This is a genomic window from Micromonospora sp. NPDC049114 (genome assembly GCF_040648635.1).
Taxonomy (GTDB): domain Bacteria; phylum Actinomycetota; class Actinomycetes; order Mycobacteriales; family Micromonosporaceae; genus Micromonospora.
This window is the reverse complement of the sequence record NZ_JBEZEA010000014.1, coordinates 1-55,505: the sequence shown is the minus strand read 5'-3', so window position 1 is coordinate 55,505 and position 55,505 is coordinate 1. Positions and strand designations below refer to the sequence as shown.

General features: G+C 74.0%; 55 protein-coding genes and 1 pseudogene (1 of these 56 running past the window's edge). 14 read left to right on the top strand and 42 right to left on the bottom strand.

Going from position 1 to position 55,505, the window contains the following annotated elements; all coding sequences use genetic code 11:
* Positions 1-77, top strand: the end of a protein-coding gene (locus AB0B39_RS28295; protein WP_357575837.1) for a WYL domain-containing protein. Its footprint begins 1,153 nt before the window's first position; 77 of the gene's 1,230 nt are visible here — the last part of the coding sequence; the start codon falls outside the window, past its left edge; its stop codon occupies positions 75-77.
* Here AB0B39_RS28295 and AB0B39_RS28290 read toward each other — a convergent pair.
* The 4 genes from AB0B39_RS28290 to AB0B39_RS28275 form a co-directional block, all read right to left on the bottom strand.
* Positions 67-492 (bottom strand): Hsp20/alpha crystallin family protein, encoded by a 426-nt coding sequence (locus AB0B39_RS28290; protein ID WP_234585291.1) that lies wholly within the window; start codon positions 490-492, stop codon positions 67-69. The genes AB0B39_RS28295 and AB0B39_RS28290 overlap by 11 nt on opposite strands.
* 95 nt (positions 493-587) lie before the next feature.
* Complete coding sequence (locus tag AB0B39_RS28285) at positions 588-1,091, bottom strand: GNAT family N-acetyltransferase (protein WP_357490483.1); 504 nt, start codon at positions 1,089-1,091, stop codon at positions 588-590.
* A gap of 10 nt (positions 1,092-1,101) precedes the next feature.
* Positions 1,102-1,644: a DUF2087 domain-containing protein gene (locus AB0B39_RS28280; RefSeq protein WP_357575836.1), complete on the bottom strand. Its 543-nt coding sequence runs from the start codon at positions 1,642-1,644 to the stop codon at positions 1,102-1,104.
* Positions 1,645-2,199: 555 nt separating this feature from the next.
* Complete coding sequence (locus AB0B39_RS28275; protein ID WP_357490479.1) at positions 2,200-2,706, bottom strand: MarR family transcriptional regulator; 507 nt, start codon at positions 2,704-2,706, stop codon at positions 2,200-2,202.
* Positions 2,707-2,774: 68 nt separating this feature from the next.
* Here AB0B39_RS28275 and AB0B39_RS28270 point away from each other — a divergent pair, with 68 nt between their 5' ends.
* Positions 2,775-4,007, top strand: a complete 1,233-nt coding sequence (locus AB0B39_RS28270) for an MFS transporter (protein ID WP_357575835.1) — start codon at positions 2,775-2,777, stop codon at positions 4,005-4,007.
* Positions 4,008-4,029: 22 nt separating this feature from the next.
* Here the strand turns inward: AB0B39_RS28270 and AB0B39_RS28265 are convergent, their stop codons facing one another.
* Complete coding sequence (locus tag AB0B39_RS28265) at positions 4,030-4,221, bottom strand: DUF397 domain-containing protein (protein ID WP_357575834.1); 192 nt, start codon at positions 4,219-4,221, stop codon at positions 4,030-4,032.
* Positions 4,212-4,982, bottom strand: coding sequence for a Scr1 family TA system antitoxin-like transcriptional regulator (locus tag AB0B39_RS28260; protein ID WP_357490474.1), 771 nt, complete (start codon positions 4,980-4,982; stop codon positions 4,212-4,214). Before AB0B39_RS28260 ends, AB0B39_RS28265 begins: the two co-directional genes overlap by 10 nt.
* A gap of 196 nt (positions 4,983-5,178) precedes the next feature.
* Between AB0B39_RS28260 and AB0B39_RS28255 the strand changes: the two genes are divergently transcribed.
* Entirely contained in the window at positions 5,179-5,442 is a 264-nt protein-coding gene (locus AB0B39_RS28255) for a flavin reductase (RefSeq protein WP_357575833.1), read from the top strand.
* Between the two features lie 47 nt (positions 5,443-5,489).
* On the opposite strand, the gene AB0B39_RS28250 is transcribed toward AB0B39_RS28255, so the two are convergent.
* Genes AB0B39_RS28250 through AB0B39_RS28240 form a run of 3 tightly spaced genes read right to left on the bottom strand, consistent with a single transcriptional unit; the run spans position 5,490 to position 7,648 of the window.
* On the bottom strand, positions 5,490-6,089 hold the full coding sequence (locus AB0B39_RS28250) for a GNAT family N-acetyltransferase (protein WP_357575832.1): 600 nt from the start codon (positions 6,087-6,089) through the stop codon (positions 5,490-5,492).
* Positions 6,090-6,113: 24 nt separating this feature from the next.
* Positions 6,114-6,620, bottom strand: a complete 507-nt coding sequence (locus AB0B39_RS28245; RefSeq protein WP_357575831.1) for a DUF664 domain-containing protein — start codon at positions 6,618-6,620, stop codon at positions 6,114-6,116.
* A complete protein-coding gene (locus AB0B39_RS28240; RefSeq protein WP_357490468.1) occupies positions 6,617-7,648 on the bottom strand; it encodes an aldo/keto reductase in 1,032 nt (343 codons plus the stop codon). Before AB0B39_RS28240 ends, AB0B39_RS28245 begins: the two co-directional genes overlap by 4 nt.
* Positions 7,649-7,758: 110 nt before the next feature.
* Between AB0B39_RS28240 and AB0B39_RS28235 the strand changes: the two genes are divergently transcribed.
* Complete coding sequence (locus tag AB0B39_RS28235; protein ID WP_357575830.1) at positions 7,759-9,312, top strand: glycosyltransferase family 39 protein; 1,554 nt, start codon at positions 7,759-7,761, stop codon at positions 9,310-9,312.
* A 6-nt stretch (positions 9,313-9,318) separates the two neighbouring features.
* Here the strand turns inward: AB0B39_RS28235 and AB0B39_RS28230 are convergent, their stop codons facing one another.
* The gene (locus AB0B39_RS28230) at positions 9,319-9,804 is read right to left on the bottom strand and encodes an Rrf2 family transcriptional regulator (RefSeq protein ID WP_357575829.1); all 486 of its coding nucleotides are present in this window, start codon (positions 9,802-9,804) and stop codon (positions 9,319-9,321) included.
* 127 nt (positions 9,805-9,931) lie between these two features.
* Between AB0B39_RS28230 and AB0B39_RS28225 the strand changes: the two genes are divergently transcribed.
* The gene (locus tag AB0B39_RS28225) at positions 9,932-10,666 is read left to right on the top strand and encodes an NAD(P)H-binding protein (protein WP_357575828.1); all 735 of its coding nucleotides are present in this window, start codon (positions 9,932-9,934) and stop codon (positions 10,664-10,666) included.
* 107 nt (positions 10,667-10,773) lie between these two features.
* Here AB0B39_RS28225 and AB0B39_RS28220 read toward each other — a convergent pair whose 3' ends face one another.
* Entirely contained in the window at positions 10,774-11,457 is a 684-nt protein-coding gene (locus AB0B39_RS28220; RefSeq protein ID WP_357490462.1) for a hypothetical protein, read from the bottom strand.
* 569 nt (positions 11,458-12,026) lie between these two features.
* Between AB0B39_RS28220 and AB0B39_RS28215 the strand changes: the two genes are divergently transcribed.
* Positions 12,027-14,825, top strand: coding sequence for a LuxR C-terminal-related transcriptional regulator (locus tag AB0B39_RS28215; protein ID WP_357490461.1), 2,799 nt, complete (start codon positions 12,027-12,029; stop codon positions 14,823-14,825).
* Between the two features lie 177 nt (positions 14,826-15,002).
* Positions 15,003-15,539 carry a hypothetical protein gene (locus tag AB0B39_RS28210; protein ID WP_234585159.1) on the top strand — a complete coding sequence of 179 codons (537 nt, stop codon included), beginning with the start codon at positions 15,003-15,005 and terminating at the stop codon, positions 15,537-15,539.
* Here the strand turns inward: AB0B39_RS28210 and AB0B39_RS28205 are convergent.
* The 18 genes from AB0B39_RS28205 to AB0B39_RS28120 are packed head-to-tail and all read right to left on the bottom strand — an operon-like array spanning position 15,526 to position 33,303.
* The gene (locus AB0B39_RS28205; protein WP_357490459.1) at positions 15,526-16,110 is read right to left on the bottom strand and encodes an NAD(P)H-dependent oxidoreductase; all 585 of its coding nucleotides are present in this window, start codon (positions 16,108-16,110) and stop codon (positions 15,526-15,528) included. The two genes, AB0B39_RS28210 and AB0B39_RS28205, sit on opposite strands and share 14 nt — an antisense overlap.
* Positions 16,107-17,270, bottom strand: a complete 1,164-nt coding sequence (locus tag AB0B39_RS28200; RefSeq protein ID WP_234585154.1) for an LLM class flavin-dependent oxidoreductase — start codon at positions 17,268-17,270, stop codon at positions 16,107-16,109. Before AB0B39_RS28200 ends, AB0B39_RS28205 begins: the two co-directional genes overlap by 4 nt.
* Before the next feature lie 4 nt (positions 17,271-17,274).
* Positions 17,275-20,055, bottom strand: a complete 2,781-nt coding sequence (locus AB0B39_RS28195) for a cytochrome P450 (RefSeq protein ID WP_357575827.1) — start codon at positions 20,053-20,055, stop codon at positions 17,275-17,277.
* Positions 20,056-20,058: 3 nt separating this feature from the next.
* A complete protein-coding gene (locus AB0B39_RS28190) occupies positions 20,059-20,817 on the bottom strand; it encodes a class II aldolase/adducin family protein (protein ID WP_357575826.1) in 759 nt (252 codons plus the stop codon).
* A complete protein-coding gene (locus AB0B39_RS28185; protein WP_357575825.1) occupies positions 20,810-21,502 on the bottom strand; it encodes a DsbA family protein in 693 nt (230 codons plus the stop codon). The genes AB0B39_RS28190 and AB0B39_RS28185 overlap by 8 nt, the downstream gene beginning before the upstream one ends.
* Positions 21,502-22,410, bottom strand: a complete 909-nt coding sequence (locus AB0B39_RS28180; RefSeq protein ID WP_357490453.1) for a thioesterase family protein — start codon at positions 22,408-22,410, stop codon at positions 21,502-21,504. The genes AB0B39_RS28185 and AB0B39_RS28180 overlap by 1 nt, the downstream gene beginning before the upstream one ends.
* Positions 22,407-23,216 carry an alpha/beta hydrolase gene (locus AB0B39_RS28175; RefSeq protein ID WP_357490451.1) on the bottom strand — a complete coding sequence of 270 codons (810 nt, stop codon included), beginning with the start codon at positions 23,214-23,216 and terminating at the stop codon, positions 22,407-22,409. Before AB0B39_RS28175 ends, AB0B39_RS28180 begins: the two co-directional genes overlap by 4 nt.
* Entirely contained in the window at positions 23,213-24,256 is a 1,044-nt protein-coding gene (locus tag AB0B39_RS28170) for a beta-ketoacyl synthase N-terminal-like domain-containing protein (protein WP_357575824.1), read from the bottom strand. Before AB0B39_RS28170 ends, AB0B39_RS28175 begins: the two co-directional genes overlap by 4 nt.
* Positions 24,253-25,368 carry a beta-ketoacyl synthase N-terminal-like domain-containing protein gene (locus AB0B39_RS28165; protein WP_357575823.1) on the bottom strand — a complete coding sequence of 372 codons (1,116 nt, stop codon included), beginning with the start codon at positions 25,366-25,368 and terminating at the stop codon, positions 24,253-24,255. Before AB0B39_RS28165 ends, AB0B39_RS28170 begins: the two co-directional genes overlap by 4 nt.
* Positions 25,369-25,371: 3 nt before the next feature.
* On the bottom strand, positions 25,372-26,406 hold the full coding sequence (locus AB0B39_RS28160; protein ID WP_357575822.1) for a beta-ketoacyl synthase N-terminal-like domain-containing protein: 1,035 nt from the start codon (positions 26,404-26,406) through the stop codon (positions 25,372-25,374).
* Positions 26,403-27,608: a beta-ketoacyl-[acyl-carrier-protein] synthase family protein gene (locus tag AB0B39_RS28155; RefSeq protein WP_357575821.1), complete on the bottom strand. Its 1,206-nt coding sequence runs from the start codon at positions 27,606-27,608 to the stop codon at positions 26,403-26,405. The genes AB0B39_RS28160 and AB0B39_RS28155 overlap by 4 nt, the downstream gene beginning before the upstream one ends.
* A gap of 2 nt (positions 27,609-27,610) precedes the next feature.
* A complete protein-coding gene (locus AB0B39_RS28150) occupies positions 27,611-27,865 on the bottom strand; it encodes an acyl carrier protein (protein WP_234585050.1) in 255 nt (84 codons plus the stop codon).
* Positions 27,866-27,883: 18 nt separating this feature from the next.
* Entirely contained in the window at positions 27,884-28,357 is a 474-nt protein-coding gene (locus tag AB0B39_RS28145; RefSeq protein ID WP_357575820.1) for a beta-hydroxyacyl-ACP dehydratase, read from the bottom strand.
* The gene (locus AB0B39_RS28140) at positions 28,357-28,827 is read right to left on the bottom strand and encodes a hypothetical protein (RefSeq protein WP_357575819.1); all 471 of its coding nucleotides are present in this window, start codon (positions 28,825-28,827) and stop codon (positions 28,357-28,359) included. The genes AB0B39_RS28145 and AB0B39_RS28140 overlap by 1 nt, the downstream gene beginning before the upstream one ends.
* Complete coding sequence (fabG, locus tag AB0B39_RS28135) at positions 28,824-29,576, bottom strand: 3-oxoacyl-[acyl-carrier-protein] reductase (RefSeq protein WP_234585034.1); 753 nt, start codon at positions 29,574-29,576, stop codon at positions 28,824-28,826. Before fabG ends, AB0B39_RS28140 begins: the two co-directional genes overlap by 4 nt.
* Positions 29,577-29,588: 12 nt before the next feature.
* A complete protein-coding gene (locus AB0B39_RS28130; protein WP_357490433.1) occupies positions 29,589-30,842 on the bottom strand; it encodes a CoA transferase in 1,254 nt (417 codons plus the stop codon).
* Between the two features lie 5 nt (positions 30,843-30,847).
* Positions 30,848-31,987: a steroid 3-ketoacyl-CoA thiolase gene (locus tag AB0B39_RS28125; protein WP_357490431.1), complete on the bottom strand. Its 1,140-nt coding sequence runs from the start codon at positions 31,985-31,987 to the stop codon at positions 30,848-30,850.
* Positions 31,988-32,028: 41 nt separating this feature from the next.
* Positions 32,029-33,303: a cytochrome P450 gene (locus AB0B39_RS28120; RefSeq protein WP_234585006.1), complete on the bottom strand. Its 1,275-nt coding sequence runs from the start codon at positions 33,301-33,303 to the stop codon at positions 32,029-32,031.
* A 78-nt stretch (positions 33,304-33,381) separates the two neighbouring features.
* Here AB0B39_RS28120 and AB0B39_RS28115 point away from each other — a divergent pair, with 78 nt between their 5' ends.
* The 3 genes from AB0B39_RS28115 to AB0B39_RS28105 are packed head-to-tail and all read left to right on the top strand — an operon-like array spanning position 33,382 to position 38,071.
* Positions 33,382-34,593: a cytochrome P450 gene (locus AB0B39_RS28115; protein ID WP_357490429.1), complete on the top strand. Its 1,212-nt coding sequence runs from the start codon at positions 33,382-33,384 to the stop codon at positions 34,591-34,593.
* On the top strand, positions 34,590-35,798 hold the full coding sequence (locus AB0B39_RS28110; RefSeq protein ID WP_357490428.1) for a cytochrome P450: 1,209 nt from the start codon (positions 34,590-34,592) through the stop codon (positions 35,796-35,798). The genes AB0B39_RS28115 and AB0B39_RS28110 overlap by 4 nt, the downstream gene beginning before the upstream one ends.
* A 23-nt stretch (positions 35,799-35,821) precedes the next feature.
* A complete protein-coding gene (locus AB0B39_RS28105) occupies positions 35,822-38,071 on the top strand; it encodes a xanthine dehydrogenase family protein molybdopterin-binding subunit (protein WP_357575818.1) in 2,250 nt (749 codons plus the stop codon).
* 256 nt (positions 38,072-38,327) lie between these two features.
* On the opposite strand, the gene AB0B39_RS28100 is transcribed toward AB0B39_RS28105, so the two are convergent.
* Genes AB0B39_RS28100 through AB0B39_RS28090 form a run of 3 tightly spaced genes read right to left on the bottom strand, consistent with a single transcriptional unit; the run spans position 38,328 to position 40,598 of the window.
* Positions 38,328-38,522 (bottom strand): ferredoxin, encoded by a 195-nt coding sequence (locus AB0B39_RS28100; RefSeq protein WP_234584997.1) that lies wholly within the window; start codon positions 38,520-38,522, stop codon positions 38,328-38,330.
* Positions 38,523-38,525: 3 nt separating this feature from the next.
* Complete coding sequence (locus AB0B39_RS28095) at positions 38,526-39,551, bottom strand: methyltransferase (protein WP_357575817.1); 1,026 nt, start codon at positions 39,549-39,551, stop codon at positions 38,526-38,528.
* A gap of 9 nt (positions 39,552-39,560) precedes the next feature.
* The gene (locus AB0B39_RS28090; RefSeq protein ID WP_357575816.1) at positions 39,561-40,598 is read right to left on the bottom strand and encodes a methyltransferase; all 1,038 of its coding nucleotides are present in this window, start codon (positions 40,596-40,598) and stop codon (positions 39,561-39,563) included.
* Between the two features lie 94 nt (positions 40,599-40,692).
* Here AB0B39_RS28090 and AB0B39_RS28085 point away from each other — a divergent pair, with 94 nt between their 5' ends.
* Entirely contained in the window at positions 40,693-42,285 is a 1,593-nt protein-coding gene (locus tag AB0B39_RS28085; protein WP_357575815.1) for an AMP-binding protein, read from the top strand.
* A gap of 42 nt (positions 42,286-42,327) precedes the next feature.
* Here AB0B39_RS28085 and AB0B39_RS28080 read toward each other — a convergent pair whose 3' ends face one another.
* From AB0B39_RS28080 to AB0B39_RS28070, 3 genes are read right to left on the bottom strand one after another with little or no spacing between them, the layout of a single operon-like run.
* Positions 42,328-43,464, bottom strand: coding sequence for a class I SAM-dependent methyltransferase (locus tag AB0B39_RS28080; protein ID WP_357575814.1), 1,137 nt, complete (start codon positions 43,462-43,464; stop codon positions 42,328-42,330).
* Positions 43,461-43,766 carry a phosphopantetheine-binding protein gene (locus tag AB0B39_RS28075; protein WP_007460186.1) on the bottom strand — a complete coding sequence of 102 codons (306 nt, stop codon included), beginning with the start codon at positions 43,764-43,766 and terminating at the stop codon, positions 43,461-43,463. Before AB0B39_RS28075 ends, AB0B39_RS28080 begins: the two co-directional genes overlap by 4 nt.
* 25 nt (positions 43,767-43,791) lie before the next feature.
* Complete coding sequence (locus AB0B39_RS28070; RefSeq protein WP_357575813.1) at positions 43,792-45,519, bottom strand: AMP-binding protein; 1,728 nt, start codon at positions 45,517-45,519, stop codon at positions 43,792-43,794.
* Positions 45,520-45,610: 91 nt separating this feature from the next.
* Here AB0B39_RS28070 and AB0B39_RS28065 point away from each other — a divergent pair, with 91 nt between their 5' ends.
* A complete protein-coding gene (locus AB0B39_RS28065) occupies positions 45,611-46,762 on the top strand; it encodes an acyl-CoA dehydrogenase family protein (protein WP_357575812.1) in 1,152 nt (383 codons plus the stop codon).
* A gap of 60 nt (positions 46,763-46,822) precedes the next feature.
* On the opposite strand, the gene AB0B39_RS28060 is transcribed toward AB0B39_RS28065, so the two are convergent.
* The gene (locus AB0B39_RS28060; protein ID WP_357575811.1) at positions 46,823-48,220 is read right to left on the bottom strand and encodes an LLM class flavin-dependent oxidoreductase; all 1,398 of its coding nucleotides are present in this window, start codon (positions 48,218-48,220) and stop codon (positions 46,823-46,825) included.
* A gap of 59 nt (positions 48,221-48,279) precedes the next feature.
* Here AB0B39_RS28060 and AB0B39_RS28055 point away from each other — a divergent pair, with 59 nt between their 5' ends.
* Together AB0B39_RS28055 and AB0B39_RS28050 are read left to right on the top strand one after the other, a co-directional pair.
* Positions 48,280-49,362 (top strand): methyltransferase, encoded by a 1,083-nt coding sequence (locus AB0B39_RS28055; RefSeq protein ID WP_357575810.1) that lies wholly within the window; start codon positions 48,280-48,282, stop codon positions 49,360-49,362.
* A gap of 11 nt (positions 49,363-49,373) precedes the next feature.
* Positions 49,374-49,856, top strand: coding sequence for a VOC family protein (locus AB0B39_RS28050; RefSeq protein ID WP_357490411.1), 483 nt, complete (start codon positions 49,374-49,376; stop codon positions 49,854-49,856).
* Between the two features lie 134 nt (positions 49,857-49,990).
* On the opposite strand, the gene AB0B39_RS28045 is transcribed toward AB0B39_RS28050, so the two are convergent.
* From AB0B39_RS28045 to AB0B39_RS28020, 6 genes and pseudogenes are all read right to left on the bottom strand, one after another.
* Complete coding sequence (locus tag AB0B39_RS28045; RefSeq protein ID WP_357575809.1) at positions 49,991-51,682, bottom strand: carbamoyltransferase C-terminal domain-containing protein; 1,692 nt, start codon at positions 51,680-51,682, stop codon at positions 49,991-49,993.
* Between the two features lie 28 nt (positions 51,683-51,710).
* Positions 51,711-52,214 (bottom strand): (2Fe-2S)-binding protein, encoded by a 504-nt coding sequence (locus tag AB0B39_RS28040; RefSeq protein WP_357490408.1) that lies wholly within the window; start codon positions 52,212-52,214, stop codon positions 51,711-51,713.
* Positions 52,211-53,041 carry an FAD binding domain-containing protein gene (locus AB0B39_RS28035; RefSeq protein WP_357575808.1) on the bottom strand — a complete coding sequence of 277 codons (831 nt, stop codon included), beginning with the start codon at positions 53,039-53,041 and terminating at the stop codon, positions 52,211-52,213. Before AB0B39_RS28035 ends, AB0B39_RS28040 begins: the two co-directional genes overlap by 4 nt.
* The gene (locus tag AB0B39_RS28030; RefSeq protein ID WP_357575807.1) at positions 53,038-53,814 is read right to left on the bottom strand and encodes an alpha/beta fold hydrolase; all 777 of its coding nucleotides are present in this window, start codon (positions 53,812-53,814) and stop codon (positions 53,038-53,040) included. The genes AB0B39_RS28035 and AB0B39_RS28030 overlap by 4 nt, the downstream gene beginning before the upstream one ends.
* A complete protein-coding gene (locus AB0B39_RS28025; RefSeq protein WP_357575806.1) occupies positions 53,811-54,998 on the bottom strand; it encodes a Gfo/Idh/MocA family oxidoreductase in 1,188 nt (395 codons plus the stop codon). Before AB0B39_RS28025 ends, AB0B39_RS28030 begins: the two co-directional genes overlap by 4 nt.
* Positions 54,995-55,505, bottom strand: a pseudogene (locus AB0B39_RS28020) (hypothetical protein); the annotation flags it as partial. The gene AB0B39_RS28025 and the pseudogene AB0B39_RS28020, both read right to left, overlap by 4 nt.

Sequence of the window (55,505 nt, the reverse complement as noted above, 5' to 3'; positions counted from 1 at the left end):
CGGAGTCTGGCGACGCGCCGACGGCCGGCACCTCGGCACGGGTGCCGGCCGTCGAGGCCGTCGCGGTCAGGCGTTGATCTGTCGGCGTGCGTCGCCGTTGGCGGTGATGGTCACCCGGCGGGGCTTGGCGCGCTCGGCGACGGGGATGCGCAGCGTCAGCACCCCGTTCTCGTAGCCGGCCTCCAGCTTGTCGGTGTCCAGGGTGTCGCCCAGGAACAGCCGCCGGGTGAAGGTACCCATCGGGCGTTCGGCGGCGACCAGCTCGACACCGTCGCCGGTGGGCCGGCGCCGCTCGGCGCGGACGGTGAGCACGTTGCGCTCCACCGTGCAGTCGATGGTGTCCGGGTCGACGCCCGGCAGGTCGAACGCCGCGTAGAAGTGGTCCCCGTCGCGGTAGGCGTCCAGGTGCATCATCGCGGGACGGGCTGCCGTACCGAAGAACTGCTCGGCGAGCCGGTCGATCTCGCGGAACGGGTCGGTACGCATCAACATCGCTGTGCCTCCTCGGTTCTCCTGGCCGAAGGTGATGAGTTGAGTCGTAGTGACTCAACTTCCTGCTTCTTATTTACCGCGCCCGGCGGCGGCCGTCAACTCCTGCGGCCCAGCCGTTTCTCGAACCAGTGCTCGGCGTACCTGCCGTGCGAGTAGGCGGGGATCTCGGCGTAGCCGTGTCGGGCGTACAGGGCGCGGGCCTCGACCAGGTCGGAGCGGGTGTCGAGCCGGATCCGGTCCGCCCCGACCGCCCGCGCCCGCTGCTCGACGGCGGCCAGCAGCGCGGCGCCTCCACCGGCGCCCCGGTGCGCGGGCCGCAGGAACACGCGGGTCAGCTCGGCCCACCCCGGACGCCATCGCAGCCCGGCACAACCGGCCAGGTCCGCGTCGCGGTGCGCGAGCAACAGCAGACCACCGGGGTACGCCAGGTCGTCGCTGGGCATCTCGGCCAGCGCCGCGTCGACCTCGCCGGGTCGGGCCGGGCGGCGGTGGTAGCGCACCACCATCTCGGTCATGTACTCGCGCAGCAGGACTGTCGCGTCCGGATGGTCGGGACGGACGGTGGAGGTCACCCAGGCGGGCCGCAGGGTCGTGGTCACCCGTCGATCGTCACTGCCCGGTCAACGGATTTTCGGCCTCCGTCAGCTGGTAGACACCCTGCTCACGGGTGAGCAACCGCTCGTCCACCAGGTAGCGGCGCAGGGTGGCGTGGTCCGAGGCGCCGGCGGCGCACCACGGTGTGAGCGCGTCGTCGACGGCCCGCTCCGGATAGCGCGTGCCCGGCTCGAACGACTGCCGCGCGACGTGTGCCAGCAGCACCCGCCGCCGCGCGAGCTGCGCCGGCATGCCCGTCAGGACGCCACCGCGCAGGAACGTGCGCAGCACCGGATCGTCGGACGGCGCGTCGTCGTCGGCCGGGCGGCTGTCGCGCGCCGCCGCCCGCAGCGACGCCTCGTCGACCGCGAGCGCGCCGTCAGCGCCGGTGACGAGACCCGCGTCGGCGAGCCGCCGGAGCCCGGTGAGCACGACCCGCGCCGCCAAGCCGGAGCGCTGCACGACCTCGGCCACGCTTGCCGATCCCAACGCGACCGCCGCGAAGACCCGTCGCCGTCCGTCGTCGGCCAGGGCCCCGGCCAGAGCGTGCGCGATCATGCCGGTCACCCTCCCATCGGCGTACGAGGGCCGCCAGGCGATTTTCGGAGTACGCGCCCAGGCCCGCCGTCGCCGGCCTCCTGGTCCGCACCTCGAGGTTGGTCAAGATCGGGTCAGCGATCAGCTGGGGAATTGATCCTGGCGAGAGGTCCACCGCGACGACGTGAACGCCGCAGGCGCCGCACGGCCTGCATGGCAGCGGTGGAGGCGAGAAGACGACTGAAGCGTCGAATTCGACGGCAGGAGTGTCCGTGCGGGCGAAGGCCCGCACACGGATATGGCGGGAGTTATTCATGGTTCCGGCGATTCCAAGCTCTCGGCAGGAGGCACTGGGGGCCTCCCGGATCCAGTGACGGATAGCCGGCGTCTCGGCGCGGAGGGCAGACGGGGAGGTGACTCGAACCCGTCCTCATCGCGCACGTGCGCCACTGGTCACTGATCCATGCGCGTCAGCATGGTCGACCCCTGACTCGCGGGCAACGGATTTCCGGGCGGCCCCGCCGTCGGGGGCGCGACGTACCGCCACCGGTTGCTCGGCGACGTACCGCCAGCCGGCTACGGTGCGTCGGCCGGCTGTTCGGCGACGAGCAGCACCCGGCGCAGCAGGTCCGACAGCAGCCGCCGCTCCTTCGGCGTCAACGCGCCGAGCAGTCGCTGCTCCTCGGCGCCCTGGCTCTCCATCGCCGCGCGCCACGCGTCCATGCCCTCGTCGGTGAGTTCCACGTCCACGCGACGACGGTCGACCGTGGACGGGATGCGGCGCACGAAGCCCCGCCGCAGCAGGGTGTCGACGCGCGCGGTGATCGAGGCCGGGGCCACCGTCAGGTCCGCGGCCAGGTCGGAGGGCGCCGCGCGGCCGCGCCGGCCGGCGAGGGCGTGCAGGGTCTCGTACTCGTGCCGGGGCAGGTCGAAGTCGGCGAGGACCCGTTCCTTGACCGCGCGCAGGTGCCGGGTCAGGCGGATCATCCGGACCACCGCGCCCTCGATGTCCCTGTCGAGGTCGGGCACCACAGGGAGCCAGCGCTCGATGTGCTGGTCGACGACATCTTCGGTGGCGGTCACGACGCCAGCCTAGCTCAGCACCGAAATATTCATTGCCGAAAGGTTCGGTGTCTAAGTACATTGCGGGTATGGCTCATCCCCTGCGCACCCGCCCCTTCCGGCTGCTGTTCCTCGGCCGCACCGTCTCGGCCGTCGGGGACGCGGTGGTGCCCGCCGCCCTGGCCCTGGCCGTGCTGCGGGCCACCGGCTCGACCGCAGCGTTGGCAGTCGTCCTCGCCGCGGCGATGGTGCCCCGGTTGCTCCTGCTGCCCCTCGGCGGTGTCGTCGCCGACCGGTTCGCCGCCCGCCGCGTCGCCCTGCTGGCCGACCTCGTCCGCTGCGCGACCCAACTCGCCGTCGGCGTCGAGTTGCTCGGCGGCGACCCGGCGCTGACCACCGTCGTGGTGGCCTCCGCGCTCGGCGGCACCGCGTCGGCGTTCGCCATCCCCACCGCGTCTCCCCTGGTCGCCGGCACCGTCGCGCCGGCCGAACGGCAACGCGCCAACGCCCTGATGGGAGTCACCGCCAACGCCAGTCGACTGCTCGGCCCGGCGTTGGCCGGCGCGCTGATCTGGGCCGCCGGCCCCGGCTGGGCGTTCGTGATCGACAGCGCGTCGTTCGCGCTCAGCGCCGCCCTGCTCGCGCTGGTCCGGGTCCGACACGTGCCGGTGCCCCGCCGCAGCGTCCTCGCCGACCTGCGGCACGGCTTCGGCGAGGTGCGCGCCCGCGACTGGTTCTGGACGAGCCTGCTCGGGCACGGCGTGTGGAACGGCGCCGCCGCCGTGCTGATGACCCTCGGCCCGGCCGTCGCCATTCACCGCCTGGGCGGGGAGGCGACGTGGGTGCTGCTGTTGCAGGCTGGCGCAATCGGCATGCTCACCGGCTCACTGCTGGCCGGGCGGGTCCGGCTCCGCCGGCCGGTGCTGCTGGCCAACCTCGGGCTCGCCGCCTACGCCGTGCCGCTGTTCCTGCTCGCCGTCGCCGCGCCCGCCCCGGCCGTGATCGTCACGTACGCCGTGGCGCTGACCGCCCTGGGCTACCTCAACCCGGTCTGGGAGACAGTCGTGCAGCACCACTTCGCACCGGAGGTCCTGGCCCGGGTCACCTCGTACGACTGGCTGGTGTCGCTGGCCGCGATGCCGCTGGGCTACGCGCTGGCGCCGCTGGCCGCCGACGCGTTCGGCGCTCCCGTACCCCTGGCGGTCGCCGGCCTGCTGGTCCTGGCCTCCTGCGCCGGCACCGCGCTCGTGCCCGGCGTACGACGGCTCACCTGGCCGACCGCCCCGCAACCGCAACCGGCCGAACCGGCCGGCGTGCGCTGACCAGGTCGGGCGATGTGGACGGTCAGCGGGCGTCGCGTGCCAGGGCGACGAAGCGGCGCCACGACTGCGGGTTGAACGTGAGCGTCGCGCCGTCGCGATCCTTCGAGTCCCGCACGAGGACCACGCCCGGGAGATTGTCGGCGACCTCGACGCAGTCGCCGCCGTTGCCGCCGCTCTTCGTGCTCGTGCGCCACTGCGCCCCGGTCAGGTCCATGATGCCGCCGCTTCTCTGAGAAGGTCCAGGGAACGCCCCCGGGGCAGCGCCTCGCCGCGAATGCGCTCCCACCGCCGCTCCAGGCTAACAAGCTCCGATGTCTGGTCGAGGATCTGCGCCTGCGCGGCGCTGTCGACGTGCGCGACCCGCGAACCGTCCGGCAGGTCGGCGATGGTGAACGGCCCGTCGAGCCCGGGATAGCTGGGCGCGTCCGCCGGGACGATCTGGAGCTGGACGGTGTCGGTCTCGACGTACCCGAGCAGGTGCGTGAGCTGCGCCGCCATCAACGCGCGGTCGTCGCCGACGCGACGGCGCAGCACCCCCTCGTCCAGCACGGCGATGAGCAGCGGCCCGTCGCCGTCGCGGTCGAGAATCGACTGCCGGCTGATCCGCGCCCCGGTGAACTCGTCGACCGCGTCCGGCGTCAGGACCCCGCCGGCCAGGGTCGCCCGGGCGTACGCCTCGGTCTGGAGTAGACCCGGCACCCACGCCAACTGGAACGACCGCAGCGTCAGCGCCTCGCGTTCGAGGTCGACCCAGGGTCGGAACCACACCGGTTCGCGGCGCCGCAGGGCATCCGGCCACAGCGCGTCGGCGTCGCGGGCCAGCAGCTCCGCGACTGTCGTGCGGTGCCGGCTCTGGGGAACGTGGCCCGGGTTCGCCCACCGGGCGACGGTCTTCGGGTGCACGCCGATCCGATCGGCGAGGCTCTCGGCCGTGTGGCCCGCTTCGGCGAGCGCTGCGACAAACGCGTGATTCATGCCGTCCCTTCCCCGGGGCAAATGGGCTGCGCCAAGGAGATTACGTAACGCTGTGTGCTTGTCCAGCGACTCCCGGGAAAGTGGGGTATCGACGGCGCGGCTGGCAGGGACCCGAACCCGGCGGACGCGTTCGTGGCGGGGCCGCTTGCGCGACCGCAAGCGGCCCCGCGTCCAGCAGCCGACCAGGAGGAAGACCGTGGCACACACCGAAGGAACGGCCCGGAGGCCGACGCACTCCCCGCTGCGGCCGTCGTGGCGCTGCCCGGTCTGCGGCATCCTGTGGCCGTGCTCGACCGCGAAGCTGCGCCTGCTCGGCGAATACCGCGAGGATCGCCCGGGTCTGTTGACCCACCTGGCGACGGTGCAGCAGGAGGCCGAGGCCGACCTGACCGCGCTCAACCCCGGCGTGGCGCTACCCGACCTGACGCCGCGTTTCGTCGGCTGGGCGCAGGCCCGCTGAGCGGAGACTGGGCGGCGCCAACCATGGACCTGGCCATGTCGGCGACCTCACGGAGTGATCGCAGGAGGCCCGTCGGTGCGCAGGCGCGCGTGCTGATGCATGTCGTGCCAGCCGTCGGCGTGCCGCACCGACCCGCGCGCCACTCCCTCCACGGGGAAGCCGGCGCGCGTGGCGACCCGGCACGACGCCCCGTTGGCCGTCGAGTGGTGCAGGGCCAGCCGGTGCAACCCGGCCCGGGTGAAGCTCCACCGGGTCAGCGCCCCGAGCGCCTCGGTCGCGATCCCACGACCACGGGCGGCGGGCAGCAGCCAGTACGACACCTGCGCCGACCCCTCGGTCAGCAGCACGTCCCGCAACCCCGTCTGACCGACCGGCCGGTCGTCGTCCCCCACGATCGCCCAGCTCACGGCGGTCTCGGCGCTCCAGCGGGCCGCCCACTGCGCCGTCCAGGCCCGCGCCTCGTCGTCGCTGTCGAGACGACGGGCGTGCCACCGCTGGATCACCGGACAGTCGAAGGCGGCGCGTACGGCAGGGGCGTCGTCGTCGCGCCACGGCCGCAGCGCCAGCCCGGGGCGTACCGGAAGGTGGGGTTGCTCCTGGGCGGCGAGGCGCCCGGCGGGCACGGCGGGCGTGACGAGCAGCGGCATCGGTCCATTATCGAGCGGACGGCCTCATTCTCCGGTCGGCCCACCCGCCAGCTCGGCCACCACGTCGAGGTGCCCCAGGTGGCGGGCGTACTCCTGCACCAGGTGCAACAGCACCCGTTCCAGGGACGCCGGGTCGGCGCCGTTCCAGCGCGGGCCCGGTGCGCCGATCTCCGCGAGGTCGTGCGCCGAGACCACCGCGCTGGTGTGCGCGCCCTGGGCACGCAGCGCCGCCACCAGGTCGGCGAGGGTCTCGTCGGGGGCGACGTACCACCTGTCGTCCCGACGGTCACCCCACGGCTCGGCGACGTCCCGGCCCTCGAAGCCCCACTCGATCCAGCGCAGCTCGACGTGGCGCAGGTGCGTGAGCAGCTCCAACGGGGTCCACCCGGACGGCAGACGGCTGTGCCGCAGCTCCGGCGCCGCCAGCGCCGACACCTTGGCCACCACTGACTCCCGGAAATAGTCCAGGTAACGCAGGAAGACCTCGGTGCGGCTGCCGGCGACGCCGGTGGGCTCGGGGAAGGGGATCACGGCCCGGTCGGCAGGTCGCGGCCACGCTGACGCACACCCGCGCCGCCGTACGGGTAGTCGCCCACCAGCGGTGCGCTCGCCTCGTCCAGCAGCCGCATCTGCTCCGCGTCCAGGACCAGGTCGGCGGCGGTCAGGTTGTCGTCGAGCTGCTCGGTGGTCCGCGCGCCGAGGATCACCGAGGTGACCGCCGGTCGGGCCGCCAGCCAGGCCAGCGACACCGCCGACATGGAGGCGCCGTGTTCCCCGGCGACCTGGCGGACCGCGTCGAGCACCCGCCAGGTGCGCTCCTGCGCGTTGCGACCCGCGTACGCCTCGACGCCGCGCTGCGGGTTCTCGCCGAGCCGGGTGGCGCCGGTGGGCGTGCTGTCGCGCTGGTACTTGCCGGTCAGCCAGCCGCCGCCCAGCGGCGACCACGGCAGGATGCCGATGCCCTCGTTCTCGCAGACCGGCACCAGCTCGAACTCGATCTCCCGGGCCAGCAGGTTGTACTGCGGCTGGAGGGTCACGATCGGGGTGAGGTTGAGGTGCTGGGTGAGCAGGGCGGCCTTCTGCAACTGCCAACCGGTGAAGTTGCTGACCCCCGCGTAGCGGATCTTGCCGGCGCGGACCGCGTCGTCGAAGAAGCGCAGCGTCTCCGGCAGCGGGGTCAGCGGATCCCACGCGTGCGCCTGGTAGAGGTCGACGGCCTCCACCCCGAGCCGCCGGAGGCTGGCGTCCAGGGCGCGGGTGAGGTGCACGCGGGACAGGCCGGCGTCGTTCGCCCCGGGGCCCATCGGGAACCGGCCCTTCGTGGCGATGACGAGGCGGTCGCGCAGGTCGGGGCGGGAACGCAGCCACCGACCGACGATCTCCTCGGAGACGCCCGTGGAGTAGACGTCGGCGGTGTCGAGGAAGGTGCCGCCGGCCTCGACGAACCGGTCGAGCTGGGCGAAGCTGCCCTCCTCGTCGGTCTCCGCGCCGAACGTCATCGTGCCCAGACACAGGGTCGACACCACCGTGCCGGTGGCGCCCAGAGTGCGATATCGCATGTCGTCCTCTCGGTCCGAGTTACGAAGCTGATCTTCGCACCTGGTCAGAACACCTGCACCCGCAGGCGCGGGGGCACCCACGCGGCGGCTTCGCGGGCGATGATGAGTCGGTGAGCGAGCCCGCCATCGACACCGATCGACCACACCGGCCGGCACGGTCGTCCGCGCCGGCCGAGCTGCCGCAGCCCGGTCCCCGTGCGCTCGGCCCGTGGCTGGTCGCCGCCGCCACCAGCGTGACGCTGCTGCTGCTCGCCGGCCGCTACGGCTACCACCGCGACGAGTTGTACTTCCTGCTCTGCGGCCGCCACCTGGCCTGGGGCTACGTCGACCAGGGCCCACTCGTCCCGGCGCTGGCCCGGCTGCTGGACACGATCGCGCCTGGCAACCTGGTGGTGCTGCGTACGCCGTCGGCGCTGCTGGCCGGCGTCGCCGTCCTGCTGGTCGCCGCCATCGCCCGCGAGCTGGGCGGTGGCCGGGGCGGGCAGAGCTTCGCCGCGGTGCTGGCCGCGCTGTCCGGCATCGTGCTCGCCGGCGCCCACCTGCTCAGCACCACCACCGTCGACCTGCTGGTCTGGCTCGCCGTGGTGTGGTGCGCGGTGCGGCTGCTGCGCACCGGGGACAGCAGGTGGGCGCTCCCGCTCGGGCTGGTGCTCGGCGTGGGCATGCTCAACAAGCTGCTGCCCGCGTTGCTGGCCGTGGGCCTTGTCGCCGGGGTGGTGATCGCGGGGCCACGTCGGCTGCTGCGCGACAGGTGGGTGCTCGCCGCCGCCGGGATCGCCGCGCTGCTGGCCGCGCCGAACCTGATCTGGCAGGCCGCGCACGGCTTCCCGCAGCTCGGTGTGGCGGCCTCCATCTCCGGCGGCGACAGCTCCTACAGCAGTCGCCTCGACGCGCTCACCCTCCAGTTCGCCATCATCAGCCCGTACGCCGTGCCGATCTGGATCGCCGGCCTCGTCGCGCTGCTGCGCCGGCCGGCGTGGCGGGGGTACCGCGCGGTGGGTTGGGCCTGGGTGGTAGTTGTCGGCATCGTCCTGGTCGCCGGCGGCAAGGGTTACTACGACGCGCCTCTGCTGCTGGTGCTCACCGCCGCGGGCGCGGTGGTGACCGCCGCCTGGGCGTCGCGTGGCGCGGCGTGGCTGCGTCGCGGGGTGCTCGCGGTGGGCGCGGTGCCGTTCCTGCTGCCCACGGTCGTGCTGTTGCTGCCGGTGCTGCCGGCCGACCGGCTGCCCAGCTTCGTGGTCGACGTCAACTACGACGCCGGCGAGACCATCGGCTGGCCGGAGTTCGCCGACTCGGTGGCCGCCGTCCACCGTGGCCTGCAGCCGCAGGAACGCTCGCGGGCGGTGATCCTCACCGGCAACTACGGAGAGGCCGGGGCGATCGCCCGGTACGGGCCGGCCCGTGGGCTCCCCCGCGCCTACTCCGGGCACAACAGCATGGTGGATTTCGGCCGGCCACCCGCCGACGCGGACGTGGCGATCGTCGTCGGCTGGGAGCGCCCCGACGCGCTGAACGCCTGGTTCACCGAGTGCACGCCCGCCGGGCGGGTGGATCAGCGGGTCGAGGTGGACAACGACGAGAACGGCGGCCCGATCCTCGTGTGTCGGGGGTTGCGGCGGCCGTGGGCGCAGATCTGGGACACCGAGGTACGCCACACCGGCTGAGCGCGGTCAGCCGGCGCTGTCGCCGGTGAGCCAGGCGCTGACGCCGGCCAGGGCCTCGGGGCCGGAGTCGACGTCCACGTCGCGGGCGAGGTCGGCGATGGTGATCCCGGCCAGGGCCTCGCGCCACGCCTTCTCGGCCGTCGCCATGGCGCGGGCGATGGGACACGCGCGGGTGCAGGCGTCGGGTGGGGTGGCCAGCGGGCCGCGCTGGCGGATCTCGGTGCAGACGAAGGCGGGGCCGGGCCCGTCGACGGCGTGGACCACGTCGAGCAGGCTGATGCTCTCCGGAGCGCGGGTCAACGCGTAGCCGCCCGCCTTGCCCTGCACCGAGTGGATGAGCCCGGCGCGGGCCAGCGACTGGAGCTGTTTGGCCAGGTAGCTGCCGGAGACGTCGTGCAGCTCCGCGAGCCGGGCCGCCGGGACGGGCCTGCTGCTGGCCGTGAGCACGACGCAGCAGTGCAGCGCCCACTCCACCCCGCCGGACATCTTCATCGCCTCACCCTAGCCACCCCGTTACTCGGACCTGTCGTGTCCGAGTATAGTTCTCGGACATAGGAAGTCCGAGTTACGTGCCGCCAGTGGCACGGCGGACAAAACAGACAGGGATGGTGGAACGGACATGAAGATCGCCGTGATGGGCGGGACGGGCCTCATCGGGTCCCAGGTCGTCCGGATCCTGCAGGCGGCCGGGCACGACGCGGTGCCGCACTCGCAGTCGACCGGAGTCGACCTCCTCACCGGGCAGGGCCTGCCCGAGGCGCTCAAGGACGCCGACGTCGTCGTCAACCTGACCAACTCGCCGACCTTCGACGACGCGTCGCCCGCCTTCTTCCAGACGACAATGGACAACCTGCTGACCGCCGCCGAGCGCGCCGGCGTCGGCCACGCCGTGATCCTGTCCATCGTCGGCGTCGACCAGGTGCCCGACCTGGCCTACTACCGCGCGAAGGTGCTCCAGGAGGACATCCTCAAGGCCAGCAAGGTGCCGTACTCGATCGTGCGCGCCACCCAGTTCTTCGAGTTCGTCGACGCAGTCATCTCCTGGACCGCCGACGAGAACGGCGTCCGCCTGCCCAGCACCCCCGTGCAGCCGATGGCCGCGGCCGACGTGGCCCAGGCCGTCGCCGACGTCAGCGTGGGCACCCCCCTGCGCGGTGTGCGCAACGTCGCCGGCCCCGACGTGTTCACGCTCGACGAACTGGGCCGGATCACCCTCGCCGCGCACGGCGACAAGCGCACCGTCACCACCGACGACAGCGCCGGCATGTTCGCGGCCGCCCCCGGCGACGTGCTGATCGCCAAGGAGGGCGCGGTACTCGCGCCGACGTCCTACCGGGAGTGGCTGGCGCGCTGACTTTCCCCAGGCGGTGTTCCGGCGTACGCCCCCCGCGCCGGAACACCGCACCCCCGTGCGGCGGTGTCCACTGCGCCCCGCTCGTGCCGTAGGCCGCCTCCCGCGGTTCACCTCTTCGGGCGGACCGGCCCGGGATGCTGGACGCTCAGGTGCGAACGGGGCGACCGGCGCGCTCCGGCCCGGCGTCGGGACAGTGAGCGGATCAGGCCCGCGTGCACCCGCTGCTCGTCACGGGTGCTGAGCCCGAGCTGATTGTGCAGCAGGTGGACCAGGTCGAACGTCATCCTGCCGTCGTATCCCGGTGCGCGGCGGCACGCCTCCAGCAGGTGTGACCAGCAGGTCAGCGGGTGGCGTTCGGTCTTGAGCGCGGTGGCGATCCGCTGCCAGCGGACGCTCGGCAGGGCGGCCGCGGCGTCGGACGGAACGTGCTCGTTGTCGCCCCGCAGGGCGGGGCAGGTGTGCACGGCCGCCACCATCGCCAGGTCCACGGCGGCGCCGAGGCGGGCCTGCCGCCCCGGGGTCATCCCGATCAGGTCGACAGCCACGTCGACCAGCCGTGGATCGCGCGCTGGCGGAGCGGCGAGGTGCGGCACGTGCACGGGGCCCTCCGCCCCGACCGCCGCACAGAGCCCGGCCAGTCGGGCCGCCAGCAGGCGCGGCGTGCTGCCGAGCAGGTGCAGACAGACCACCCGTGGCGACTGGCGGGTGAACGACCAGGCGGACAGCTCGCCGACAGCCTGAAGGCCGTGCAGCAGTGGACTGATGCCCTGGGTGAGGAACGCGTCGGCCACCGCGGCCCGCGGCGGCAATAGACACTGAAATGCGTGCCATCGTTCCGACTCGCTCAGCATCACCTCCGCATCTGACGAATTGTCCAGATAGGATCGATAATGAACGGTCATCCGAAGTCCCCCCAGAAGGCGTCGCACCGCCGGGGTCGACATTAAGCGACGGGGAACGATGCGACAGTAGGGGAAACCCCACATTGTCGTGAACTCACCGCAACCTCCAGTGTGCGCTGTGTCAAGAACCAAGTACGCTATTTCGGTTTTTGGACAGCAACATTTGCTCTCTTCGACAATAGGACCAACCGGTCCCGCGATCGCAGTTCTTGTCGTGCGGACCTAGAGTTGCATCTGCCGCTCGCCCGAGCGCCGGCAATTGGCACCGCCGGCATCGGGCACGCCGAGAGGCCCGAACGGGACAGATCCTGGGGGTGGCAGTTGAAGCTGGGCCAACACTCGCCGTGTGCTCGCGTCCGACCAGGCCGTCGGGCCGCCGCCGGGCCGCGTCCGACCGCGACCGGCCGATGGCGTACGCCGACGGGCCGGGACGCCCCGGTGCCCGTCGTGGGGCGCCGATGAACATCAGCGAGGAGGAGTTCGCCCCGCCGCCGTCCGGCGACCCTCTCGACCCCCTGGTCGGGCGCAACTGCGCGCTCGACCTGTTCGACCGCGCCCTGGCCGGGGTCCGCGACGGCCAGCCCGCCATGATCGAGTTCGTGGGTGACCCCGGCACCGGCAAGACGCGGTTGCTGCGCGAGGTCGCCACACGAGCCCGACGAGCCGGGGTGCGCGTGCTCGCCGCCGCCGGCCGCGACGGCCACCAGGTCGGGCAGGCCATCGCCGCGCTGACGGATGAGCCGGGCGAGGCGGTCCGCGCCGGTGGGCCGCTGCTGCTGCTCCTGGACGACCTGCACACCGCGTCATCCGCGACGGCCACGCTGCTGCGTCGGCTCGCGCAGGCACCACCCCCGGGTCTGCTGTGGATCACCGCGTACCGGCCACGGCAGATGCCGTCGTGCGTGACCACCGCGCTCGCCGCCGGCATCCACCTGAGCCGCCGGGCGGTCACCCTGACACCGTTGGATCCGGCCAGCGTCGCCGCGCTGCTCGGGCTGGTGGAGGGACGCGCCGCCCAGCGGGTGCACGTGCTCTCCGGCGGTGTTCCCCGCTACGTCCTCGCGTACCGACCGGGCGCCCTGGACGGCCCGGTCGCGGCACTGCGGGGCCTGCCCGCCGAGTTGCCCGTCGACGTCACCGGCGCGGTTCAACTCGACCTCGACGCGCTCACCGACGAGCAGCGGCAGATGCTGGAGGCCGTCTCGGTGTGCCCGGACGGGTTCGAGCCGGCGCTGGCCGCGGCGCTCGCCGACCGCGGCCCCGAGGTCACCAGCGACCTGCTCGACGCGCTGGTCGCCGTCGACCTGCTGCGCACCGACCCCACCGAGGCGTCGACCCTGCGGTTCCGCCACGAGGTGGACCGCACAGTCGTGTACCGCGCGTTGTCCCCCGGCCGGCGGCGACGCCTGCACGCGACGGCGGCCCGCGTCCTGCGCGAGCTCGGGCATCCCGTCGGCCGGTACGCCGAACACCTGTCGGCCAGCGGGCAGTGCGCCGAACCGGCGACCGCCGATGCACTGATCGAGGCGGCGGAGAGCGGTCTCGTGCCCCGGCTCGACGCGATCCGGTGGTTGACCAACGTCCAGCGGCTGCTGCCCGCCGCCGAGGTCACCGAGCCACGGCGTACGCGGCTGGAGTTCGCGATGGCCGACGCGCTGGTCGGCGCAGGTCAACTGCGCCAGGCCCGCACCCTGTTGCAGGAACTCACCCGCCGTCCTCTCGCCGACTGCGACCAGCGGCTGCGGGCGGTGGCCGCACGGGCGCGGGTGGAACGCCTGCTGGGCCGGCCGTTCGACGCGTACGCGCTGCTGCTGCCGTACCGGGACGGGCGGGTGGAGCCGCGCAGTCGCTTCCTGCTGACCGTCGAGGCGGCGATCGCCGGCGCCCTCTGTGGAGCGCCCGACGCGGCCGAGCACGCCCGGAGTCTGAGCCCGCTGGCGGAGCGGACCGGCTCGGCGGTCTGCGCGACAACTGCCGCGGTGGTGCAGTCGTTCGTGGCGGCGTACACCGACTGTGGGATCCGGGTGCCCGAGACGCTGGACCGGGCGTCGTCCGAGGTGGACGCGTTCGCCGACACCGACCTGGCCCGGCACCCGGACCTGTTGGCCCTGCTGGGCTGGGCCGAGTACCTCCACGAACGGGAGCGCTCGGCCCTGCACCACTTCGACCGTGCGCTGGACATCTGCTGCCGTGCGGGTCTCGTGGCGCTGACCCCCTGGCTGCTGGTCGGCCGTTGCGCGGTGACCGCCCGACTGGGCAGCCTGGAGCGGGCCCGGGTCGAGGGCGAGGACGCCGAGGAGGTCGCCGTCGCCATGGGCATCGACCCGCTGGTGGCGCTGGCCCGCGCGTACCGGGCCATCGCGGTGGCATGGCGCAGCGGCCCGAAGGCGGCCCGCCACCTGGCCGACACCGCAGTGCTGGACGCCAGCACCCGCCGCGAGAACTGGTACGACGGGGCGAGTCAGCGCGTGTCGGTGCGTCTGCGCTTCCTCGCCGGGGACCGGGCCGGCTCCACGTCGACGTTGCTGCGCGCCTGCGGTGGGGATGGTCTCGACCGGGTCGAGGTGACCAACCGGGCCTGCTGGGCCTCGGCGCTGGCCGAGATGGCCCACAAGGCCGGTCGGTGCGACGAGGCCGCGCGCTGGTTGGACGTGGCCGAGGGGTACGCCGCGCGGCTGGGGCTGCGGGGGCAGAGCGCGCTGACCCGGATCGCCCGGGCGCGGCTGACCCTGGAGGCGGATCCGCGCTGCGCCGCCGAGCTGGCCGCCGCGGCGGCGGACACCTTCGCGAGTCTGGGGTGGAGGCTGGAGGAGGCGTCGGCGCGGTTGGTGCGGGCGCGGGCTCTGTGCGAGGCCCGGGAGTGGTCGGCGGCGGAGGTCGAACTCGCCGAGACCCGCCGTATCGCGGAGCTGGTGGACTCGCCGCCGCTGCGCCGCTCGGTGGCCGGCGAGCAGAGCCGCGCGGCCGGGGCGGCGGGCCGTCTTCCGGCCGGGGCGACGGGTGGGGAGCTGACCCTGACGCGGCGGGAGTGGGACATCGCCCGGCTGGTGGCGGCCGGTGCGAGCAACGCCGAGGCGGCGGACCAGGTGTACGTGACAGTCAAGACGGTGGAGGCTCACCTGACCCGGATCTTCCGCAAGACGGGTGTGTCGTCGCGGGCCGGGTTGGCCGCGCTGCTGGTGTCCCGGGCTGTCGACCCGCGATCCGCTACCGAGGATCGAGGGTCTGGGACCCGCAGGGCCCGTTTTGACCGTTGATGCCCGCAATAAAACGGAGATGAAGGATAGGCGTCCCGTGGCGAGTGTCGGATATCTCGCCTTCTGCCTGCGGGAATCTGATATCTTGTCTCCCACCACCGGTCAAACCCGACAGGGTTGACCGGGGGGCCGGAAGCCGCACTGGCTCGCCCGGAGATGCGCAGGGAAGGCATCGTCGTGAGTCAATACATCATCACCATCGTGCCCGTGGAGGACGACGGTGAGGAGATCACCGGCCCGGTGGCCCAGACCGTCGTCCGTCTGGAGACCGGCAACGGCCACCCGGTCGTGCGGGAGCTCACCGTCCGCGCACCGCAGAGCGCCGGTCTGACCGGCGAGCTGCCGTACGTCGACTTCGATGCCCTGCTGCGCGCCTTCATCCCCCCGCAGGACCGGGACCGCAGCCGCGCCGAGGCCGCGCCCCGTCCGGCCGTGACGGTCGGGCCGGTCCCCGCGACCACCGCCACCACCGCCGCCGCGCCCCGACCGCAGCCGCCCCGACCGGCCCGCCGGGCCGGCGAACCGGAGCGGCTCAGCCGACTCAAGGCCGGTCGCGCGTACCGCCGGGCACCCGACCCGGCGGACCTGGAGGCGGTCTACGAGCAGGTCGGCACGATCAGCCGCGTCGCCGAGCACTTCGACGTTCCGGTGCACACGGCACAGGGCTGGATCAGCCGGATGCGCCGCAAGCACGACGAGGTCAACGCCGGCTGACACCCGGCTCGGCCGGCACACCGGTCAGCACGGCCAGCGCGTCCACCACCGCCGGCGTCGCCCGGTCCAGCCAGCGCTCGATGCCGACCTCCGCCGTGTCGAACTCGCGCTCCAGCACGCACAGGCCGGCCGTGGGCACGCACGCGCCCACCTCGGCCAGCAGGGCACCCAGGTAGGTGTCGACGACGTGCCGGTGACCGGACCGGGCGGCGGTCATCAACGGCACCGCCACCACCCCGGTCAGCGCTCCCCGGGGCAGCACGTCGACGAAGAGCTTCAGCAGCCCGCTGTACGCCGCCTTGAACGTGGGGCTGGCCACCAGCAGCAGCCCCGGTCGGCGTACCGCCTCCAGCACCTCGTCGAGGGTCTCCGGCCGGCTGCCCTGACCGACCAGTTCGGCCGTCAGCTCGGCCAGGTCGATCACCGTGGGCGCGGCGACGGGGGTCGGGCCGTGGGTCAGCCGGGAGTGCAGTGCCTCCGCGGTGGCCAGCGCGACGGTCCGCGTACGGGAATGGGGTTTCGGGTTGCCGATCAGCGCGGTCATCGGCAGCTCCGCGACGGGCCCGGTCATCGGCCCACCGCCAGCTCCGGCGTCCGCCGGCCGCCCTCGGCGTGCGTGCCGTCCCCGTCGGTCCCGCCATCCAGGAGGCCGTCGTGGCGCAGCAGCGGCAGCACGCCCTCGCCGAACCAGTACGCCTCCTCCAGGTGCGGCTGCCCGGACAGGATCAGATGGTCCACCCCGGCGGCGTGGTACTCGGCGATCCGCTCCGCGACCTCTTCGTGACTGCCCACCAGCGCCGCGCCGGCACCGGGCCGGATCAGGGAGTAGCCCGCCCAGACGTTCGGGTACACCTCCATCCGGGCGTTGCCGTCGGCGTGCAGCGCCGCCGCCCGCCGCTGGCCCTCCGAGTCGGTACGGGCGAAGCGCTGCCGGGCGGCGGCGATCCGCGCCTGGTCGACGCCGGCGAGGAGTCGGTCCGCCTCGGCCCACGCCTCCCGCGCGGTGTCCCTGGTGATGACGTGGAGTCGACTCCCGGTGCGCAGCGTGCGGCCGGCCTCCGCCGCCTGCTCACGTGCCCGACCCAGCAGCTCGCCGAGCTGGGCCGGCGTCTCACCCCAGGCCAGGTACACGTCCGCGTGCCGGGCGGCCGCCCGCTGCGCCGCCGGCGACGAACCGCCCAGGAACACGGCCGGAGCGGTGGCCGGCGGCCGGGCCAGCAGGGCGGACTTCACCCGGTAGTGCTCGCCGTCGTGGTCGACCGGCTGACCGGACCACAGTCCACCCAGGATGGTGAGGAACTCCTCCGCGCGGGCGTAACGGGCGTCGTGGTCCAGCCAGTCGCCGTAGCGGCGCTGCTCGTCCGGGTCGCTGCCGGCCACGATGTTGAGCAGCACCCGGCCCGCCGAGACACGGTGCAGCGACGCGGCCATCTGGGCGACGAGCGTGGGCGAGGCGAGCCCCGGCCGTAACGCGATCATGAACTTCAGCCGCTGCGTCTGCGCGGCCAGCGCGGACGCCACCACCCACGGGTCCTCGCAGAACAGCCCGGCCGGCGTGAGCACACTGGCGAAGCCCAGCCGGTCGGCGGCGCGCGCCACCTGCGCCAGATAGCCGATGTCCGGCGGCCGGCGGGTGATCCGGGCCGGCCGGCTCCCGCCACCCCGGGCGGGCTCGGCCAGGTCACGGCCATCTCCGTGCGTCGGCAGGAACCAGTGCAGGTCCAGTGGCATGGGGTCACTCCCCTTCCGGCGCGACGTCGAAACGCGCGGGCATCGCGGTGACGGCGTTCATGAAGTTGGTCCGCATCCGGCGTACCGGCCCGGTCAGTCGGAGCCGGGCCAGGTGCGGACGGATCGCGGTGAGGAAGGCCGCCATCTCCAACCGGGCCAGGTGCGCGCCCAGGCAGAAGTGCGGACCGATACCGAACGCCAGATGCGGGTTGGGATCGCGGGCGAGGTCCAGCCGGTCGGCATCGGCGAACGCGGCCTCGTCCCGGTTGGCCGAGACGTAATAGACGACCACCTTGTCCCCGGTGGCGATGCGGGTCCCGTCGAGGACCGTGTCGCGGGTGGCGGTGCGGCGGAACTGCATGATCGGCGTGACCCAGCGCAGCAGCTCCTCGACCGCGCTCGCGGTCAGGTCGGGCTCGGCGATCAGCCGGTCCCGCTGCTCGGGGTGCTCCAGCAACGCCTGCACCCCGTTCGAGATGAGGTGCCGGGTCGTCTCGTTGCCGGCGATGACCAGCAGCAACCACAGCTGACACAGCTGCGCGTCGGTCAGACCCCGACCGTCGGCCTCGGCGTGCACGAGGAGGCTCAACAGGTCGTCGCCGGGCGCGGCCCGTCGCTGGGCCGCCAGCTGCCGCACGTACGAGAAGGCCGCCGCGAAGGTGTCCCGGTAGCGCTGCACGCTGGCACCGCCGTAGCGGGGATCGTCGAACCCGACCAGGTTGTTGCTCCACTCGAACAGCAGCCGCCGGTCCGCCCGCGGTACACCGAGCAGGTCGGTGAGGACGAGCAGCGGCAGCTCGGCGGCGAGGTCCGCCACCACGTCGATGTCCCGCGCGGCCACCGCCCGGGCGACGACCTCCTCGGCATGGCGGGTCACCAGCTCACCGAGGCGGCCCACCGCGCGGGGCGTGAACGCCCCCGCCACCAGCCGCCGCACCCAGGCGTGCTCCGGAGCGTCCATGTTGATCAGAAGCTGGCGGTTGCGGTCCAGATCCTCCGGGGTCCGGGGGTCGGCGAGGAACGCCCCGCCGGCCGCCGACGAGAACGTCGCCGGGTCGCGGGACACCGCGGACACCGCCGCGTGGCGGGTGACGGCCCAGAAGCCCGGACCCCGGGACCGCACCGACCGGTCGTGGTCGGTGCGGGTCAGCTCGACCTCCTCGACCCAGGCCACCGGCGCCTCCCGTCGACGGCGGGCGAACTCGTCGTACGGCACGCCGGCCAGGAAGGTCCCCGGGTCCGCCAGCAGACCCGGCGACACCGGGGCCGCCCGGTAGCGGTCCCGCAACGCCCGGCGGGGCACCTTGCCGGTCGGCTCGCGCGGGATCCGGTCGATCACCTCGTACGAGCGCGGCACCTTGAAGCCGGCCAGGCTGGTCCGGCAGTGCGCGTCCAGGACCTGCTCGATGCCCCGGGCCGGCCACGCCGGGTCGAGCTGCACCACCGCCCGGACCTGCTCGCCGAACTCCTCGTCGGGCACGCCGATGACCACGCTGTCCCGCACGGCGGGGTGCGTCGACAGCACCGCCTCCACTTCGGCGGGATAGACGTTCACGCCGCCGGTGACGATCAGCTCCGCCGAGCGGCCGGTGAGGAACAGGTAGCCGTCGGCGTCCAGGTGGCCCAGGTCGCCGACGGTGAAGGTGTGCGGGGCGACGTGCGCCTTTTCGGTCTGCTCCGGAGCGTTGTGGTAGTGGAACCCCCGGCCCGGCGGCCGCCGTACGGCCACCCGGCCCTCCTGCCCGGCGGGCACCGGCCGGCCCTCGTCGTCGACCACCACCACCTCGGTCGGCGGCGCCGGCCGGCCCACCGTGCCCGGCCGGGCCAGCCAGGTGTGCGAGTCGGCGAGGGTGACGATGCCGGCCTCGGTCGCGGCGTAGTACTCCACGAACACCGGCCCCCACCACTCGATCATCGCCCGCTTGGTCTCCGGCGGGCACGGGCCGCCGCCGTGCCAGATCCGGGCGAGGCTGGCCCCGGAGAACGCCGCCCGGGTCGCCGCGTCGACCCGCAGCAGGCGGATGAACTGGGTCGGCACCAGATGACTGATGGTGATCTTCTCGTCGTCGATCACGCGCAGCACCTCGACCGGGTCGAACCCGCGGCGCAGCACCAGCCCGCACCCGCGCAGCAGCGGGAACTGGGCGAAGAACAACTGCGCCGAGTGGTACCAGGGGCCGACCAGCAGCGCCTGCCCCTGCGTCGGAATGCCCAGGCCGCCGCCGAGCGCCTCGGTGGTGGCGGCCACCCGGTCGATCGGGGCACCGACCTTCAGCAGCGGGTTGACCACCCCCTTGGGGCGTCCGCTGGTGCCCGAGGTGTAGAGCAGCACGCCACCGGAGAGCGCCGGAACGCCCGGGCCCGCCGGCAGGTCGTGCACCGGCGTGAACCCGTCCCCGCCGTCCACAGTCACCAGCAGGTCGGGGCCGCCCGGCGTACGCGCCACCGCGTCGCGCACCGTCGACGCGTACGCCGCCTCGGTGAGCACCGCCCGCGCGCCGCAGTCGGTCAGGATGTGGGCGATCTCCGGCGCGGTGAGGTGCCAGTTGACGGGCACCGCCACCAGACCCGCGTGCACGCAGGCGAGCAGCGCCTCGAACGTCTCGTGCCGGTTGCCGAGTACGAACGCCACCCGGTCACCGACGTCCAGGCCGGCCCCGCGCAGCACGCCGATCCACCGGTCCACCGACCGGTCCAGCTCCGCCCACGTCCGGGTGGTCCGCTCGTCGGTCAGCGCGACGTCGCCGGCCCGGTCCCGGACCATGGTCTTCAGCAGCTCGGCCACTCGTCACTCCTGTCTGGGCGTGGTGCCGTGCGTGAGGTCGGGGCTGACGGCCAGGACGTGCTCCGCGACCGGCCGGAAGTTCAGTCGGGCGATCTGCGCGGTGCCGATGTCCGCCCGCGCCGCCCGGGCCGCGTCGGCGGGAATCACCACCAGCTCGCCGGCTGCCTGGGCGAGCAGCTGCACCTGGCAGCAGCGGTCCATCGCCAGGAACCACCAGGCCGCCTCGGCCACCGAGCCGCCGACCGTCAGCAGCCCGTGGTTGCGCAGCACGACGGCCTTGCCGGCGCCCAGCGTCGCCGCGATCCGGTCCCCCTCCGCGCCGTCGAGGACGACCCCGCCGTACTCGTCGTGGACCTCGTGATCCTCGAAGAACGCGCACGCGTCCTGGGTGATCGGCGCGAGCGGCCGGCCGAGCGCCGAGAACGCCCGACCGTGGATCGAGTGGGTGTGCGCGGCGGCCACCACGTCCGGGCGGGCCTTGTGGATGGCCGAGTGGATGGCGTAGCCGGCGGGGTTGATCCGGCCGAAGCCGTCGACCACGTCACCCGTGTGGTCGACGCGCAGCAGGTCGTCGTCGCGGACGTGGGCGAAGTGCCGGGCGAACGGGTTGATCCAGAAGGTGTCCGGCTCGATCGGGTCCCGGGCGGTGACGTGGCCGCCGGCGCCCTCGTCGAACCCCGCCAGGGCGAACGCGCGCAGCGTCAGGACCAACTGCCGGCGGCGGTAGGCGCGTTCCTGTTCCGGGTTTCGTCGCTCAGCCACAGCCGCCTCCGGTGTCCGTGTCGTACCCGCCCACGCCCGCCGGCACCGCGGGCGGCGCGACAGGAGTGCCGGTCCGCTCGGCGTACGCGGCGAGGAAGTCGTCGACCCGGTCCACGCCCCAGAACCGGTGTGGGCCCAGCCGCAGGTAGGGGATGCCGAAGATGTCCTCCTCGTACGCCCGCAGCAGGCAGTGCGCCCCGGCCGCCCGGACGCCCTCGTCCTCGACCGCGCCGAGCACCACTGCCGGGTCCACCCCGGCCCGCTCGGCGACCTCCGCGATCACCTCGGGGGTGCAGACGTCCTCGCCCCGCTGCCAGCGGGCGGCGATCACCTCCCGGTAGAACGCCTCCCCCGCGCCCTGGTCCCGGGCGGCCAGCCACCCCAGGTGCGGGACCTCCCACCACGGGTCGATGTCGATCGGCCAGCGCATCGGCAGGCCCAGCCGCTGGGCCTGCCGCTTGGCGTCCTGGAGCAGGTACAGGTGCTTGGGCTTGCTCATCTGCACGTAGTGGAAGGCGCCGCCCCGGGCCGTCAGCGCCGCCTCGGTCCGCGCGTCCGGGTCCCAGTACGGGATGAACTCCAGCACCTCCTGCGGCCGGCCCAACGCCCGGGTCAGCCGCTCCACCGCCAGCCAGCTGTACGGGCTGCGGAAGGAGAAGTACAGGCGGGGCGGCTTGGCGGCCATCACCGCCGCCCGCCGGTCAACGCCGCCACGGTGTCCCCGTCCAGGGTGGCGAGCCGGCCCGCCTCGGGGCCGCGGCTGACCGCGTACCCGTGCAGGATGCTTGCCGTCGCCACCCGGACCAGGCGACCGTCGCGCACGACGTGGCAGTTCATCCGCGCGTCGTACGTGACGTCCTTGAGCACGTCGGTGACGGTGAAGGTGACCCACACGGGCTCGTCGAGGTGGGCGTCGCCGAGCACCTCGACGCGGGCGCGGGACACCACCGGGATCCAGCCCCGCTCGCGCAGCATCCGGCCCACCGACACACCCCGGTCGGCGAGGTAGCGGTCGACCACCTCCTCCAGCAGCCGGACGTACCCGGAGTGCTGCATCCGCTGCGAGTACTGGCAGTAGAAGTAGGGCACCCGCCACTGCCACACGAACCCCGCTCCGGCGGCGCGCAACTCATCGGCCGGGTCCACGCCGGCGGGGGCGCCCGGCTCCCCGGCGGCCGGCTCCTCGACCAGGCCGGCCAGCTCCGCCGGCAGCGGCGTCGCCTGCGGTACGTCCGCCTCCCGCACCAGGGCCACCCGCACCCGGGCCCGGCACACGGTGACGTCGGCGTCGCGGTGCACACCCATCCGCACCGCGAACCGGCCGTTGGCGGCGGGGGTCGCCACCACCGTCGCGGTGTCGTCGACGTCGAGGACGGCGGGCAGCAGCAGCGAACAGTCCCGGATCGACAGCCCCACCCCGTGCTGGTGGTAGAGCTGGCCGGGGCCGTGCCCCCGCTCCCGGAACCACTGCAGGACACCCTGCTCCACCAGGTACGCGAAGTGTTTGAAGCCGATCCAGGTGCGGATGTTCGCGCCCTCGAACCCGGGCCGGGCCGACAGCGTCACGGATGCGTTCTCAACCGCCGTGGTCACGGCGTACCTCCTCGGATCGCGGGGTCGGGGCAGACCTTCTCGACGAAGCCCGCGACGTGTCGGGCCACCTCGGCCGTCCGGTCGAGATGACAGAAGTGGTGAAAATCCGGCTCCACGACGACGTGCGCGTCGGGAAGTTCGGCCCGCAGCGCGCCGACGCGCGGGCCGTCGAGGCCAGGGTCCCGGCCGCCGGTGAGCACCATGGTCGGCACGGTCACCGCGTGCAGCGGCAGGCCGGCGGTCGCGGTGAAGTGGTCGAACAGGGTGGTGAAACCGACGGGGCCGATCCGGTCCACCATGATGTCCCGCATGGCGGTCAGGGTCTCGGCGTCCAGGTCGGCCAGCCGGGGGCCGAGGCGGTGGCGCAGCCCCTCGTCGATGATCTGGACGAAGTTGGCCTGCGCCCGCTCGTGCACCGCCCAGGTGATCGGCAGATCGGGCGGGCAGTAGAACGGCGCGATGAGCATGGCTCCGCGCGGGGCGACGTCCGGTTCGGTGGCGAGCATCTCCAGCACCGCGTTCGCGCCGAGCGAGTGGCCGACCACGACGTCGGGAGGTGTGGCCAGGGCCCGGACGGCGGCGGCGAGCCAGGCGCCCGGGGTGCCCCGACGCCGCCAGCGGTGATCGGTGCCGGCCTTCCACGGCAGCTCGGCCGCGAGCAGCCGCCAGCCGGAGGGCAGCCGCTGCGCCAGGGGCCGCCAGCTGCGCCAGGCGTCGGACATGCCGTGCGCGAGCAGCACTGTCGGCGTCCCGGTGTCCGGGCCGGCGAGCCGGTGCACGGCGACCGCCGGTGGCGTGCCGCTCATCGCCGGGCCGCCCGGACGTCGAGTTCGCGCGTGCCGTCGACGGGGTCGCCGCAGCGGACCGTGACTGTCGCGTTGGCGGCGGCGAGGCGTACGGCCAGCGCCGTGTGCACGACCCCCGCCGCGCCGTAGTGGTCGCCCGCCACAGCGTCCGCGTCGATGAGCAGGCCGCGAGGTGTGCCGTCGACGGGAACGCCCGCCCGCACGGGCCCCAGCAGGGCCAACGGGTGCGGCGCGGCGTCGACCCGGCCGAGCAGCAGGCAGGCCGCCCCGGCGCGCAGCGGCAGGCCGGCGGTGGCGCCGTCCCGGGCGGCGTGCAGGGCCTGGGCCTGCGGGTCGTCCGGCTCGGTGCCGACCACGACGACCCGGTCGGCACGGCCGGTACGCAGCAGCAGCCCGGCCAACCAGATCGCGTCCAGGCCGGCGGTCGCGCCGGAGCAGACGGTGAGGTTGGGGCCCCCGAAGCGGAACCAGATCGCGATCGCGCCGGCGGTGACGTTGCTGGAGGCGTTCGGCGCCTCCAACGGGCCGACCTCGCGTGGGCCGCCCTCGCGCAGCCGCCGGGCGATGTCGCCGACGGTGGCGACGTTGCCGAGGTTGGAGCTGAGCACCACCGCGGTACGCGGATCCGCCGGTCCGCTCGGGCGGGGTGCCTTCGGCGCGAGGCCCAGCGCCCGGTGCACGGCGCAGAGGGCGAGTCGGGTGGCCGGCTCCTTGGCCAGCAGACCCTTGCGGCCGAGCAGGTCGGCGGCGCGCTCGGGTGGGCAGGCGGGTTCCTCGTCGGCGGCCCCCGCATCGACGGCACCGGCCGGCAGGTCGAGTCCGCGCACGTCGACTCCCGGCAGGTGCAGTGCCGCCGCGAGAACGGCGGCGACCGGTGGATCCGGGTCGGCCCCGGCGGTGCGGTCCCGGTTGGTCATGGCCGGGTTGTCCACCGTGGACCGATTCGGGCGGGTCACCTGGCCCGGGCGGCGGGACGCGGGCGGTGGCACGCCGCGATCCGGTGGCGGCGCGAGGTGCCCGGCGTGGACGCGGTCCGTCATCGCAGCGCCTCCAGGAGGGTGACGGCGTTGAGACCGCCGAAGCCGAACGCGTCCACCTGCGCCACCCGCACGTCCGTCCGTGCGGCCGTCTCGCGGACCAGCCGCAGCGCGGCCGCCTCGGGCGCCGGCCGGGTCAGGCCGACCACCGGCGGCACCCGGCCGGTGCGCAGGATCTCGACGGCGACAGCGACGCTGAGCAGCGCCGAGCCTCCCGACGTGTGGCCGACGGCGCCCTTGAGGGCGGTGACCAGGGGGCCGGGCTCGCAGCCGGCGAACACCTCGGCGATGACCCGCGCCTCGGTCTCGTCGTTCAGCGTCGTGCCGGTGCCGTGCGCCAGGACCAGGTCGACCTGCTCGGGCCGGCGCTCGGCGCGCTGGTGGGCGTCGCGGACCGCCCGCAGGATGCCCGCGGGGTCGGGCGCCGTCTCGTGCCCGGCGTCGCAGGACAACCCGGTGGCGAGCAGCCGGGCCAACCCACGGCCGGGTCGCTCCGGCTCGACCACCAGCACCGCCGCGCCGTCGCCGAGCAGCACACCGGCCCGGTCGGCGTCGAAGGGCCGCACCCGGCCGGTCGGCCGGGCGGCCACCCGGCCGATCATCGCCAGCATGGAGGCGCTGCTGCCGTCGGTGCCGCCGACCAGCACGGCGTCCGCCTCGCCGGTCTCCACCAGGTCCTGTGCCAGGGCGAGGGCGGAACCGCCGGCGCTGCACGCGTTGGCCAGGGTGACCACCCGCTGCACGCCGGGTGCCGCGCTGGCGACGGCGTCGGCGAAGTGCAGCCGCTCGGCCGGAAAGTCCACCGAGCCCGCCAGGGCCGCCCGTTCCACCTCTGCCGACTCGCGCAGCCCGGTGCCGACGAGGCTCACCACCCGCTGTCGACGTGCGTCGAGGCCGGCGGCGGCGACGGCCTCGGCCACGCAGTCGGTCAGCCAGCGGCTCGGGCCGAACGGCGCGTCGTCATCGATCGGGTAGCCGTGGCCGACCCCCACCCGGGCCGGGTCCGACCGCCGCAGCCCGGCGGCGCCGCACGCGCCGCGCAGCAGCGCTGCGACGGTGGCCGGGCCGTCGCCGAAGCAGGTACGGACGGCGGTGGCGGTGATGGTGGCGGACATGTCCTACCCCCGCACCACTGCCGCGGCGACCGCGCCGTCGCGGGACCGCCCGACGATCAGCGCGGGCCGACCGCGCGCGGCCGGGTCCTCGGCGTAGCGGCCCAGCAGCACGCCCAGCGCCAGCGCGCCGGTGGCGGACTGACAGTCACCGAGCGCCGGACGCACCGACAACCGCTGCGCGGCCGCCGGCACCACCTCGGACAGGCTGTCGGCGTCGAGATCGCCGCTCGCGACCGCCCACACGTCGGCCGGGCGGACCTTCGCCGTGGCAAGCGCCCGGCGTACGCAGCCGGTGAGCCCGTCGACGCCCTGCTCCGGCTGGAAACCGGTGGCCACCGCGAGCACCTGGGCGCGCGGAGCCCCGGTGAGGCCGGGCGTCGGGCGGCGCAGCAGGTAGACCGCCGCGGCCTCACCGGCCGGGCCGACGCCGGTCAGCTCCGCCGCCCACGCCGTGTTCGGCGTGTACTCCTCGACCCCGCCGACCAGCAGGGCGTCGACGTATCCCCGACGCAGGGCGTTGAGCGCGTAGCGCAGCGCGTACAGGAAGGCGAGCGGGCCGCCGGCCACTGTGGCGTTGACGCCGCGCAGCCCGTAGCGGATCGCGGCCTGCCCGCTGGCGCAGTTCATCACCGTGTTCGGGAACAACACCGGGTTGACCAGGTACGGCTTGTCCTGCACCAGCGTCTCGCGGGAGAAGTCCATCGTCGACTTCAGGCTGCCGGTGGTGGTGCCCAGCACCACGCCGACGCGGTGCCGGTTGTCGTCGTCGGGGGTGAACCCCCCGTCGGCCAGGGCCCGCCCGCAGGCCACCATCGCCAGCGCGGTCGCCCGGTCCAGGAAGCTGGTGCCCTTGCGGCCCAGCAGTCGGCGTACGTCGAAGTCGGCGATCGCCGGGGCCTGCGCCGTGGGCAGCGGCTCGTCGAAGCGGTCGCGCACGTCGACGCCGACGACCGTGCCGGCGCGGACGGCGGCCAGCAGCTCGGTGACCGACTCCCCGGCCGCGCTGAGCACTCCCCAGCCGCTCACCAGGGCGGTCACCGGATCGCCCCGAAGATCGTGATGGCGTTGTTGCCGCCGAACGCGAAGCCGTTGTTCTGCGCCACCCGCACCGTGGCCGGGCGGGCCGTGTTCGGCACCGGATCGATCCACGACAGCTCCGGGTCGGGGTTGGCCCAGTTGATGGTCGGAGGCAGGAACCCGTGCCGGATGCCCAGCGTCGTGGCGATCGCGCCGAACCCGCTCGCCGCGCCCATCGTGTGCCCCAGCATCGACTTGATCGAGCTGACCGGCGGCACCCGGTCGCCGAACACCGCCCGGATGGCCCGCGCCTCGCACAGGTCGTTGGCGGGCGTGCCGGTGCCGTGCGTGCTGATGTAGTCGATGTCCTCCGGTTTGACCCCGGCGTTCTCCTGCGCCAGCCGCATGCACGCCGCGACGCTCTCCTCGTTGGGCGCGACCATGTGGTGGGCGTCGCAGTTGACGCCGTACCCGAGCACCTCGGCGTAGATCCGGGCACCCCGGTCCTGCGCGTGCTCCAGGGTCTCCAGCACCAGGGCCGCGCCGCCCTCACCGGTGAGGATGCCGGAGCGGTCCCGGTCGAACGGCCGGCACGCCCGCTCGGTCAACGCGCCGAGCCGGTAGAAGCCGGCGTGCGCCCACCGGCACACCGAATCGGCGCCGCCGGCCAGCATCACGTCCGCCTCACCCCAGCACAACAGGTCGTACGCGTACCCGATGGCGTAGTTGCTGGCCGAGCAGGCGGTGGTGAGGGTGACCGACTCCCCCGCCAGCCCCAGCTCCGCGCTCACCGCGTAGGACAGCCGCTCGGCCGGCGCCTGGCGCAGCGCCTCGGCGGACATGGCCGGGTAGCCACCGGCCACCAGCTCGGCGGTGAGCTGCTCCACCACAGTAGACTCGCCGCTGGTGGTGCCGACGACCGCGCCGACGCGCGCCGGGTCGGTGGCCGGCAGCGACAGACCCGCGTCCATCGCGGCCAGCCGGGCCGCCGCCGCCGCGAACAGCGCCGAGCGGCCCCACTCGTCGACCCGCAGCCGCCGCAGCAGCGCCTCCGGCCGGAACGCGGGCACCTCACCGGCGAAGTGGTGCGGGAACCCGCTCGCGTCGAAGCTCGTGATGGGCGCGGCGGCCGAGCGGCCGGAGCGCAGCCCGTCGGTGAACTCGTTCACGCCGATGCCGATGCCGGACACCGGTCCGAGCCCGGTGACGACCACGCGGTGCACGGTCAGTCCTGCCAGCCGGCGTGTCGCGCCACCACCTCGTGGACGGCCTTGAGGCTGCGCATCTCGTTCAACTCGGCCTGCGGGATCTCCACCTTGTACTTCTTCTCGATCCGGGCCAGGATCTCGATCGCCCGCAACGAGTCCGCCTCGTACTCCTCGACGAAGTCTGCGGTGTCGGCGACCTCCTCGGGTTCCAACTCGAGCACCTCCGCCACGATCTCCCGCAGCTCCGCCATGTGCGTGTCGCGTTCACTCATCGGTGTTCCCTCTTCCTCTCATCGTTTCCGCTCCGCGATGGCGTCGGCCGGTCGGACGACGGCCATCATCGAGCCGAACTCCGCCACCTGGTCGGTCCCCACCCAGCTGGATCCGGCGGCGAACGCGGCCCCGTGCACGACCTGTTCCAGGCGCACCCGGTGCCGGATCACGTCGCCCGGGTACACCTGGCGCAGCAGCACGCAGTCCCGGGCCGCGGTGAACATCGGCAACCCGGTCGTGCCCGGCCCGCGCGACAGCAGCCACAGCACCGCCGCGCCCTGACCGAACGACTCGATCAGCAGCGACGCCGGGTACGCGTACCGGTCGGGGGCCTGCCCCTCGGCGATCCCGGAGTAGCAGGGCTCGCAGCCGGTGACCGCCTTCACCGCCTCCAGGCTCACCCCCGGCTCGACGCTGTCGACCCGGTCGAGCAGCAGCATCGGATACCGGTGCGGCAGCAGGGCCCGCAGCTCACCGTGCTCGATTCGCATCAGGCGGTCCCGCCGTCCGCGCTCGGCCAGCGGTAGACCGCGCGCACCGTCGCCGCGTGGACCCCGTCGCCACGTACGCACCGGGCGGCGACGTCGAAGGACTGGTCGTCGCCGACCGGGCCGACCGACGCCTCGACGGTGAGCGTGTCGCCGGCCAGCAGCGGGGCGAGGAACCGGGCGGAGCGCAACCGGTGCAGCTGGGGCAGCCGGCCGGCGCAGTAGCCGACGGCCGACGTCACGGCCTGCCCGATCGTCTCCAGGGTGAACACGCCCGGATAGACGGTCAGCTCGGGGAAGTGCCCGGCCAGGTAGACGTCTGCGGCGTCGACCGTGGTGCCGGCGCGCAGGCTGATCCCGCCGCGCGGACCGGCGGACACCTCGACCCACTCGATCGCCGGCAGCGGCGCGGCAGCGGCCTCGTACGCGTCGGCGGGCCGGGTCGCGGCACTGAACGCGGGTGCGGCGGTCACAGCACGATCCCCCCGTCGACGCGGATCACCTGGCCGGTGACGTAACCGGCGCGTTCGGAGAGCAGGAACTCGACCAGGTCGGCGACGTCGGCGGGGGCGCCGAAGCGGCCCAGCGGGATCTGCCCCAGCGCCTGCTCGCGCAGCTTCGCCGGCAGCGCGGCGGTCATGTCGGTCTCGATGAAACCGGGGGCGACGACGTTGACCCGGACGCCGTACCCGGCGACCTCCTTGGCCAGCGACAGGCTGAGCCCGATGATGCCGGCCTTGCTGGCGGCGTAGTTGGTCTGCCCGGTGTTGCCGGTGACCCCGGCCACCGAGGACAGGTTGACGATGGCGCCGCGGCGTCGCTTGAGGAAGCGGAACGCGACCGTCCGGCAGGTGTTCCAGGTGCCGGTGAGGTTGGTGCCGATCACGTCGTGCCACTCGTCCGGCGCCATCAGCACCAGCGGCCGGTCCCGGGTGATGCCGGCGTTGTTGACCAGCGCGGTGAGCGGCCCGAGGTGCCGTTCGGCGGCGGTGACGAACGCGTCGACAGCGTTCGGGTCGGTCACGTCGCACGGCCCGAACCACGACCCGACCCCGTACGCCTCGACCTCCGCCCGGGTCTTGTCCGCTGCCTCGCTCGGTGCGCTGTAGCAGCCCGCCACCGCGTACCCCTGCGCCGCGAGCCGCAGCGCCACGGCCCGGCCGATTCCCCGGGACACGCCGGTCACCAGCGCGCAGCGCGGCGCGTCGCCTGCCGTTGTCATGTCATCCCCTGCTCATCCGATGGCCCGTTGCGCGCGCAGCCGGTCCCGCGTGGCCGCGTCGACGCCCACCTCGTCGAGGACCCGGTCGGTGTCCGCGCCGGGCTCGGGGGCGCCGGAGCGGACGGCTGTCGGTGTCCGGGAGAACTTGACCGCCGGCCCGGTCAGCGGCGCGGTGCTGCCGTTGGACAGCACCGTCTCCTGCACCATGGCCCGGGCGTGGACCTGCGGGTCGGTCGCGGCCTCGGCGAAGGTCCGTACCCGCTCGGCGGTGATCCCGTTGGCGTCGAGGGTGTCGACCACCTCGGCGCACCTCCGCCCGGCGCACCAGTCGGCGACCACCGCGTTGACAGTGGCGCGGTTGTCGCGGCGTTCCTCGTTCGTCGCGTACCCGGGTGCCCGGGCCAGTTCCGGACGGCCGACGACCTCGGCCAGGCGACGCCAGGAGCGGTCCAGGGGGACCGCCACGTAGACGTGGCCGTCGGCGCACCGGAAGCAGCCGGCGGGCACCACGAAGTCGGCCTGGTCGCCCCAGCGGCGCAGCGGCACCCCGGTCGCGCCGAGGGTGAGGTAGCCGTTGCTGGAGAACAACAGCGAGTCGAGCATGCTCACGTCGACGTGCTGACCCTCGCCGGTGTGGTCGCGGTGGCGCAGCGCGGCGAGCGCGCCGATCACCGCGTGCAGTCCGGCGAGGTCGTCGGCGAGGAACGTGGGCGCCTTCAGCGGAGCGCCGTCGGGTTCGCCGTTGAGCGCCATCCAGCCGGCGGCGGCCTGGGTGGTCGGGTCGTACCCGGGTCGCTGCGCGTCGGGGCCGTACTGGCCGTAGCCGGAGACGGAGACCAGCACCACGTCCGGCCGGACGGCCCGGCACGCCTCATAGCCGACGCCCCAGGCATCCAGGGTGCCGGGCTTGTAGTTCTCCACCACCACGTCGGCGGTGGCGACGAGCCGCAGGAAGACCTCGGCCGCGCCGGGGCGGCGCAGGTCGAGCCCGATGCTGCGCTTGTTGCGGTGCACGCTCTGGCGGAACCAGGACAGGCCGGTGCCGGGAATGTCCGGGGGCATCAACCCCTCCCGATTGCCGGGCATCTCCACCCGCAGGACGTCCGCGCCGAGGTCGGCCAGGACGCAACTCGCGATCGGGCCGGACCAGACCTTCGTGACATCCAGGACGCGTACGCCGTGCAGCGGCCCGGTCAGGTCGTGGCGGGCGTCGGCGTAGAACGCCGCGGCGTCGCGGACGGGCGCGGTGCGCGTCTCGGTGTCCATGGCGGCTACTCCCGCACCAGCAGCGACGCCGTGCCGAGCGAGCCGCCGCAGCACATGGTGACCAGGGCGGCCTCGGAGTCGGCGCGTTCCAGCTCGTGCAGGGCGGTCACCAGCAGCCGGGTGCCGCTGCTGCCCAGCGGGTGCCCGAGCGAAATCGCGCCGCCGTTGACGTTGACCCGGTCCAGGTCGGCGTCGTGGTGCGCGGCCCAGGACAGCACGACCGCCGCGAAGGCCTCGTTGACCTCCACGACGTCGATGTCGTCGAGGGTCATGCCGGCGCGCTTGAGCAGCTTGCGGGTCGCCACGGTCGGACCGTCGAGCAGGAAGTAGGGGTCGGCGCCGGTGACGACCTGGTGCGCCAGCCGGGCCCGGGGCCGCAGGCCGTGCGCGTCGGCCCGCTCCCGCGACATCCACAGGATCGCCGCGGCGCCGTCGGAGATCTGCGAGATGGTACCGGCGGTGTGGATGCCGTCCGGGAGCACCGGCCGCAGGGCGGCGAGCCCTTGCGCGCTGGTGTCGCGGATGCCCTCGTCGGCGTCGACCGACGTGCCGTCGGGCAGCGGCACCGGCGTGATCTCCCGGTCGAAGCGGCCCTCGGCGCGGGCCTGCGCCGCACGCTGCTGCGAGCGCAGCCCGTAGGCGTCGGCGTCCGCGCGGGTCAGCCCCTGCCGGGCCGCGATCCGCTCGGCGCCGCCGAACTGCGCCTTCGGCGGATCGTCGTACGGGTAGTCGGGTGTCTTGTAGTGGCCAGGCCCCTGGTAGAGGTTGGTGCCGACGGGCACCCGGCTCATCGACTCCACGCCGCAGGCGATGCCCACGTCGATCGCGCCGGCGGTGATGAGCGCCGCGATCAGGTGGTTGGCCTGCTGCGCGGAGCCGCAGGAGGTGTCGACTGTGCTCGCCGCGACCTCGTAGTCGAGGCCACTGTTGAGCCAGGCGTTGCGGGTGACGTTCAGGCTCTGCTCGCCTACCTGCGTGACGCAACCGCCGATGATCTGATCCACCTCGCCGGGGGCGACGCCGGAGCGGCGCAGCACCTCGACCTGCACGTGTCGCAGCAGCTGCACGGCCTTGAGGCCGGACAGCGCACCCTCGCGCCGGCCGATCGGCGTCCGCACCGCCTCGACGATCACCGCCTCCGGCATGGACTCCCCCTCCTGGTCGGCGCGTGGTGGTTCGCGGGTGCTCAGGCCGGTACGAGCCGGACGCGCAGCTCCTCCAGGCCCCGGAAGGTGCTGCTGTGCCGCCATTCGAGGTCGATCTCGTCGGCGTCCGGGTCGGCCAGCTCGATGACCGCGAACCGGTCCACCAGGCGGCGGAAGGCGATCTGCCCCTCGGCCCGGGCGAGCTGCGCGCCGAGGCAGTGGTGTGGCCCCCAGGCGAACGACAGCGGCGTCTCCGGCGGTTCGGCGCCGGCGAAACGGGCGATGTCGAGCCGGTCCGGGTCGGCGTAGCGGGCCGGGTCACGGTTGGCCGCGCCGATCAGGGTGATGACGTGTTCGCCGCTTTTGAGCGGGGTGCCGTCGACGAAGGTGGTGTCCTCGAAGGCGGCACGCCCCAGCACGTGCACCGGGGAGTCGAAACGCAGCAGCTCCTCGACCGCGGAGCGGGTCAGCTCCGGTTCGGCGCGCAGCCGCTGCAACTGCTCGGGGTTGCGGCACAGCGCGTGCGTGCCGAGCCCGATCAGGTCGGTCATGGTCTGAAAGCCCGCGCCGAAGAGCAGCACGATCACCTGGATCAGCTCGTCGACCGAGAGCCGGTCACCGTCGATCTCGACCTGGCCGAGCGCGGACGCGAGGTCGTCGCGGGGATCCTCGCGGCGCTTGCGGACCAGGTCGGCGAAGTACTCCTCCATCTCGCCGAGCGCCTGGTCGGACGCCTTGAGCACCTCCTCGGGCGCGAAGATCTCCAGTCCGCCGGACGCGGCGCGGGTGAGCCGGCGCAGCAGCGGCCAGTCCTCCGGCGGCACGCCGACCAGCTCGCCGATCACCATGACCGGCAGCGGGAAGCCGAACGAGCCGACGATGTCGACCTCGCCGCCGCCGGGGCCGATGCGGGCGGTGATGTCGTCGAGCAGCCCGTCGACGAAGGTGGTCAGTCGGGGGCGCAGGGTCTCGGTGCGTCGCGGGGTGAACACCCGGCTGACCAGCCCGCGCAGCCGGGTGTGCTCCGGCCCGTCGAGGAACAGCAGGGTGCGGGCGCCCTCGCGGCCCCGGGAGTCGCCCATGCGGGGGCGTTGCGCGGACTTGTCCAGCGACGGGTTGCGCAGCGCGGCCCGGCAGTCGTCGTACGCGGTGAGCACCCAACCCACACCCTGACCGGGCTGTTCCATCCGGTACTTCGGCGCCGCGGTCCGCAGCGCGTGGTAGTGCGGGTACGGGCTGCTGACGGTGGCCGGGGCCTTCATCAGCAACTCCATCGCGATGATCCGGGGGTCAGCGCTCACCACGGTCTCGGTCATGGCTCGGAAGCCTAATAGTGTTTCGCGTATCTCGGAAGTACTTGTTTCTCGTATCTTTGGTTGCGCATACTGGCGGGCATGACCTCGGCCCGTACCGGCATGCCGCCGAGATTCGACGCCCGTGACCCCGCAGTGGTGGCCGACCCCTACCCCACCTACGCGGCGCTGCGAGCGGCCGGCCCGCTGTGCCGGATGGGCCCGGGCAGCTGGGGTGTCACCCGCTACGCCGACGTCGCCCGGCTCGTCCGCGACCCGCGCCTGGGCAGCGAGTTCCCGGCCGCCTACCACCGGATGTCGGCCGGCGACGGCGCGGCCGGCGACTTCTTCGGCAGCATCATCCTCTACCGCGACCCGCCCGAGCACGGTCGACTGCGGCGCCTGATGGCCAAGGCGTTCAGCCCCGCCCTGGTGCGCCGGCTACGCCCCCGCATCGAGCAGATGGTCACCGAGCTGCTCGCCCCGGCGAGGAGCACCGGAGGTTTCGACGCCGTCTCGGATCTCGCTTTTCCCCTGCCGGTGATGGTGGTCTGCGCCCTGATGGGCATCCCGCCGGCCGACCACGAGCGCATCCGCCCGTACGCGCTGGACCTGAGCAAGGCGTTCGCCGCGATCGTGCCCGACGACGACCGGCCGGCCGCCGACCGGGCGGTCGAGTGGCTGCGCGGCTACCTCGGTGAGATCCTGCAGCGGCGTCGCGCCGAACCCGGCGAGGATCTGCTGTCCCGGATGCTGGCCGCGACCGACGACGACGGCGCCGTGCTCGGCGACGACGAGATCGTGGACAACGCGGTCTTCGCCTTCTTCGCCGGCTTCGAGACCACCACCAACCTGATCGCCACCGGGGTGGCCGCCCTGCTCGACCACCCCGACCAGCTCGCCCTGCTCCGGTCGGACCCGACCCTGACCCCCCGGGCCGTCGAGGAGTTCCTGCGCTACGACGCCCCGATCCAGGGCGTCGCCCGCCTCGCCCGCGAGGATCTGGACGTCGGCGATCGCACCATCCGCGCCGGACGCGTGCTGATCCTGCTGCTGGGCAGCGCCAACCGCGACCCCGACCAGTTCGCCGCGCCGGACCGCCTCGACATCACCCGCGCCCAAAACCCGCACCTGTCCTTCGGCGGCGGCATCCACCACTGCCTCGGCGGCTACCTGGCCCGGGTGGAGGCACAGGTCGCGTTCGAGACCCTGCTGCGCACCTTCGGCACGCTGACCCCGGCCGGCCCGGCCCGCCGGCAGACCGACGGGACGCTGCGCTCGTACGCCAGCGTGCCCGTGGCGGTGCGGCCGTGAGCCCCGCCGGTCGCGTCCTGCCGGCGCGGATGGACCCGCTCGCGCCCGAGGTCGTCGCCGACCCCTACCCGACGTACGCGCGGATGCGCGCGGCCGGCCCGCTGTGCCGTTTCGGGCCGGCGAGCTGGGGCGTGACCCGGCACCGGGACGTGGCCGCGCTGCTGCGCGACCGCCGACTGAGCAACACCTTCCCGGAGGACGACCCGCAGTTCCGGATGGCGCAGGACCTCTCCCGCGAGGTGTTCCGCCGCATCATCCCCACCCGCGACCCGGACGACCACAGCCGGCTGCACCAGCAGATCGTCCGCGCGTTCAGCCCCGGCGTGGCCCGGCGCACCGCCAGCCGCATCGGCGACCTCGTCGACGAGCTGCTCGCCCCGACCCTGGACACCGGCCGCCTGGACGCCGTCGCCGACCTGGCCTTTCCGGTCGCCGCGACAGTCGTGTGCGAACTGATCGGCCTGCCGGCCGCCCGCACCCGCGCCGAGGTGTGGCCCCGCTCGGCGGCACTCGGCCGGGCCTTCACGCCGTTCCTGCCCGAGGCCGACCGCGCGGCGGCCGACGAGGCCCTCGCCTGGCTGCGCGGGTACGTCCGCGACCTGCTCGCCGACCGACGCGCCGACCCCGACGGCGACCTGCTCGACCGGATGCTCGCCGTGGCCGACCCCGCCGAGGGCATCGAAGAGGTCGTCGACAACATCGTCTTTCTCTGCTTCACCGGCTACGAGACGACAATGAACATGGTCTGCACCGGCAGCATCGCCCTGGCCGACCGGCCCGACGAGTGGCGTCGGCTGCGCGCCGACCCGTCGCTGGCCGCCACCGCCGCCGAGGAGTTCGTCCGGTTCGACGCCCCGATCCAGTACACGGCGCGGCTGGCGTTGGCGCCGATCCCGGTCGGCGACCGGGTGATCCGGCCCGGCCGGTCGGTCTTTCTCCTGCTCGGCTGCGCCAACCACGACGAGGACGTCTTCGCGGACCCCGGTCGCATCGACATCGGCCGGCACCCCAACCCGCACGTCGGCTTCGGCGGGGGCGTACGCGGCTGCCTCGGTGCCGCGCTGGCCCGCATCGAGGGAGCTGTCGTCTTCGAACGGCTCGCGCGCCGGCTCACCGACATCGACCTGGCCGCCGAACCGGTCCGCGAGCCCAGCGCCCTCTTCCGGTCGTACGCGTCGATCCCGCTCGCCGTCACCCCTGCCTGAGCGGGCGGAACCAGGAGTCGCAGATGTCACTGATCGGACGACCGGTCCGGCGCACCGAGGACCGCGCCCTGCTCACCACCGGCGGCACGTACGTCGACGACGTGCTCGTGCCCGGCTCGCTGGAGCTGGTCGTCGTCCGCTCGACGGTGGCCCACGGCCGGTTGCGGCGCGTGGACACCGAGGCCGCGCGCCGGGCGCCCGGCGTGGTCGCGGTGTTCACGGCGGCGGACGTGGACCTGGCGCCGCTGCCGCCCGAGGCCGGGGTGCTGAACCAGAAGATGACCACCCCGGTGCTCGCCGACGACGTGGTGCGCTTCGTCGGCGAACCCGTCGCCGCGGTGCTGGCGACCAGCCGCGCCGAGGCGGTCGACGCCGCCGCCCTCGTCGCGGCCGACATCGCGCCCCTGCCGGTGCTCGTCGACCCCGAGGAGGCCGTCACCGACGAGCTGGTGCTGCACCCCGAGGCCGGCACGAACATGGTGCTCAAACTGGGCTTCCGACGCCCGGCCGGCCGCGCCGAGCTGCACGAGGGCGCCGAGGTGGTCGTCCGGCAGCGGATGCGCAACCCCCGGGTGGCGCCCTGCCCGCTGGAGGCCCGCGCCGGGCAGGCCGAGTGGGGGCCGGACGGACTGCGCTACCGCGCCGGCAGCCAGGCCGTGCACCTGTGGCGGGGCCAGCTCGCGGCGGCCCTCGGCGAGCCGGAGGACCGGGTCCAGGTGGTCAACGGCGACGTCGGCGGGGCGTTCGGCTCCAAGGCGTTCGCCAGCCGGGAGGACGTCCTCGTCGCCTGGGCCAGCCGTCGACTCGGCCGCCCGGTGCGCTGGGCGGAGACCCGCAGCGAGAGCATGACCGCCGCCGGGCACGGCCGCGCCCAGCACCAGAGCGCCGAGCTGGGCGGCACCCGCGACGGGCGGATCGTGTCCTACGCGCTGGAGGTCGTGCAGGACGCCGGGGCGTACCCGCGCATCGGCGCGATCCTGCCGTTCTGGACCCGGACGATGCTCACCGGCCCGTACGCGATCAGCCGGGCGAAGTTCAGCTCGTCCAGCGTCACCACCACGACCACCCCCGTCGTGTCGTACCGGGGCGCCGGGCAGCCGGAGGCCGTCGCCGCGCTGGAGCGGATGGTCGACGTGTACGCGGCGGAGATCGGCCTGGACCCGGCCGAGGTGCGCCGGCGCAACCTGCTGCCGCCGGAGAGCTTCCCGGTCACGACGATCACGCGCGCCCGCTACGACACCGGCGACTATCCGGCGGCGCTGGAGCGGGTGCTCGCCGAGGCCGACTACCCGGCGTTGCGCGCCGAACAGGCGGCCCGCCGCGAGCGCGGCGACGTCCAGCAGCTCGGCATCGGCCTGTCCACCTTCGTGGAGATCACCGGCGCGGACACCCGCAGCGAGTACGCCTCGATCCGCGTCGACGACACCGGCCGGTTCACGGTTGGGTCCGGCACCTGCCCGCACGGGCAGGGCCACGTCACCGCGTGGGCGATGCTCGCCGCCGACGTGCTCGCCGTGGCGCTGGCCCGCGTCGACGTCCGCCACTCCGACACCGCGACGATCGGCGCGGGCGGCGGCACCGGCGGGTCCCGGTCGTTGCAGACCGGCGGCATGGCCGTCCGCGAGGCGGCCCTGGCCCTGGTGGAGCGGGGCCGGGACGCGGCGGCCGGACACCTGGGCGTGGCCCGCGACGAGGTGGAGTACACCGCGGGACGTTTCCGCTCGACGGCCGGGCACGTCGTCTACTGGGCCGAGCTGGCCTCCGCCAACGACCTGTCCGTGGAGGCGACCTTCCAGCCGTCCGCCGCGACCTGCCCGTTCGGCGCGCACCTGGCGGTGGTGCTGGTCGACACCGAGACCGGTCAGGTGACCCTGCGCCGGGCGGTGGCCGTCGACGACGCGGGCGTGCTGCTCAACCCGCTGCTGGCCGAGGGGCAGGTGCACGGCGGCCTGGCGCAGGGCGCCGGCCAGGCGCTGGTGGAGGAGATCCGCTTCGCCGCCGACGGCACACCCCTGCACGGTGACCTGCACCGGTACGCCATGATCGGCGCGGCCGAGCTGCCCTCCTTCGAGACGGTCGCGATGCAGACCCCCACCCCGGTGAACGCGTTGGGCGCCAAGGGCCTGGGCGAGTCGGGGGCGGTCGGGTTCCCGCCGGCGGTGCAGAACGCCGTGGTCGACGCCGTCCGCCACCTGGGCGTGCGGCACATCGACATGCCGATGACCGCCGAGCGGGTCTGGACGGCCATCCAGGAGGCGTACGCCGTCCGCTAGCGCCGACGCCACCGCGCTCCGCGGCCGGCGGGCGGCGGACGGCGGCGGGCGGGGGATGCTCAGGCCCGTCCTTTGCTCTGCTTCAACCCACGCAACACCACGCGTCCGGTATCCGGACACCGGGTGTTGCCTCCGTTGAAGCAGAGCAAAGGATCCGATGCGCAGGCGTAGCCCCTACGTCCTCGACCCGGTGCAGGCACCGGGCGTGCCGGGCTCGGGCGTGCCGGGATCGGACGTGCCGGGATCGGACGCGTCGTCAGTCGTCCACGACGGACAGCGCCTGCTTCGGGCAGCGGCGGGCGGCCTCGCGTACCCGGTTGGCAAGCGAGCCTTCCAGCGGCTGTTCGGTGATGTGCAGACGGTCGTCCTCACCGACGTCGAACACCTCCGGGGCCTGCCCCACGCAGACCGCGTTGCTCTCGCAGCGGGAGAAGTCCACGACCAGTCGCATCGCTCACGCCTCCGTCTTCGCGATGATCTCGAGGATGGGGAACATCATGGTGGGCACGCTGCGCGCCAGCCGCAGGTCGGCGGCGTCCAGCAGCCGTTCGATGTGCTCGCGCGAGCGCGCGCCACCGCCGACCATGGCCAGCAGGAGCAGGTCGTAAAGGCGGCCCACGTCGAAGCGGTCGCCGGCCTCGACCACCGGCTCCAGCACCAGCAGCCGGCTGTCGGGCCGCATCGCCGCGCGCACGGCGCTCAGCAGCCGTACGGCGTTGTCGTCGTCCCAGCCGTAGAGGATCCGCTTGAGCAGGTACGCGTCCGCGCCGGCCGGGATGGTCTCGAAGAAGCTGCCGCCGGTCACCGTGCACCGCTGGGCCACGCCGAGCTTCTGCAGCACCGGTTCGGCCTCGGCGACCACGTGTGGCAGGTCGAACAGGGTGCCCTGCAACTGCGGGAAACGGGCCATGATGCCGCCGAGGAAGGCGCCGTTGCCGCCGCCGACGTCGACGACTGTGGTCAGCTCACCCCACGGGTACGCGGGCAGCGCGGCCCGCAGCTCCAGCCGCGTGGCCGCCTGCTGGGAGGCGTCGAAGCGGGCGCTGTCGTGCGGATGGGCGGCCATGTACGGCCAGTAGCCCTCGGGGTGGACCTGGTCGAACGACGCCTGACCGGTGCGGATGCTGTGGTCGAAGTGGGCCCACGCCTCGATGTCGGGTTCGAGCAGCGGGTACGCGTCGCGCAGCGACAGCGGGTGGTCGGTGCGCAGCGGCTCGGCGAGTTTGGTCAGGCCGAACACCTCGGGCTCGACCTCGGTGAAGATGCCCTTGCCGGCCAGTGCCCGCAGGGCGCGCAGCAGCGACGGGGCGTGCGCGCCGGTGGCCTCGGCCAGCTCGCTCACCGGCCGCGGCCCGTCGACGAGCTGGTCGGCGACGCCCAGCTCGGCGACCGCGCGCACGGTGAACGGCACGATGTAGTCGGCCAGCTCGGTCAGTCGGAACACCGACTCGATGTCGATCCGGGGTCGGCTCGGGGCCATCGATACCTCCTAGGGGGATGTCAGCTGCGGCCCGGCGGGACCGGCGGCGATCACGGTGAGCGTGGGTGTGGCGACGACCCGGTCCAGCCGCAGGCCGGCGCCGGCCAACAGGTCGACGAGGTCGTCGCGGGTGCGGTGCCGACCGCCGGTGAGCACCAGGGTGTGCAGGTCGACGAGCTTGGCGACGTCGAAGACGTCGCCGGTGGGGATGATCGCTTCCAGCAGCAACAGCCGGCTCTGCGGGCCCATCGCCGCGGCGATCCGGCGCAGGATGGTCGTGGCGTCGGCGTCCTCCCAGCCGGGCAGGATCGTCTTGAGCACGTACAGGTCGGCGCCGGCCGGCAGTGGATCGAAGAAGCTGCCGGCCACGATCCGGCACCTGTCGGCCACCCCGGCCCGGTCGAGCAGGGCCGGCGCGGCCGCCACCACGTGGGGCAGGTCGAGCAGGGTGCCGTTCAGGTGCGGGCAGCGGCTGAGCAGGCCGGCCAGGAACGCGCCGTCACCGCCGCCGACGTCGACGACGTGGCCGGCCTGCGCCCACGGCCACGCCGGCAGCACGGTGCGCAGGTGCAGCCGGGTCAGGCTCGACATCCAGCGGTCGACGGCGAGGCTGTCGGCCCGATGCCCGGCCAGGTAGGACCAGTAGTCGGTGCCGTGGACGCGGGGGAAGGCGGCCTCCCCGGTGCGCAGGCACCGGGTGAGCCCGGCCCAGGCGCGCACATCCGCGGCCATCAGGGGGTACGCGTCGCGCAGCGACAGCGGGTGGTCGGTGCGCAGCGGCTCGGCGAGTTTGGTCAGGCCGAACACCTCGGGCTCGACCTCGGTGAAGATGCCCTTACCGGCCAGCGCCCGCAGGGCGCGCAGCAGCGACGGGGCGTGCGCGCCGGTGGCCTCGGCCAGCTCGCTGACCGGGCGCGGCCCGTCGACGAGCTGGTCGGCGACGCCGAGCTGGGCGATCACCCGGATGGTGAACGGCACGATGTAGTCGGCGAGTTCGGTGAGCCGGGTCAGCGCACCGAGGTCGGTACGGGGCCGCGCCGCCAGCATCAACCGCCTCCACTATCACGTGTCTTGTATCTCGTGTATCTGCACACTAGCTTGTGAGCGGGTCGCTGTCACCGTCGTTCACGGGAGGCACGGGATGCTGGACGGATGTGTGAGCTGGCCGCGGGAGCTGGCCGAGCGCTACCGCGCGCAGGGCTACTGGCGCGGCGAATCCCTCGCTGACCTGGGCCGGGAGTGGGCACGGACCGACCCGGAGCGCGCCGCGCTGGTCACCGACGGGCAGCGGCTCAGCTACGGCGACCTCGACCGCCGGGCCGACCGGATGGCCGCCGGGCTGCGCGCCCACGGCATCGGCCGGCACGACCGGGTGGTGGTCCAACTGCCCAACAGCGTCGAGTTCGTGGTGCTGTGCCTGGCCCTGTTCCGCCTGGGCGCGCTGCCCGTGCTGGCCCTGCCGGCGCACCGGCGCGCGGAGATCGGCCACCTGTGCGCCCACACCGAGGCGGTCGCGTACGTGACGGTCGACCAGGTCCAGGGCTACGACCTGCGCAAGCTCGCGGCCGACGTACGGGCCGAGACGCCGTCGCTGCGGGAGGTGTTCGTCGTCGGGGACCCCGGCGAGTTCACCGCCCTGTCCGACGTGGACGCCGATCCGGTGCCGCTGAGCGCCCCGGACCCGTCGGAGGTCGCGTTCTTCCTGCTCTCCGGGGGCTCGACCGGACTGCCGAAGCTGATCCCCCGCACCCACGACGACTACGCGTACCAGCTGCGGGCGACCGCCGCGGCGATGGGTTTCGGGCCGGACGGGGTGTACCTCGCCGCGCTGCCGGTCGCCCACAACGCGGCGCTCGGCTGCCCCGGCGTCCTCGGTGCGCTGCGGGTCGGCGCCACCGCCGTGCTGGCCGGCAGTCCCAGCCCGGATGAGGCGTTCCGACTGATCGCCCGCGAGCGGGTCACCCTGACCACGCTGATGCCGCCCTTTCTGCCGCTGTGGGCCGACCTCGCGCCGGTGCTCGGCGCCGACCTGAACGGCCTGGTGGTCGAGGTCGGTGGCGCCAACCTCAGCCCGGCGGTCGCCGAGCGGGTGACCCGGGAGCTGGGGATCCGGCTGGCGCACTTCTTCGGCATGGCCGAGGGCCCGATCTGCTGCACCCGCCCGGACGACCCGCCGGAGCTGGCCGCGCACACCCAGGGGCGGCCCCTGTCGGCCGCGGACGAGTTCCAGGTGGTCGACGACACCGGCCGGCAGGTCGCGGCCGGCGAGGTCGGTGAGTTGATCGTGCGCGGCCCGACCACCCTGCGCGGCTACTACCGGGTGCCGGAGTACAACGCGCACACCTTCACCCCGGACGGCTTCCTGCGCACCGGTGACCTGGTCCGCTGGACCCCGACGGGTGAGCTGGTCGTGGTCGGCCGGATCAAGGAGGTCGTCAACCGGGGCGGCGAGAAGGTGCCGGCCGGCGAGGTCGAGGAGCACCTGCTCGCCCACCCGGCGGTCCGCGAGGTCGCCGTGCTCGCCGTCCCCGACCGGGTCCTGGGCGAGAAGACCTGCGCGGTGGTGGTGCCCCGCGCCGACGCCCCCACCCTGGGTCAGCTGCGGGACTTCCTCACCGGGCGGGGGCTGGCCGCGTACAAGCTGCCGGACCGGTTGGAGCTGCGCACGGCGCTGCCGCACACACCGGTGGGCAAGGTGGACAAGCGGGCCCTCGGCGCCGAGCTGGCGGGCTGAGCCGGGGCGGGGGACGGCGTCGCCGCCCTCCCCCGCCCCGCTTCAGCCGCTCAGGTGGTACAGCCGGTGGAACCTGTCGTCCACCGGCACGATCTGCACGTCGGCGAAGCCGGCCTCGGTGGCGAACCGGCGGACCTGCGCGGGGCGCAGGACCGTGCCGCTGGCCGTCGAGTCGGGTCCGGCCAGCCCGGCCGGTAGGCAGTGCAGCACGCTTGTGGCGTACTGGAAACGCTCGATCTCGTCGCCGGGTGCGACGAACCGGTGCGCCACCTTGGCGTCGAGCACCAGCACCGCGCCGCCGTCGGCGCGCAGCCGCCGGCACGCCCGCAGCACCGACACCGGCTGACTCATCTCGTGCAGCGCGTCGAAGACGCAGACCAGGTCGTACCGGCCGGCCAGCTCCGGGTCCACGGCGTCGCGCCGGTGGAACCGCACCCGGTCGGCCACGCCGGCGGCCGCGGCGTTCGCCTGCGCGGCGGCCACCGTCGGCGCGTCCAGGTCGTAGCCGTCGACCTCGGCGAGGGGGTACGCGCCGGCCAGCGCGATCGCCGCCCAGCCCGCGCCGCAGCCGATGTCGGCGATCCGGCCCGGCGCGGTGGCGAGCCGCTGGTGCACCTGCGGCAGCGCCGAGGAGAGCCAGCCGGGCAGGGAGTACGTGAACAGCGCCCGGTTGGCGCCCGAGTGCCCGTGCCGCCAGTCGTCGCCGTACACCTCGTCGGGCACCCCGGCGCCGGTGCGGTACGCGTCGAGCAGCGCGGGCAACGCGCCGGCCACCCCGCCCAGCGGCAGCATGGTCAGCGACACCAGCGACAGCGGGCTGTCCGAGGCGAGCAGCACCTCGGCGTGTCCCGGCGGCAGCCGGTAGACCCGCCGCTCGGGAGCGGCCGTCACGTCGTCCACCTCGATGAACCCGGCGACGGCCTGCTGTTCCAGCCACTCGCGCGCGTACCGGCTGTCGATCCCGGTACGCGCGCACAGCTCCGCCACGTCGGCCGGACCGCGATCGAGCGCCTCGTACAGCCCCAGGCGGGCACCGAGGTAGCCGGCCAGCAGCTCCTGGGTGTGCAGCATGGCCAGGAACAGCCGCAGCGACAACGCCCGGGCCCGCTGGTCCGACTCACCAGGCGTCGGAGGGCGCAGTGTCGCCGCGCCCGGTGCGTTCCCCGGGCGGCCGGTCAACTGGCCAGCTCGCCGCGCGAGCGCAGAATGTCCTTCACGTGCTCCACCACCGCGTCGATCGTGACGATCTTGCGGGCGGTCGTCTCGTCGATCGGCGGCAGCTCGAACTCGTCCTCCAGGGTGAAGGCCAACTCCAGCAGCGCGAGGGAGTGGAAGCCGAGGTCCTCGACCAGCCGCGAGTCACCCGCCCCCTCGGTCTGCTCCGGGTTGGGCGCCAGTTCGGTGACGATCGCCGTCACCGAGTCCCGCACCTCCGCCTCGGTCCGCACCTCGGCTGTCGTCGACCTGGTCGCGTCGGTCATTCCCTGCCTCCTGTCCGAACGTCCCTCAGGACGCCGTCGTCGTCTGCTCGGTCTGGTCCCGCTGACCGGCCGCTCCCGTGGTGACCACGGTGCCGGGCAGCCGGTCATCGACGAACGCCTGCCACAGCTGGCGTCGTTTGGGTTTGCCACTGGAGGTGCGGGCGATGGTGCCGCGTGGCGCGTCCACGATGACGACCTGCGCGCCCTCCGCCCGGCGGCGCAGCTCCCGCTCCGCCTGGGCCAGCCACTCCGGCTGGGCCTGCTCGAACACGGCCACGACTGTCGCGGTGCCGCCCCGGTGGCCCAGCAACGCGGCCATTCGCTGCGCCGGCACGCCGGGGCGGCAGATGGCCCATTCGAGGTCCTCGGCGAAGACCGCCCGGCCGCGTACCTTCATGCTGTCGCCGAGGCGGCCCAGCACGTGCAACTGCCCGTCGTGCAGGAACCCGGCGTCGGCGGTGCGCAGCACCCCACCGCCCAGCGCGGTCTGCGACGCCGAGTCGTCGGTGTTGACGTACCCCTGCGCGACGGACGGGCCGTGCACCTCGATCTCGCCGACCACACCGTCCGGCAGGGGCGTGCCGGCCTCGTCCACGATCCGCACCCGCACCCCGGTCAGCGGTCGGCCGCAGCCCACCACCGGGTACGCCTCGACGCCCCCGTCGACGTCCTCGCCCGGCTCCGGGACGGCCCGTGCGCCCAGCCGTAGCCGGTCGGGGCGCAGCTCGACGGCGTGGTACAGCTCGTCGAGCGGCAGCCCGGTGACGGCCAGGGTCGCCTCCGCCAGCCCGTACGCGGGCAGCAGCGCGCGGCTGTCGAAGCCGTGCGGGCCGAGCAGCGCGCAGAAGCGGCGCAGCGCCTCGGCGTCGACGCGTTCGGCGCCGACGATGACCGCGCGCCAGGCGGAGAAGTCCAGCCCGGTCAGCGCCTCGGGGCGTACGCGGCGGGCGATGTACTCCAACCCGAAGTTCGGCATCGACGTCAGCCGCGCGCCACGCTCCCCGAAGCAGCGCAGGTAGCGCCCGGGGTTGCGGACGAACTCCTCCGGCGGCATCAGCCACAGATCGCTGGTGTTGACCACCGGTGTGACGAGGCAGCCGATGAGCCCCATGTCGTGGTGCACCGGCAGCCAGGACGCGGTCGGGTCGTCGGAGGTCATCGCCAGCCACCGTCGGATCGCCGCGACGTTGGCGGCCAGCGCGGCGTGCGGCACCTGCACGCCGCGGGCGCGGCCGCTGGAGCCGGACGTGAACTGCAGCAGCGCGAGCGGGCCGGGCGCCGCGACCGCTGCGCGGGAGCCACCGGCGGCGTCGGCCAACTCGTCGGCGCTCAGCACGCGCCCGACCCCGGCGGCGGCGGCCAGCGGCGCGATCGCGGCGGTGAGGGTGGACGCGCACACCACGACCCGGGGCGCGGCGGCGCGCAGGAGGCCCGACACGTGCTCGCCGTAGACCGCGCGGTCCTGGAAGTTCAGCGGCGGGGCGATCGGTGAGGGCGCCGCTCCGGCGGCCATCGCGGCGAACAGCGTGGCGACGAAGTCGGGGCCGGCGGGCTCGACGATGGACACCACGTCACCGGGGACCACCCCGACCGCCCGCAGGCCGGCCAGGATCACCCGGGTCCGGTCGGCCAGCTCGGCGTACGACAGGAAGGTCCAGTCGTCCCCGCCGGCGGCGAAGTGCACGCCCCGATCCTGCCGGGGATGCTCCAGCCAGCTCAGCAGCGGCGATTCCGCGGCGGCGCGTTCGGTCATCGGCCCGTCACCTCCTCCCCAGTACGTCTATCCGAGATTGATAGCAGATACAAGGCTAAACAAGATACGAGGAAGGCGATAGAGTCCAACCGTGACCAGTACGCTTCCCCGCGTCGACGGACTGCTCCCCGCGCTCGCCGAGCGGGCGGCCGAGATTGACCGGGCGGGCCGGGTCCCCGAGGACGTTCTCGCCGAGCTGAGCGCCGCGGGCTGCCTGCGGATGCTGGTGCCGGCCGCGTACGGCGGCGCGGACCTGCCGCTGGCTGAGGCGCTGCGCGTCATCGAGCAGCTCGCCACGGCGGACGCCTCCACCGGCTGGCTGATCGGCCAGGTCGGCCTGGCCCACCTGCTGTTCGCCTGCTTTCCCGAGGCCGCCCGCGACGAGATCTACGCGCACGGCCCGGACGTGCTGGGCGCCGGCGCGGTCGCGCCGAAGGGCCGGGCCGCCCCGGACGGCGCGGGCGGCTGGCGGGTCAACGGCCAGTGGCCGTTCGTGACCGGCAGCCCCCAGGCCAGCTGGATCTACCTGAACTGCATCGTGCTCGACGGTCGGACCCCCCGCACCCTGCCCAACGGGGCTCCGCTGACCCGGATGGTGCTCTTCCCCGCCGCCGAGCTGGAGCAGGTCGACACCTGGCAGGTGCTGGGCCTGCGCGGTACGGCCAGCCAGGACGTGCGGGCGGCCAGCCGGATCTGCCCCGAGCACCGCGGCTTCAGTCTGGTCGGCGACGGCGACGACGTGCGCCGCACGGTCTTTCGCATCGCCCAGGCCGGGCTGCTCATCGCCGCCGTCGACCTCGGCATCGCCCAGGGGGCCGTGCACGACGCGGCGGCACACGCCGCCGCCGGCCGCCGCCGGACGTTCAGCACCCGCTCGCTGGCGGACTCCCCGGTGTTCCACGACCGGCTGGGCGAGGCCCACGTGGCCCTGCGCGCGGCCCGGGCGCTGCTGCACCGCGAGGCGGCCGGGGCCTGGGAGACCGCGCGGCGCGGCGAGGTGCTCAGCGCGCTGGACCGCGCCTGCCTGCGGGCCACCGCGACGCAGGTCACGGCCACCGCGCTACAGGCCGTGCAGACGGCGTACGCGCTGGCCGGGGCGTCGACGGTGTTCGACTCGTCGCCGCTGCAACGGCGGCTGCGCGACATCAACACCGCTACGCAGCACTTCGTCAACAGCCGCGACAGCTACGCCACGGTCGGCGCGCTGCTGGCCGGCGCGGACGTCGACACCACGATGTTCTGACGGCGCGACAGCTGGCGACCCTGCCTTCCGCGGGTCCGAACTGGCCGTGAACTCGGCGGGTCAGCCGCGCGCCGGCGCGGGTTCGGCCGGCGCCTGCGGGTCCCGGGCCGGCACCCGGGCCGGCACGGAGGCGCCCGCGCCGAAGTAGCGCTCCCGCAGCGTCCGCTCCGCCGGGTCGTACGCGGTGCGGAACAGTCCTCGGCGCTGCAACTCCGGCACCAGCAGGTCGCAGATGTCGTCGATGCCCTGGGTCGTCGGGCACGGGATCAGGTTGAAACCGTCCACGTCGGCCACCGCGCACCACTCCTCCATCCGGTCGGCGACCTGCTCGACAGTGCCGAAGAGGGTCACCGGCGCCCCGGTGCGGGGCCGGCGGGCGGTCGCCACCAGGTAGCGCACGTCGCCTACCGTCCAGGTGCGCTCGGGCCCGAGCCGGCGCAGGAAACCCACGAAGCTCTGGCTGCCCTGCCCGGCGATCTCCGCCACCGGCGTCTCGTCCGGGTACGCCGCGAGGTCCACGTCCATCCAGCCGCACCACTTGGCGAGCTGGCCCTCGCCGCTCCACAGCGCCACGTACTCCTCGGCACGCCGGCGGGCCTCCGCCCGGGTCGGCGCGACCATCACCATGCTGCCCTGCAACGCCTTGACCGAGCGCGGGTCGCGGCCGTGTGCGGCCACCTCGGCGCGCAGCCGGGCCACCTGCGACGCGCCGCTGGCCGGATCCGCCATGGTCAGGAAGACCACCTCGGCGTGCCGGGCCGCGAAGGTCATGCCCCGCCCGGACGCCCCGGCCTGGTAGAGCACCGGGGTGCGCTGCGGCGACGGTTCGCACTGGTGCGGGCCCCGCACGGAGAACCAGCGTCCCTCGTGGCCGATCTCGCGCACCCGGTCCGGGTCGGTGAAGACGTTCGCCGCGACGTCGCGCCGGACCGCGTCGTCGTCCCAGCTGTCCTCCCACAGCCGCCGGGCCACCTCGACGTACTCGTCGGCCCGGTCGTAGCGCTCGTCGTGGTCCAGGTACGAGCCGAGCCCGTTCGCGGACGCGGACCGCAGATACGAGGTGACGATGTTCCAGGCCACCCGCCCGCCGGTGAGGTGGTCCAGCGAGCTGAACACCCGGGCGCACTCGTACGGGGCGTGGTACGTCGTCGAGTAGGTGACGGCGAGGCCCAGCCGGGAGGTGGTGGCCGCGATCGCCGGCAGCACCAGCAGCGGGTCGACCGACGGGATCTGCACCGCGTGCCGCACGGCGGCCTTCCAGGAGCCCTGGTAGACGTCGTAGGTGCCGTGCACGTCGGCGAAGAAGAGCGCGTCCAGGCAGGCGGCCTCCAGCCGGCGACCCAGCTCGACCCAGTAGCCGAGATCGCGGTAGCCGGTGGCGCTGCGGTCGGCGGGGTGCCGCCAGAACCCCTTGAACTGCGGTGACGGCGAGCACTGGGTGAACAGGTTCAGATGCACGTATCAAGTGTCTCGTATGCTATCTGGTATCGCAACGCTCGACCGGATACCGTACGAACATGCCCGTGACGCCTCGCATCGACCTCGCGTCGGTCACCCGCCTCACCGAACTGGCCGACTACATCGTTCCGTTCACCATCCGGGTCATGTGTGACCTAGCGGTCGCCGACCAGCTCATCGAGGGTCCGTTGCCTGTCGACGTGCTGGCCCGGCGCGTCGGCGCCGACCCCGGCGCGTTGACCCGTGGCCTGCGCGCGCTCGCCGGCCGGGGCATCTTCACCGAGGTCACTCCCGAGGTCTTCGGGCTCACCCCACTGGCCGAGCCGCTGCGCAGCGACCACCCCTTCTCGGTACGCGAGTGCTTCCCCCTCATGCCGCCGGACATCTACTCGTGGGCGCGGCTGACGCACAGCCTGCGCACCGGCGAGACCGCGTTCGGGCACGTGCACGGCGGCACGCGCTACTACGACCACTTCGCCGAGCACCCCTACGAGTGCGTCCGGTTCGAGCGGTCGGCCGAGAGCGTCAATCCGTTCGTGCTGCGCACCGTGGCGCCGGCGCTGGACCTGGGCACGGCCCGGACCCTTGTGGACGTGGGCAGCGGGCACGGCACCTTCGTCGCCGGCCTGCTCGCCCGCCACCGGGAGCTGCGCGCCATCCTGCTCGACCTGCCGCACGTGGTGACCGAGGCGCCGGCCGTGCTGGCCCGCGCGGGTGTCGCCGACCGGTGCGAGGTCCGCGGCGGCAGCTTCTTCGACCCGCTGCCCAATGGCGCCGACGTGTACCTGCTCAAGACGATCATTCACGACTGGCCGGACGAGCAGGCCGCCGCGATCCTGCGCAACGTCCGCGCCGCCGCCCGGCCCGACAGCCGGCTGGTCATCGTCGAGTCGGTGAGCCGCTACGGCAACCACGACGACACCGGCAAGGTGATGGACGTCAAGGCACTCGCGCTGTTCGGCGGGCGGACCCGTACCGAGCCGGAGTTCCGCGCGCTGCTCGACGACGCCGGGTTCCGGCTGTCGCGGATCACGCCGACCTCGTCGATGTCGGTCCTGGAGGCCGTGCCTGCGGTGCCCGCGCCCGACGCCGACCGGGGCACCGGCAGACCGGCCGTCGCGGCGGCCGGCCGGACGGCCTGAGGGGACCGGCGATGCCACGCCTGGACGGCCGCAACCACATCAACCTCACAGTCGTCGACCTGGAACGCAGCACCGCGTTCTACTGCTCGGTGTTCGAGATGGTGGTGGTCAACGACGTCACGCCACCCGAGTCCGGCTTCCGCTTCCGCACCCTGCTGCACACCGCGTCGTTCGCGTCGGTGGTGCTGGGCTGCGTCGAGGGCCAGGCCGAGGGTGACGTCGACGCCGACCGCTTCGACGAGCGGCGGCCCGGGCTGCATCACCTGGCCTACCACGTGCCCGAGCGCGCCGACCTGGACGAGTGGGTGACCCACCTGAACGCCGTCGGCGTCGCGCACTCCGGCATCACCACCTCCAAGCACGAGGCGGGATCGCAGATCTGGCTGCGCGACCCGGACAACATCTGGCTGGAGTTCTACTGGGTGAACCGGGACTTCTTCGTCGACCGGCTCCGCCAGGTGTGGCGGCGCGACCGCCGAACGACCCGCGCCTGACCCTGCCTCCACCCCGCGATCTTGCACTTTCTGCCCCGACATCCGGGGTGTTCCGCGCATATCCGCGACAGAAACTGCAAGATCGCGTGGGGGTGGAGGGCGTGGGGCCGCCCGGTCGGGCGGCCCCACGCACGTCACGCCGGCAGGTCTGCCTCGCTGCGGGCCACCACCGCGTCGCCGAGCACCAGCAGGTCGATCTCCTTGGCCCGGACGAAGGTGTCGACCGCGTCGGCTGCCGAGTTCACGATCGGGTCACCGGCCAGGTTGAACGACGTGTTGACCACCGCGGGTACGCCGGTGAGCTGCCGGAACTGCTCGATCAGCGCCCAGTAGCCGGGGTTGGTGTCGCGGTGCACGGTCTGCGGGCGGGCGGAGCCGTCCACGTGGGCCACCGCCGGAACCCGCAGCCGGGCGTCCGGGCGCAGCGACGCGGCGGCCAGCATGAACCTCGACGGTTCCCCGACCGGCCCCTCGATCAGCTCCGAGATGTGCTCGGCGAGGATGCTGGGCGCCACCGGACGCCACATCTCCCGGCCCTTGAGCACGTTCAGCCGTTCCAGGTTGCGCCGGGCTCGCGGATCGGCCAGCAGGCTGCGCGCGCCGAGCGCCCGCTGCCCGATCTCACCCCGGCCGCGCGCCCAGCCCACGATCCGGCCCCGGGCGAGTTCCCCGGCGACGCAGCGGGCCAGGTCGTCGTCGCCGAGGCGGCGGTGGGCCATGCCGGCGCGCGCGGCGGCCGCCTCGCCGGCCTCGGTGGTGATCGGCTGACCCCAGTACGCGTGGTCGAGGCGGGTGGGCGTGAACTCGCCGCACTCCCGCGCCGCTACCAGCGCCGCCCCCAGGGACACCCCCGCGTCGGTGGGCACCGGCGGGACGTAGACCCGGTCGAAGAGTCCACTGCGCACCAGCACGCCGATCATCGTGCAGTTCATCGCCACCCCACCGGCGAGCGCCAGGACCGGCGTGTCGACCCGTCGACGCAGATCCGCGGCCAGGGACAGCACCGTCTCCTCCAGCCCCTGCTGGATCGTCGCGGCGAAGTCCGCGTACGCGATGGGTTCCTCGCCGGTGCGCGGCGCGTACGGGAACAGCTTGCCGAACTCGGGTTTGAGCGACTCGGCGACGGCCGGGTAGTAGGCCATCAGCGGGCCGAGCGTCGCGGCGCGTCGGGTGGGGACCTCGGCGGTGGGTGTGCCGCGGACCAGCTCGTACCCGCCGGGAACTCCGCGCACCGGCGCACCGGGACCGGGCCTGCCGTAGGCGGCGAGGCCCATCAGCTTGCCGGTGCCCCAGTAGCCCAGCCCGGCCCACTCGGCGGCGGCGTTGTAGTAGAAGCCCAGCGACTGCTCCACGGGCCACTCCCGCAGGATCTCGATCTCGCCGTCGGCGTACCTGCCGATCGAGGTCGACTGCGTCTCGCCGGCGCCGTCGAGGACCAGGACCGCCGCCTCGTCGCAGTCGCAGCTGTACGCCGCGCTGGCCGCGTGCGCGACGTGGTGCGGCACCCAGCGGACCGCCGGCATGGTCAGGCCCTCGTCGTCGGGAAAGAGCATGGCCCGCAGCCCTTCGGTGGTGAACCGGCGGTTGCGGCCCAGCGGGATGTCCCGGAAGTCCCAGCCGATGGCGACGGTGTCCACCTCCTGCGGGCTGATACCCGCCATCGCCAGGCACGCGGCGATCGCCTCGGCGGGCGGCTGGCCCACCGCGTGCTTGCGGCGGCTGACCCGCTCCTGCTCGACCAGAGCGCAGAGCGCGCCGTCGCGGACCAGCGCGGCGCTGGAGTCGTGGAAGCCGATGTTCACCCCGAGTACGTAACGCGCCGACATGGTCGGCCTCCCTTCCGATCTCTGGCGGTCAGCCGGCCTGTCGGGCCCCGTCGAGGGCGAGCACGGCACGGACGATGTTGTGGTAGCCGGTGCAGCGGCACAGGTTGCCCTTGAGGGCGTGCCGCACGTCGTGCTCGGTGAGCGGCCCCGGGTTCTCCGCAAGCAGGCTCACCACCGCGAGGACCATCCCCGGGGTGCAGAAGCCGCACTGCAGGGCGTGGTGCTCCCGGAACGCCTCCTGCACCGGGTGCAGCCGGTCGCCGTCGGCGAGCCCCTCGGCGGTACGGATGTCGGCGCCGTCGGCCTGCGCGGCCAGCAGGGTGCACGACTTGACCGACCGTCCGTCGAACAGCACGGTGCAGGCGCCGCAGGAGGAGGTGTCGCAGCCCACCGTCGCGGCGGTCAGCCCCAACTCCTCGCGCAGCAGGTGCACCAGCAGGGTGCGCGCCGGCACCCGGCGGCTCTCCGGGCGCCCGTTGACGGTGGCGCTGACGGCGACGGTAGTCGTGCCGGGCCGGGCGTCGATGCTCATCGTGGTTCCTCCACCGTGGTGCCGGGATCGGTCAGGGCACGGGCCACCAGCACCCGGCTGAGGTGCCGCCGGTACGCGACCGCGGCCCGCGCGTCGTCGGGCGGGTCGCACCCCTCGTCGGCCCGCGCCGCCGCAACCGCGACACCGGCGCCCTGCGCGAGGGCCGACTCGACCCCGTACGCGCGCCGGATGGTCGGACCCATCCCGGCCAGCGCCACCCGGGAGTCGGCGACGGCGACGGCCACCAGCGACCACTCCAACGCCGGCCGGGCGAACGTCAGGTAGCGCCACCGCGCCGGGCCGGGCAGCGGCACCCGGACCTCGGTGACGAGTTCGTCGGGCCGACAGACCGTCACACCCGGCGCGACGGCCAGCTCGGCGACGGGCACCTGCCGTACGCCCGTCGCGCTGCGCAGCACCACCACGGCGTCCAGCGCGACCAGGGCCAGCGGCACGTCCGCGGCCGGGTCGGCCTGCGCCAGCGCCCCACCCACGGTGCCCAGGTGTCGCACCTGCCGGTCACCGACCGCCGCGGCCGCCACCGCCAGCAGCGGGGCGTGCCTGTCGACCAGCGGGTCATCCAGCAGCCGGTGATAGCGGGTCAGCGCGCCGACGGCCAGGTGGTCGTCGCGGTACGCCACGTACGACAGCTCGGTGACCCGGCCAAGGTCCAGCAGGGTGTCGACGCGGTCGCGGCGCAGCTTGAGCGCCGGCAGCAGCGACTGCCCGCCGGCCAGTGGCCGCAGCTGGTCGCCGTACGCCTGGCGCAGCTCCAGCGCCTCGGTGAGGTCCCGGGCGCGGTGGTAGTGCACGCTCGCCGGGATCACGGGCCGGCCGCCGACCAGGTGGGCACCGGGCTGCGGTGCGTGGCGCGCAGGATGGTGTCGATGAGCTGGTTGCGGCGTGCCAGCAGGTAGAAGTGCCCGCCGGGGAAGGTGTGCAGGGTGAACCCGCCCCGGGTGCGCGCCGCCCAGTCGCCGGCCTCGTCGGCGGTGACCTCGGGGTCGTCCGCGCCGACGCAGGCCAGCACCGGCGCGCGCAGCGGCACGGGTGGCTGCGGGCGGTACGTCTCGGCGATCCGGTAGTCGGCGCGCAGCACCGGCAGCGCGATGGCGCGTACCCCCTCGTGGTCGAGAGCCTCGCGGCCGGTGCCGCCGAGGCGGCCGGTCTCCGCCCACAGCGTGTCGTCGTCGGCGAGGTGCACGCTCGTGGCGCGCAGCCGACCCGGCCCGGGGCGACCGGACACGACAAGCGCCCGCAGCACGCTGCCGGGCCCCTCCAACCGGCGGGCCGTCTCGTACGCCACCGACGCGCCGAGGCTGTGCCCGAACAGGACCACCGGCGCGTCGGCCGGCAGCGCCCGCACCGCCTGCGCGACACCCTCGGCCAGGCTCGGCAGGTCGGCCGCGAACGGCTCGCCCGACCGGTCCATCCGGCCCGGGTACTGCACGCCGTGCACCTCGACGTCGTCGGGCACCTGCGCCGACCAGGACCTGTAGAACGCGGCGTTGCCGCCGGCGTGCGGGAAGCAGACCAGGCGCAGCCCGGGCCAGCGCAGCGGCCGGAAGCAGCGCAGCCACGTCCGCGCGACGGGGGTCACGGGCGCGCGCCGATCCGCTGCGGCGCCGCGCCGACCGGCGGGTCGACCGCCCCGGCCGCCGCGTCGGCCAGCTCGGCCACGTCGGACGCCACGAACATCCGCGGCGGTACGGAGTGCACCAGCTCGGGTGGCCCCAGCCGGGCCGTGACGTCCTGCCACAGCTGGCACAGGCTCAGGTGGTACTGGCCGTGGCGGGCCAGCTTCCTCCCGCCCAGCGCCGCGGCGTGCAGGTTGCCCAACGCGTACCCGACGCCGGCCGGCCAGACCTCCTCGAACACGCGGCGGTAGCTGGGCGCCACCGCGTCGGCCAGCGGCTGCGCGCTCGGCACGTCCAGGTGGTCCGGTTCGTCGCCGTCGCCGTCGCCGTCGGCGAAGTGCGGCCGGCCCACCCCCCGGTCCTGCACCTGCTGCGGGAAGTCCGGCCGGGGGCTCCACACCGTGGGCCCGTGCGTGCCGACCAGGGTCAGGTTGCCGGCCTCGGTGCCGATGGTCACCCGGTGCAGCAGGTGCGCGTAGTTGTCCGGGTCCGCCGGGTCCATCTGGTTCTGCACCCGCAGGGTCAGCGGCACACCGGCGAGCACCCCGTCGAGGCTGCGGAACGGCACGTCCACCCGGGACAGCCGGCGTACCTGCTCGGGCAGGTCGACCGCCGGGCCCAGCCCCCACGGCCGGACGCCGCCGAGGGCCTGACCGAGGATGTCCAGCAGCGCGTACGCGACCTGGAAGCCGCAGGCCGCGTCGACGTACCGGGCCGGCTGGCGGGCCAGCAGCGCCCGGGCGGCGGCGAGGAACCGGCGCACCGGCGCGGTGTGCACGTAGAACGAGTTCAGGTGGTAGACGACCCCGGCCCGGCCGGCGGTGCGCAGGCACTCGACCAGCTCGTCGTGGTGCAACGGATGCTCCTGCAACACGTGCAGGCCCCGCTGCATCAGTGCCCGGGCCACCTCGCCGCCCGGCCCGCCCAGCAGGCCACCACGGATGACCACGCAGGCCAGCGTCACGTCCTCGGGCACCTGGGCGACGTCGGTCCACAGCGGCACCCCGTAGTGCCGCGCGCAGGCCACCGACCGGGCGCTGCCCCCGGCGAGGATCCCGGCCAGCTCGAACGGGAAGTCCGGCTGCCGGAACGCCTGCAGGTACACCTGGCCGAACTTGGTGCCGGCGACCAGCACTCTCGGTTTCACGCCACCCCCTCCTCGATCAGGTCGTACGACCCCAGCGGGCCGTCCTCGACGCGCAGCGACGTGACCGCCGGACTCGTGCGCAGCACGTCCACCGCCCAGGCCGGGTCCACCGCCTCGGCCAGGTGGTGCACGCCCGGTGGCACGTCGCCGGCGGCGACCGCCAGGGCGCCGAGGGCGACCGCCGCGCCGGTGAGCGCGTTTGCGCCGGTCCCCCGGCAGGCCAGCACGCGCGCGCCCGCCGGGCCGGCCAGCTCGACGACCAGCACCTGGTAGCGGGGTCGACCGAAGGTGTCCAGCTCGGCCGCCCGGCACAGCTCGGCGGCCGCGTCGGCGAGCTGCGCCGCCGTCGCGCCGTCGCGCGCCCGGCGGGCGCCCGCGGCGAGCGCCGCCGGCAGCCGGCGGCCGGCGAACGCCGACCCCCCGGCGACGGCGGTGGGGCCGAGCCGGCGGGCGGCCCGCGCGGGCTCGGTGCTCAGGTACGGCGGCACCCGCACCGGCGCGTCGGAG

Bases quoted from the DNA above. Each gene is read 5' to 3' on its own strand.
- AB0B39_RS28290 (WP_234585291.1), bottom strand. From the start codon at position 492: ATGTTGATGCGTACCGACCCGTTCCGCGAGATCGACCGGCTCGCCGAG.
- AB0B39_RS28280 (WP_357575836.1), bottom strand. From the start codon at position 1,644: ATGATCGCGCACGCTCTGGCCGGGGCCCTGGCCGACGACGGACGGCGA.
- AB0B39_RS28270 (WP_357575835.1), top strand. From the start codon at position 2,775: ATGGCTCATCCCCTGCGCACCCGCCCCTTCCGGCTGCTGTTCCTCGGC.
- AB0B39_RS28265 (WP_357575834.1), bottom strand. From the start codon at position 4,221: ATGGACCTGACCGGGGCGCAGTGGCGCACGAGCACGAAGAGCGGCGGC.
- AB0B39_RS28260 (WP_357490474.1), bottom strand. From the start codon at position 4,982: ATGAATCACGCGTTTGTCGCAGCGCTCGCCGAAGCGGGCCACACGGCC.
- AB0B39_RS28250 (WP_357575832.1), bottom strand. From the start codon at position 6,089: ATGCCGCTGCTCGTCACGCCCGCCGTGCCCGCCGGGCGCCTCGCCGCC.
- AB0B39_RS28240 (WP_357490468.1), bottom strand. From the start codon at position 7,648: ATGCGATATCGCACTCTGGGCGCCACCGGCACGGTGGTGTCGACCCTG.
- AB0B39_RS28230 (WP_357575829.1), bottom strand. From the start codon at position 9,804: ATGAAGATGTCCGGCGGGGTGGAGTGGGCGCTGCACTGCTGCGTCGTG.
- AB0B39_RS28225 (WP_357575828.1), top strand. From the start codon at position 9,932: ATGAAGATCGCCGTGATGGGCGGGACGGGCCTCATCGGGTCCCAGGTC.
- AB0B39_RS28215 (WP_357490461.1), top strand. From the start codon at position 12,027: ATGAACATCAGCGAGGAGGAGTTCGCCCCGCCGCCGTCCGGCGACCCT.
- AB0B39_RS28205 (WP_357490459.1), bottom strand. From the start codon at position 16,110: ATGACCGGGCCCGTCGCGGAGCTGCCGATGACCGCGCTGATCGGCAAC.
- AB0B39_RS28200 (WP_234585154.1), bottom strand. From the start codon at position 17,270: ATGCCACTGGACCTGCACTGGTTCCTGCCGACGCACGGAGATGGCCGT.
- AB0B39_RS28185 (WP_357575825.1), bottom strand. From the start codon at position 21,502: ATGGCCGCCAAGCCGCCCCGCCTGTACTTCTCCTTCCGCAGCCCGTAC.
- AB0B39_RS28175 (WP_357490451.1), bottom strand. From the start codon at position 23,216: ATGAGCGGCACGCCACCGGCGGTCGCCGTGCACCGGCTCGCCGGCCCG.
- AB0B39_RS28170 (WP_357575824.1), bottom strand. From the start codon at position 24,256: ATGACGGACCGCGTCCACGCCGGGCACCTCGCGCCGCCACCGGATCGC.
- AB0B39_RS28165 (WP_357575823.1), bottom strand. From the start codon at position 25,368: ATGTCCGCCACCATCACCGCCACCGCCGTCCGTACCTGCTTCGGCGAC.
- AB0B39_RS28150 (WP_234585050.1), bottom strand. From the start codon at position 27,865: ATGAGTGAACGCGACACGCACATGGCGGAGCTGCGGGAGATCGTGGCG.
- AB0B39_RS28145 (WP_357575820.1), bottom strand. From the start codon at position 28,357: ATGCGAATCGAGCACGGTGAGCTGCGGGCCCTGCTGCCGCACCGGTAT.
- fabG (WP_234585034.1), bottom strand. From the start codon at position 29,576: ATGACAACGGCAGGCGACGCGCCGCGCTGCGCGCTGGTGACCGGCGTG.
- AB0B39_RS28130 (WP_357490433.1), bottom strand. From the start codon at position 30,842: ATGGACACCGAGACGCGCACCGCGCCCGTCCGCGACGCCGCGGCGTTC.
- AB0B39_RS28125 (WP_357490431.1), bottom strand. From the start codon at position 31,987: ATGCCGGAGGCGGTGATCGTCGAGGCGGTGCGGACGCCGATCGGCCGG.
- AB0B39_RS28120 (WP_234585006.1), bottom strand. From the start codon at position 33,303: ATGACCGAGACCGTGGTGAGCGCTGACCCCCGGATCATCGCGATGGAG.
- AB0B39_RS28115 (WP_357490429.1), top strand. From the start codon at position 33,382: ATGACCTCGGCCCGTACCGGCATGCCGCCGAGATTCGACGCCCGTGAC.
- AB0B39_RS28105 (WP_357575818.1), top strand. From the start codon at position 35,822: ATGTCACTGATCGGACGACCGGTCCGGCGCACCGAGGACCGCGCCCTG.
- AB0B39_RS28100 (WP_234584997.1), bottom strand. From the start codon at position 38,522: ATGCGACTGGTCGTGGACTTCTCCCGCTGCGAGAGCAACGCGGTCTGC.
- AB0B39_RS28095 (WP_357575817.1), bottom strand. From the start codon at position 39,551: ATGGCCCCGAGCCGACCCCGGATCGACATCGAGTCGGTGTTCCGACTG.
- AB0B39_RS28090 (WP_357575816.1), bottom strand. From the start codon at position 40,598: ATGCTGGCGGCGCGGCCCCGTACCGACCTCGGTGCGCTGACCCGGCTC.
- AB0B39_RS28085 (WP_357575815.1), top strand. From the start codon at position 40,693: ATGCTGGACGGATGTGTGAGCTGGCCGCGGGAGCTGGCCGAGCGCTAC.
- AB0B39_RS28075 (WP_007460186.1), bottom strand. From the start codon at position 43,766: ATGACCGACGCGACCAGGTCGACGACAGCCGAGGTGCGGACCGAGGCG.
- AB0B39_RS28070 (WP_357575813.1), bottom strand. From the start codon at position 45,519: ATGACCGAACGCGCCGCCGCGGAATCGCCGCTGCTGAGCTGGCTGGAG.
- AB0B39_RS28055 (WP_357575810.1), top strand. From the start codon at position 48,280: ATGCCCGTGACGCCTCGCATCGACCTCGCGTCGGTCACCCGCCTCACC.
- AB0B39_RS28050 (WP_357490411.1), top strand. From the start codon at position 49,374: ATGCCACGCCTGGACGGCCGCAACCACATCAACCTCACAGTCGTCGAC.
- AB0B39_RS28045 (WP_357575809.1), bottom strand. From the start codon at position 51,682: ATGTCGGCGCGTTACGTACTCGGGGTGAACATCGGCTTCCACGACTCC.
- AB0B39_RS28040 (WP_357490408.1), bottom strand. From the start codon at position 52,214: ATGAGCATCGACGCCCGGCCCGGCACGACTACCGTCGCCGTCAGCGCC.